The organism is Candidatus Gracilibacteria bacterium, from assembly GCA_028687475.1.
Lineage (GTDB): Bacteria > Patescibacteriota > Gracilibacteria > BD1-5 > UBA2023 > STC-74.
Genome location: JAQUAB010000004.1, coordinates 1 through 57,671, shown reverse-complemented (window position 1 = coordinate 57,671; position 57,671 = coordinate 1). Strand labels below are relative to the sequence as shown.

The 57,671-nt window shown below is 40.1% G+C and carries 53 protein-coding genes and 7 tRNA genes (1 of these 60 running past the window's edge); 28 read left to right on the top strand and 32 right to left on the bottom strand.

Annotated features, from left to right (window positions below; translation table 25 throughout):
- The 3 genes in view from PHY14_04430 to PHY14_04420 are tightly spaced (at most 12 nt apart) and all read right to left on the bottom strand, a layout consistent with a single transcriptional unit that may run on beyond the window.
- A protein-coding gene (locus tag PHY14_04430) for a DUF87 domain-containing protein (GenBank protein MDD2694148.1) crosses the window boundary here: on the bottom strand, positions 1–24 show its 5' end (the start). 1,911 nt of this gene lie to the left of the window's left edge; 24 of the gene's 1,935 nt are visible here — the first part of the coding sequence; its start codon is at positions 22–24; its stop codon lies beyond the left edge, outside the window.
- Positions 25–36: 12 nt separating this feature from the next.
- The gene (locus tag PHY14_04425; protein ID MDD2694147.1) at positions 37–1,275 is read right to left on the bottom strand and encodes a PP2C family protein-serine/threonine phosphatase; all 1,239 of its coding nucleotides are present in this window, start codon (positions 1,273–1,275) and stop codon (positions 37–39) included.
- An 8-nt stretch (positions 1,276–1,283) separates the two neighbouring features.
- Complete coding sequence (locus tag PHY14_04420) at positions 1,284–4,271, bottom strand: type IV secretory system conjugative DNA transfer family protein (GenBank protein MDD2694146.1); 2,988 nt, start codon at positions 4,269–4,271, stop codon at positions 1,284–1,286.
- 168 nt (positions 4,272–4,439) lie between these two features.
- Between PHY14_04420 and PHY14_04415 the strand changes: the two genes are divergently transcribed.
- The 6 genes from PHY14_04415 (at position 4,440) to PHY14_04390 (ending at position 8,907) form a co-directional block, all read left to right on the top strand.
- A complete protein-coding gene (locus PHY14_04415; GenBank protein MDD2694145.1) occupies positions 4,440–5,951 on the top strand; it encodes a YifB family Mg chelatase-like AAA ATPase in 1,512 nt (503 codons plus the stop codon).
- A gap of 11 nt (positions 5,952–5,962) precedes the next feature.
- Positions 5,963–6,526 carry a hypothetical protein gene (locus PHY14_04410; GenBank protein ID MDD2694144.1) on the top strand — a complete coding sequence of 188 codons (564 nt, stop codon included), beginning with the start codon at positions 5,963–5,965 and terminating at the stop codon, positions 6,524–6,526.
- Positions 6,496–7,026 carry a PH domain-containing protein gene (locus tag PHY14_04405; GenBank protein MDD2694143.1) on the top strand — a complete coding sequence of 177 codons (531 nt, stop codon included), beginning with the start codon at positions 6,496–6,498 and terminating at the stop codon, positions 7,024–7,026. The genes PHY14_04410 and PHY14_04405 overlap by 31 nt, the downstream gene beginning before the upstream one ends.
- A 92-nt stretch (positions 7,027–7,118) precedes the next feature.
- Entirely contained in the window at positions 7,119–8,033 is a 915-nt protein-coding gene (locus PHY14_04400) for an FAD-dependent oxidoreductase (GenBank protein ID MDD2694142.1), read from the top strand.
- Positions 8,034–8,075: 42 nt separating this feature from the next.
- Positions 8,076–8,378: a hypothetical protein gene (locus PHY14_04395; GenBank protein ID MDD2694141.1), complete on the top strand. Its 303-nt coding sequence runs from the start codon at positions 8,076–8,078 to the stop codon at positions 8,376–8,378.
- Positions 8,379–8,529: 151 nt separating this feature from the next.
- Entirely contained in the window at positions 8,530–8,907 is a 378-nt protein-coding gene (locus PHY14_04390) for a hypothetical protein (GenBank protein ID MDD2694140.1), read from the top strand.
- Positions 8,908–8,911: 4 nt separating this feature from the next.
- Here PHY14_04390 and uvrA read toward each other — a convergent pair whose 3' ends face one another.
- The 5 genes from uvrA to PHY14_04365 all read right to left on the bottom strand — a co-directional run bounded on the left by uvrA (position 8,912) and on the right by PHY14_04365 (position 17,819).
- Positions 8,912–11,758 carry an excinuclease ABC subunit UvrA gene (gene uvrA, locus PHY14_04385; protein MDD2694139.1) on the bottom strand — a complete coding sequence of 949 codons (2,847 nt, stop codon included), beginning with the start codon at positions 11,756–11,758 and terminating at the stop codon, positions 8,912–8,914.
- A 2-nt stretch (positions 11,759–11,760) separates the two neighbouring features.
- Positions 11,761–12,384 carry a hypothetical protein gene (locus PHY14_04380; protein MDD2694138.1) on the bottom strand — a complete coding sequence of 208 codons (624 nt, stop codon included), beginning with the start codon at positions 12,382–12,384 and terminating at the stop codon, positions 11,761–11,763.
- A 17-nt stretch (positions 12,385–12,401) separates the two neighbouring features.
- Positions 12,402–15,035: an aminopeptidase N gene (gene pepN / locus PHY14_04375; protein MDD2694137.1), complete on the bottom strand. Its 2,634-nt coding sequence runs from the start codon at positions 15,033–15,035 to the stop codon at positions 12,402–12,404.
- A gap of 1,209 nt (positions 15,036–16,244) precedes the next feature.
- Positions 16,245–17,591, bottom strand: a complete 1,347-nt coding sequence (locus PHY14_04370) for a hypothetical protein (protein ID MDD2694136.1) — start codon at positions 17,589–17,591, stop codon at positions 16,245–16,247.
- Positions 17,592–17,594: 3 nt separating this feature from the next.
- On the bottom strand, positions 17,595–17,819 hold the full coding sequence (locus tag PHY14_04365) for a hypothetical protein (GenBank protein ID MDD2694135.1): 225 nt from the start codon (positions 17,817–17,819) through the stop codon (positions 17,595–17,597).
- A 575-nt stretch (positions 17,820–18,394) separates the two neighbouring features.
- Here PHY14_04365 and PHY14_04360 point away from each other — a divergent pair.
- The 3 genes from PHY14_04360 to PHY14_04350 all read left to right on the top strand — a co-directional run bounded on the left by PHY14_04360 (position 18,395) and on the right by PHY14_04350 (position 21,495).
- The gene (locus PHY14_04360; protein MDD2694134.1) at positions 18,395–19,423 is read left to right on the top strand and encodes a S41 family peptidase; all 1,029 of its coding nucleotides are present in this window, start codon (positions 18,395–18,397) and stop codon (positions 19,421–19,423) included.
- A gap of 92 nt (positions 19,424–19,515) precedes the next feature.
- The gene (locus PHY14_04355; protein ID MDD2694133.1) at positions 19,516–20,757 is read left to right on the top strand and encodes a serine hydroxymethyltransferase; all 1,242 of its coding nucleotides are present in this window, start codon (positions 19,516–19,518) and stop codon (positions 20,755–20,757) included.
- A 9-nt stretch (positions 20,758–20,766) separates the two neighbouring features.
- Positions 20,767–21,495, top strand: coding sequence for a hypothetical protein (locus PHY14_04350; GenBank protein ID MDD2694132.1), 729 nt, complete (start codon positions 20,767–20,769; stop codon positions 21,493–21,495).
- On the opposite strand, the gene PHY14_04345 is transcribed toward PHY14_04350, so the two are convergent.
- The 3 genes from PHY14_04345 to rny all read right to left on the bottom strand — a co-directional run bounded on the left by PHY14_04345 (position 21,481) and on the right by rny (position 25,372).
- Entirely contained in the window at positions 21,481–23,013 is a 1,533-nt protein-coding gene (locus PHY14_04345) for a ComEC/Rec2 family competence protein (protein MDD2694131.1), read from the bottom strand. The genes PHY14_04350 and PHY14_04345 overlap by 15 nt on opposite strands.
- Positions 22,980–23,783, bottom strand: coding sequence for a prolipoprotein diacylglyceryl transferase (locus tag PHY14_04340; protein MDD2694130.1), 804 nt, complete (start codon positions 23,781–23,783; stop codon positions 22,980–22,982). Before PHY14_04340 ends, PHY14_04345 begins: the two co-directional genes overlap by 34 nt.
- A 68-nt stretch (positions 23,784–23,851) precedes the next feature.
- Positions 23,852–25,372: a ribonuclease Y gene (gene rny, locus PHY14_04335; GenBank protein MDD2694129.1), complete on the bottom strand. Its 1,521-nt coding sequence runs from the start codon at positions 25,370–25,372 to the stop codon at positions 23,852–23,854.
- Between the two features lie 724 nt (positions 25,373–26,096).
- Between rny and PHY14_04330 the strand changes: the two genes are divergently transcribed.
- From PHY14_04330 to PHY14_04310, 5 genes are all read left to right on the top strand, one after another.
- Complete coding sequence (locus PHY14_04330) at positions 26,097–29,063, top strand: S-layer homology domain-containing protein (GenBank protein MDD2694128.1); 2,967 nt, start codon at positions 26,097–26,099, stop codon at positions 29,061–29,063.
- A gap of 116 nt (positions 29,064–29,179) precedes the next feature.
- Entirely contained in the window at positions 29,180–29,908 is a 729-nt protein-coding gene (locus PHY14_04325; GenBank protein MDD2694127.1) for an ATP-binding cassette domain-containing protein, read from the top strand.
- A gap of 2 nt (positions 29,909–29,910) precedes the next feature.
- On the top strand, positions 29,911–31,323 hold the full coding sequence (gene sufB / locus PHY14_04320; protein ID MDD2694126.1) for a Fe-S cluster assembly protein SufB: 1,413 nt from the start codon (positions 29,911–29,913) through the stop codon (positions 31,321–31,323).
- Positions 31,324–31,405: 82 nt separating this feature from the next.
- Complete coding sequence (locus PHY14_04315; GenBank protein MDD2694125.1) at positions 31,406–31,924, top strand: hypothetical protein; 519 nt, start codon at positions 31,406–31,408, stop codon at positions 31,922–31,924.
- Positions 31,925–31,929: 5 nt separating this feature from the next.
- Entirely contained in the window at positions 31,930–32,622 is a 693-nt protein-coding gene (locus tag PHY14_04310) for an RsmE family RNA methyltransferase (GenBank protein ID MDD2694124.1), read from the top strand.
- Positions 32,623–33,456: 834 nt separating this feature from the next.
- On the opposite strand, the gene PHY14_04305 is transcribed toward PHY14_04310, so the two are convergent.
- Complete coding sequence (locus tag PHY14_04305; protein ID MDD2694123.1) at positions 33,457–33,912, bottom strand: 23S rRNA (pseudouridine(1915)-N(3))-methyltransferase RlmH; 456 nt, start codon at positions 33,910–33,912, stop codon at positions 33,457–33,459.
- 117 nt (positions 33,913–34,029) lie between these two features.
- On the opposite strand from PHY14_04305, the gene PHY14_04300 reads away from it, so the two are divergent.
- The 4 genes from PHY14_04300 (at position 34,030) to rpmE (ending at position 34,848) form a co-directional block, all read left to right on the top strand.
- Positions 34,030–34,105: transfer RNA gene (locus tag PHY14_04300), tRNA-Thr, on the top strand.
- Between the two features lie 85 nt (positions 34,106–34,190).
- Positions 34,191–34,275: transfer RNA gene (locus PHY14_04295), tRNA-Tyr, on the top strand.
- Between the two features lie 103 nt (positions 34,276–34,378).
- Positions 34,379–34,463, top strand: a tRNA-Leu gene (locus PHY14_04290).
- A 166-nt stretch (positions 34,464–34,629) separates the two neighbouring features.
- The gene (gene rpmE / locus PHY14_04285; protein ID MDD2694122.1) at positions 34,630–34,848 is read left to right on the top strand and encodes a 50S ribosomal protein L31; all 219 of its coding nucleotides are present in this window, start codon (positions 34,630–34,632) and stop codon (positions 34,846–34,848) included.
- Between the two features lie 99 nt (positions 34,849–34,947).
- Here rpmE and rplT read toward each other — a convergent pair whose 3' ends face one another.
- The 6 genes from rplT to PHY14_04255 form a co-directional block, all read right to left on the bottom strand.
- Positions 34,948–35,292 (bottom strand): 50S ribosomal protein L20, encoded by a 345-nt coding sequence (rplT, locus tag PHY14_04280; protein MDD2694121.1) that lies wholly within the window; start codon positions 35,290–35,292, stop codon positions 34,948–34,950.
- Positions 35,293–35,336: 44 nt separating this feature from the next.
- On the bottom strand, positions 35,337–35,534 hold the full coding sequence (locus PHY14_04275) for a 50S ribosomal protein L35 (protein MDD2694120.1): 198 nt from the start codon (positions 35,532–35,534) through the stop codon (positions 35,337–35,339).
- Between the two features lie 24 nt (positions 35,535–35,558).
- Entirely contained in the window at positions 35,559–36,095 is a 537-nt protein-coding gene (infC, locus tag PHY14_04270) for a translation initiation factor IF-3 (protein ID MDD2694119.1), read from the bottom strand.
- A 3-nt stretch (positions 36,096–36,098) separates the two neighbouring features.
- Positions 36,099–36,374, bottom strand: coding sequence for a 30S ribosomal protein S20 (gene rpsT, locus PHY14_04265; protein MDD2694118.1), 276 nt, complete (start codon positions 36,372–36,374; stop codon positions 36,099–36,101).
- Positions 36,375–36,559: 185 nt separating this feature from the next.
- A complete protein-coding gene (locus PHY14_04260) occupies positions 36,560–37,765 on the bottom strand; it encodes a YidC/Oxa1 family membrane protein insertase (protein MDD2694117.1) in 1,206 nt (401 codons plus the stop codon).
- A gap of 54 nt (positions 37,766–37,819) precedes the next feature.
- The gene (locus PHY14_04255) at positions 37,820–38,101 is read right to left on the bottom strand and encodes a hypothetical protein (protein ID MDD2694116.1); all 282 of its coding nucleotides are present in this window, start codon (positions 38,099–38,101) and stop codon (positions 37,820–37,822) included.
- Positions 38,102–38,135: 34 nt separating this feature from the next.
- Here PHY14_04255 and PHY14_04250 point away from each other — a divergent pair, with 34 nt between their 5' ends.
- From PHY14_04250 to PHY14_04240, 3 genes are all read left to right on the top strand, one after another.
- Complete coding sequence (locus PHY14_04250; protein MDD2694115.1) at positions 38,136–38,510, top strand: hypothetical protein; 375 nt, start codon at positions 38,136–38,138, stop codon at positions 38,508–38,510.
- 5 nt (positions 38,511–38,515) lie between these two features.
- A complete protein-coding gene (locus PHY14_04245) occupies positions 38,516–39,058 on the top strand; it encodes a hypothetical protein (GenBank protein ID MDD2694114.1) in 543 nt (180 codons plus the stop codon).
- A 40-nt stretch (positions 39,059–39,098) separates the two neighbouring features.
- Positions 39,099–39,176, top strand: a tRNA-Cys gene (locus tag PHY14_04240).
- A 33-nt stretch (positions 39,177–39,209) separates the two neighbouring features.
- Here the strand turns inward: PHY14_04240 and PHY14_04235 are convergent.
- From PHY14_04235 to PHY14_04220, 4 genes are all read right to left on the bottom strand, one after another.
- On the bottom strand, positions 39,210–40,166 hold the full coding sequence (locus PHY14_04235) for a hypothetical protein (GenBank protein ID MDD2694113.1): 957 nt from the start codon (positions 40,164–40,166) through the stop codon (positions 39,210–39,212).
- 2 nt (positions 40,167–40,168) lie between these two features.
- Positions 40,169–42,601 carry a type IV secretory system conjugative DNA transfer family protein gene (locus tag PHY14_04230; GenBank protein ID MDD2694112.1) on the bottom strand — a complete coding sequence of 811 codons (2,433 nt, stop codon included), beginning with the start codon at positions 42,599–42,601 and terminating at the stop codon, positions 40,169–40,171.
- 84 nt (positions 42,602–42,685) lie between these two features.
- Positions 42,686–43,648, bottom strand: coding sequence for a hypothetical protein (locus PHY14_04225; GenBank protein ID MDD2694111.1), 963 nt, complete (start codon positions 43,646–43,648; stop codon positions 42,686–42,688).
- A 53-nt stretch (positions 43,649–43,701) separates the two neighbouring features.
- Complete coding sequence (locus PHY14_04220; protein ID MDD2694110.1) at positions 43,702–46,155, bottom strand: type IV secretion system DNA-binding domain-containing protein; 2,454 nt, start codon at positions 46,153–46,155, stop codon at positions 43,702–43,704.
- 79 nt (positions 46,156–46,234) lie between these two features.
- Here PHY14_04220 and PHY14_04215 point away from each other — a divergent pair, with 79 nt between their 5' ends.
- The gene (locus PHY14_04215) at positions 46,235–46,867 is read left to right on the top strand and encodes a SufD family Fe-S cluster assembly protein (protein ID MDD2694109.1); all 633 of its coding nucleotides are present in this window, start codon (positions 46,235–46,237) and stop codon (positions 46,865–46,867) included.
- A gap of 7 nt (positions 46,868–46,874) precedes the next feature.
- Here PHY14_04215 and PHY14_04210 read toward each other — a convergent pair whose 3' ends face one another.
- The 5 genes from PHY14_04210 to PHY14_04190 form a co-directional block, all read right to left on the bottom strand.
- Positions 46,875–47,159, bottom strand: coding sequence for a (2Fe-2S) ferredoxin domain-containing protein (locus tag PHY14_04210; GenBank protein ID MDD2694108.1), 285 nt, complete (start codon positions 47,157–47,159; stop codon positions 46,875–46,877).
- 30 nt (positions 47,160–47,189) lie between these two features.
- The gene (locus PHY14_04205; protein ID MDD2694107.1) at positions 47,190–47,954 is read right to left on the bottom strand and encodes an ABC transporter permease; all 765 of its coding nucleotides are present in this window, start codon (positions 47,952–47,954) and stop codon (positions 47,190–47,192) included.
- 5 nt (positions 47,955–47,959) lie between these two features.
- The gene (locus PHY14_04200) at positions 47,960–48,364 is read right to left on the bottom strand and encodes an HIT family protein (protein ID MDD2694106.1); all 405 of its coding nucleotides are present in this window, start codon (positions 48,362–48,364) and stop codon (positions 47,960–47,962) included.
- A 427-nt stretch (positions 48,365–48,791) separates the two neighbouring features.
- Complete coding sequence (gene fmt, locus PHY14_04195; GenBank protein MDD2694105.1) at positions 48,792–49,796, bottom strand: methionyl-tRNA formyltransferase; 1,005 nt, start codon at positions 49,794–49,796, stop codon at positions 48,792–48,794.
- Between the two features lie 6 nt (positions 49,797–49,802).
- Positions 49,803–50,264: a DUF5665 domain-containing protein gene (locus PHY14_04190; protein MDD2694104.1), complete on the bottom strand. Its 462-nt coding sequence runs from the start codon at positions 50,262–50,264 to the stop codon at positions 49,803–49,805.
- 107 nt (positions 50,265–50,371) lie between these two features.
- Here PHY14_04190 and PHY14_04185 point away from each other — a divergent pair.
- Positions 50,372–50,445 (top strand) — tRNA-Arg (locus PHY14_04185).
- 48 nt (positions 50,446–50,493) lie between these two features.
- Positions 50,494–51,792: a hemolysin family protein gene (locus PHY14_04180; protein MDD2694103.1), complete on the top strand. Its 1,299-nt coding sequence runs from the start codon at positions 50,494–50,496 to the stop codon at positions 51,790–51,792.
- Positions 51,793–51,859: 67 nt separating this feature from the next.
- Here PHY14_04180 and PHY14_04175 read toward each other — a convergent pair whose 3' ends face one another.
- Positions 51,860–52,057 carry a hypothetical protein gene (locus PHY14_04175; protein MDD2694102.1) on the bottom strand — a complete coding sequence of 66 codons (198 nt, stop codon included), beginning with the start codon at positions 52,055–52,057 and terminating at the stop codon, positions 51,860–51,862.
- 243 nt (positions 52,058–52,300) lie between these two features.
- Here PHY14_04175 and PHY14_04170 point away from each other — a divergent pair, with 243 nt between their 5' ends.
- Positions 52,301–52,762, top strand: coding sequence for a hypothetical protein (locus PHY14_04170; protein ID MDD2694101.1), 462 nt, complete (start codon positions 52,301–52,303; stop codon positions 52,760–52,762).
- Between the two features lie 66 nt (positions 52,763–52,828).
- Here PHY14_04170 and typA read toward each other — a convergent pair whose 3' ends face one another.
- A complete protein-coding gene (gene typA, locus PHY14_04165; protein MDD2694100.1) occupies positions 52,829–54,640 on the bottom strand; it encodes a translational GTPase TypA in 1,812 nt (603 codons plus the stop codon).
- Between the two features lie 156 nt (positions 54,641–54,796).
- On the opposite strand from typA, the gene PHY14_04160 reads away from it, so the two are divergent.
- The 3 genes from PHY14_04160 to PHY14_04150 are packed head-to-tail and all read left to right on the top strand — an operon-like array spanning position 54,797 to position 56,538.
- The gene (locus PHY14_04160) at positions 54,797–55,246 is read left to right on the top strand and encodes a hypothetical protein (protein MDD2694099.1); all 450 of its coding nucleotides are present in this window, start codon (positions 54,797–54,799) and stop codon (positions 55,244–55,246) included.
- A gap of 54 nt (positions 55,247–55,300) precedes the next feature.
- Positions 55,301–55,858: a hypothetical protein gene (locus PHY14_04155; protein ID MDD2694098.1), complete on the top strand. Its 558-nt coding sequence runs from the start codon at positions 55,301–55,303 to the stop codon at positions 55,856–55,858.
- Between the two features lie 14 nt (positions 55,859–55,872).
- Complete coding sequence (locus PHY14_04150) at positions 55,873–56,538, top strand: hypothetical protein (GenBank protein ID MDD2694097.1); 666 nt, start codon at positions 55,873–55,875, stop codon at positions 56,536–56,538.
- Between the two features lie 62 nt (positions 56,539–56,600).
- On the opposite strand, the gene PHY14_04145 is transcribed toward PHY14_04150, so the two are convergent.
- From PHY14_04145 to PHY14_04135, 3 genes are all read right to left on the bottom strand, one after another.
- Positions 56,601–56,686, bottom strand: a tRNA-Leu gene (locus PHY14_04145).
- Between the two features lie 243 nt (positions 56,687–56,929).
- Positions 56,930–57,014, bottom strand: a tRNA-Leu gene (locus PHY14_04140).
- Between the two features lie 85 nt (positions 57,015–57,099).
- A partial coding sequence (locus tag PHY14_04135; GenBank protein ID MDD2694096.1) for a gamma-glutamyl-gamma-aminobutyrate hydrolase family protein occupies positions 57,100–57,671 on the bottom strand: 572 nt, incomplete at its 5' end.

Here is a 57,671-nt window from a genome sequence, read left to right as displayed (position 1 = left end):
TTCTGTAAGTGTAGGAACGGGCATAAAAAGAAAGTATTAACTATTTTGTGGGGTGGAAACTCCATTTTGCTCATTGGTTTTTTGATTGATTGGTTGTCACCAATTCCATTCAGTGATGAGACTCCGATCAATGTCTCGAGGAATATCACTGAGGGTCACTCATTTCGCATCGGTTCCGAGAAATCGTGCTACAAAAAGCGTGATATCATCATATTGTTTATGTCGATACCCCATAAATGCGGAAAGATCAATCGTAATCTGGCGAAAAATATTTTCCGCTGTTTTTACCTGAACATCCATAATTGATTTGACAATACGATCAATACCGAAAAGCATTCCATTTTGTTCAGAATGAAGACGCGCCTCCGTAATACCATCAGTATAGAGAATAATAATATCATTCTTGTCGAAGAGAATTTGTTGTTCTTTGAGAATCTTGGAAGAATCGCGCACCATACCGAGTGCCACTCATCCAGACTTGATTTTATATACTTTTTGTTCGGTAGCTTTGTAGACGAGAAGATGTTCATGTCCAGCACCAGTATAGTAGAGTTTTTTTTCTGTCTCATTCCAGCGAAGCATGATACAGGTCATCATCATATTCTGCTTGATACGAGGCTTCAAGATACGATTTGTTTCGGCGAGAATACGAGCACCGTTTGTTTCTTCCGTAGCAAATGCGGAAATCAGAGCATTCACCATCATCATGACAAAACCACTCGGAACACCATGTCCAGTGACATCACCAACATAGATATAATAATTATTATCTATTCCTGTAATAATATCGAGACTATCTCATCCCACTTCCGAAGCTGGAGTAGTAGCAAGTGCGACTTCTAGCGACGGAATTGTTGTTTCCTCATTGGCGATCACATGGCGCTGAATCTCACTCGCAATTTCCACTTCGGAACGAAGTTTTCTTCCATCACGAAGTTCTTGTTTGAATATCTTCAGAATCTGGAGGCTCTTCACGAAAAATTCAATCACATGATTCATTCCCTTACTCCATGCATTGGCTGTAACACTTGGTTCTTCTTCTGTTCCTGTCATGAATCGTGCAATACTCTGATTCAACCGTTGCACAGGTCCGATATATCCGAAGTACACAATTCCATACAAAATGGGAAGTTGAAGTATGATAAATATAATGGACCATGAAGGAAAGTATTGGATAATATCTTTCGAAAAGCTGCTTCCAGATAATCCCATCAAAAAGATGGTATCAAGACCAACAAGAAGAAGAACGATAATGGGAAGAATTTTGTGAAGCATAAGAAGAATTAGGAGCTGCTACTATCAGGAGAAGATGACGAATTATCTGGTTCATCCCGAATTATACCCATTCGGGCTTCGATTTCCATATCGACATATTCTTTTTTTCGACCATACATCTTGCGAGAATATTCTTTGATGATTTTTGAGACTTCAGGATTTTTGTATGTATTATCCCAAATAGTCTTAAGATCGAACGGTCGAGTCGATGCATTGTCGATATTGAGTTTGCAATACGTCGTGAAGTTCGCAATACCGATAATATCCTGTTGCGAGAGGAGTGGTGCATACTCTTTTTCGAGATATTCAGCATCTTCTGCCCCCACCTTGAATGACATAATTGTACCTGCATTTCCGAATACTGCATCTTTGATAGATGGCTTCCCTCCTCCTTTTCCATATTTATCTCCCGAGCCACCAATCTGTGCGATGAATTGGTGTGCCATGATGAGCGCGAGTCGATATTTTCGAGCTTCAGAAAGGATTTCTCCGAATGTGTCTGTGGCGAAATTCTGGAATTCATCCACATAGAGATAAAAATCCTTACGTTGATCTTCTGGCATATCGGCACGACTCATCGCTGCCATATTGATTTTCGATACCATGATCAGACCTAGAAGTTGTGCATTGAGATCTCCGATTCGTCACTTCGAGAGATTCACCATGAGTACTTTTTGTTCATCCATCACTTGGCGAAGATTGAAGGCAGATTTTGTCTGACCGATGATATTACGCATCGTCGTATTCGTGATGAATGGTCCGAATTTTGCTGAGAAAAATGGAATCATCTCTTGTTTTTCTCGATCTCCGGTCTGAGCATATTCATGTTCCCAAAAGGATTTCACCATCACATTCTTGATTTTCGAAGTCTTGTACTTCATGAATGCTTCATCCGTGAAAAGTCGTGGAACATCAATCAGCGTTCCTCATTCGTCTTCATCATCCATGAGTGTGAGACATCCATTACGGAAATAATGCTGAATGCGTGGCCCGAAAATCTCATCACCATACATCTTGATGAAAATAGAAGTTGCATCCAGCGCAGCACGGTCTTTTTCGATACCACGAAGAGCTGGATCGGTTGCAATAATATCGAGCATATTGAGTCCCATTGGACGTTCGTAATCTGCTGGATCAAAAACAATCATGTCTTTTGCACGTTCTTTTGGTGTAAAAGCGACAACATCTTCAACGAGATCACCATGTGGATCAATCACACAGAGCCCATCACCATTCCAGAGATCCTGACGCGCGAGATAACCGATAAATACCGACTTACCTCAACCGGATTTACCGATAATATATTGGTGTCGTCCTCGATCTTTTTTCATGAAATAGATCGGTGTCTTATTGTTGCGATATTCATTCCATCCCATCAGAACTCCATCCTTGTAGAGTGGAAATCCTTGCATCTTTCGATGTTCATCAATCTGAATTGGCGTTTTCCCCGCATCAATCGGCTTTCCGATATTTTCACCATCTTTGTAGACACTTACTTTCATGCCTCCGACAAGCTCCAGATCTTTATTTTCATCACGATAGAGATTTTTATTTTTATCCACACGGAGAAGCGAACCATCATCCGTATAGATATTCCCATCTTTATCCCGTTTATAATCCTTCAGAATCAATGGTTCTTTCGGAAATTTCAGATTCGCTGGAGGAGCCAGCATCTTGTATTCGAGCCACGAAATAATCGGTGACTTGTTGTAGTTGATATCTGGAAAATGAAACATAGTCGACATCTCATCACAAGAAAATCGACTCACGCTCTGAAGTACACCGAGCAATCTATACTGATACGCGAAATAACGAATTGGTGTAAAGAAAAAACGAAGTGGATCTTCCATCATCTGTGGATTGTCGAGCTGATTATTATACTCGTCAGTGAAGACATTGGTTGCAGCCACAAGACTCGAAAGCGCATTCTTTGCTGATGCGCTCGTATCAGACGCGACTAGAATCCGAATAGAACATTCAAAACCAGGCTGGCCCGCACTTTCCCCCACCATTTTCTGTGATTCTGTTTCTGCTTGATTGAATATCTTATAAGCATCACCGCTCGATGCTCATGGCGCCATAGATGATGGATCTGCTTCATTTTTGATAAACCGGTACAGAAGCCAAGAAATTGGAGCAAGAATTCCTTTGATAATCGTCATAAAAAGTCCTGATTTTATTCATTTTTTATACTCTCATTTTGCAAGCAATCAGGCTGCTTTTTTTGCTTTTCGATTCCAACGATGTCCCAGAGGTTTCACGACAAACTGTATACTAGCGATATCCGTTTTCTTGAGTGAACCAAAATTGTTCGTAAATGTCGAAAGTGGATCATCTTCGAAATATTTATATGTCTTAATCGGGAAAACGTCATCTGTATTTTTGCCTACTGTCGCGGCCTGAAGTGTGAAACCAAGTGGTTTAATTTCTGGAAAATCCTTCTTATTGATGAGTTTGACTTCCGCATCCGGATAATTCGAAGTGATTTGCTGAATCACAAGCGCAACGTGTTCTCTGTAGCCAATAACATAGAAATGTACCATACCATCGTGATACATAATCTCTAGGGAAATTTTGGCATGGCGAAAAATCACATTCATCACCGTATCCCAAGCGCTCGATTGCGTGAGATTATGTACACTCTTGTAGAAGACGGACATGATTCCCACTTTTTCTTTGAAATCTTTTTTTGTTTCTTTTTCTTTGTCGAGTTTGGAATCAGCACGAGGAAGAGTAACTTTGAGATAGACAAGTCGATTCGCCATGAGCACTTCATATGTCATGCGCATCACCTTGATCAGAAACCATACAATCAAAACAAAAAGAAGAAAGTTCCAAACGATGGATAAAAAACTTCCAAAAGAAGTGGAAAAATCGGAAAAAAATCCTGAAGATTCTTTTTCTGATGCTGTTGCTGGACGAGTTACAATAGCAAAAGAAGACTCTATTTTCAAGAGAAAAAGAATACAACCAAGAATTATGGAATACAAACGCATATGTTTCTGTTTTATATTGGGAAGTTTCACCTTTGTATAGTACCAAAAAAGGAGAACATCACCAAATATTCGGACATATTTTCACTTTACAACAAGAGAAAATATGGAAAACCTTTGTTTTTTCAAAATTCATGACTAGGATAAATATATATTTTCAATATTTTTGTTATGCAAAAACTCTTTTCTGCATCCATTTATGGAATTCATGGAAATCTGATCGAAGTAGAGGTCGATGTAGTGATGGGCATTGGACAATTCACCATCGTATGACTCGGTGATACCGCTATTCAGGAGAGTCGGGAACGCGTGAGAAGCGCTATCAAAAATGCTGGATATAGTTTCCCGGGTGGAAGTCGCATCACCGTCAATCTTGCACCAGCAGATATCAAGAAAAAATGACCCATCTACGATCTTCCGATTGCTCTCGGAATTCTCGGGAAAGAATGTGAGTTTGATGATACAATTATAAAAACTTCCCTTTTTCTCGGGGAACTCGCGCTCGATGGAAATGTGAGAAGTATTCAGTGAGCTCTCCCAGCGACAATACTCGCACGCGAGATGGGAATGAAGCGAATATTTCTCCCGATAGCAAATATCGAAGAGGCTTCTGTTATTCCGGATATTGATGTCATCGGGATTTCTACACTCGATGAAGCGGTCAAGATGCTCTCCTGAGAGCAAGAGATTGTACCTCGTCCGAAGCTCGATATCAATGAGGCTCCACGAACCCATATGGTTGTCGATTTTGTGTCGATCCATGGACAAGAACAAGCGAAACGAGCGCTTCTCATTGCTGCTGCTGGTGGACACAATATCCTGATGCAATGACCTCCTGGATCAGGGAAAACCATGCTCGCCAAAGCGCTTGCAGGAATCCTTCCTTCTATGGATACGGAGGAGCAGATTGAGTTGTCAAAGATATATTCTGTTGCTGGACTTCTCTCGAAAGATATGCCACTTGTGACTGAGCGTCCATTCCGAATCATTCACCATACTGCGAGTGAAGCATCTATCATTGGTGGTGGAAGAGATTCAAGACCAGGAGAAATTTCTCTTGCACATAAGTGAGTTCTTTTTCTCGATGAATTCCTCGAGTTCGACAAACATATTCTCGAGACACTTCGCCAACCACTCGAAGATGGCGAAATAACGATCAACCGTGTCAATATGAGTTGTCGTTATCCTTCCCGTTTTTCGCTTGTGGGAGCGATGAATCCTTGTCCATGTGGTTATATGGGTGATCCTGAGAAAGAATGTATCTGTTCGTCTCACACTATAGAACGCTATCGTTCTCGTCTATCATGACCGATTCTGGATCGTGTCGATATATTCATCCAGGTTCCTCGCATAAAGGTCGGCGAACTCGAGAGAAAATCTGAGAATCAGACCACCGAAGAACTCAGAAAAATAGTCGAACACGCTCGCAGTATTCAGAAAGAACGATTCTCAGGAACAAAGCTCCATAGAAATGCGGAAATGTCGAACGTCGACATAGAGAAGTACTGATCTATAAAAGAAGAGGCGAAGAAGATCGCCATATCATCGACAGAAAAATTGCATCTTTCGACACGTGTTTTCTATCGAATTCTTCGCGTTGCCCGTACTATAGCTGATATAGAGTGATCATCTTATGTCGAAGTTCCACATATTCTTGAAGCGCTCTCATATCGAGGCAATTAATTCTATTTCTTATGCGTGTCCTCTATATCAATCCCCTTCGATCTAATATTGAATGTTTTTTTCTGGAATGAGACAGACTTCTAGATTCTTTTTCTATTCCGAAATGAGATGACTTCTCGACTTTTCCTGATACAATTATGACTTTTATGGAAGCTCATAATATTGATGAATTTTGGGTAATACTGTGACCTTGAGCATTTACCCGAATGCGGATTATCACCCTCACGCTCTCATCACTCATTCTCAGTCGATGAATTATTGTGAAATGATGTCATTTTTTCCAACTCATTGAGAAAAATATTCCTATTATTCAAGCAAATAATGAAGAATATATAATTCGAAACGACCAGTGAAATTCTCAGCACGTACCACGAAAGAATCTTCCACCAGGAATATATGAAGGCTATGGAAGCCAAAATGATTTTACAGACAAGAAAGTTTTGATAGAATATGCGGAAGATTGGGAAAAGCTTGGGAAAATCTTTTCACACCTTTCTCCTACAAAGACGCTTATACCTTTTTATCTCAAGGAACCTCATATCACATGCTCAACAAAGAACACGTCTCGCTCCTAAGAGAAAACGAACATATTCTCCTCACGCTTCATCGACACTGGATTATTCTGATTTTTCACTTTTTATATTTTGTGGCACTTTTTGCATCATCAGCCATTTTATTGAACTATCAAACCCCTATCATTGATCTTTTCGGAAGTGGATTGTATTGGTGAGGAATTTCTCTCTATTGGATTGTTTTTCTGACTTTTATTCTACTGGATTGGATAAACGATGAACTGGATATTTTTATTATCACAGATTCTCGGGTTATTGGCATTGATCAGATTTCCGCACTTGCGCGTTCTGTGAGCGAATGTTCTCTCGATCGAGTCCAAGAAGTCAACGCACATACAGCTGGCATATTTCAGACAATATTTGGTTTCGGAGAAGTCCATATTCATACAGCCAGCGAGACTTCCAATATGGTCATCAAATATGCTCCAGATCCAATTGAGAGCGCTCGACGAATCAATAATGTAATCCAAGAATATCGAAAATCGCACGAAACCCGTGTTTAGATAAGTTCTGTTTTAAAGCTATTTATTTGCATTTTTCGAGAAATTTATATAATGAGACAAATTCTCATTACTAACCTATTTTCATTTCTTTTATGTACGACGTTATCATCATCGGTGCTGGTTCTGCTGGGCTCCCTGCAGGTATGTACGCCAGCCGATACAAGCTCTCCAATCTCATAATTGGTGAGATGCCAGGCGGCGCGCTCGCCACGTCTCATTGTGTCGAAAATTATCCTGGAACGCTATCTGCTCCAGGTGGCGAAATCATGAAGAATTTCCGTCAACATGCCGAAAGTGCAGGGTCAGAACTGCTCCAAGATCGTGTCGAAGAAGTGTCGAAGATTGGCGAAGATATGTTCGCGGTTACGACTATGACAGGAAAAACATTCGAGGCTCGTCGTATCATCCTCGCCACAGGAAATGAGTACAAAATGCTCGGAGTTCCTGGAGAAAAAGAATTCTACGGACAAGGGGTATCCTATTGTGCTACGTGCGATGGGAATTTCTATAAATGACTCACAGTCGCTGTCGTCGGAGCTGGAAATACTGCTATCACTGAAGCTCTCTATCTTGCTGAGATCGCGAAGGAAGTTCATATTCTCGTTCGATCCGACAAAATTCGTGCAGAAAATATTTGGGTCGAGAAAGCAAAAGCAAAAAGCAACATCACCATACATATGAATACCCAAGCCAAGGAAGTCATCGGAGGTATGATGGGTGTCACAGGACTCAAGTTACAGGATGACTCTATCCTCCCACTCGATGGAGTATTTGTCGCCATTGGATCGACACCATTCACGAGGATTGTCGACAATCTCTCTCCTGAAAAAGATACGGATGGCACTCTCATCGTCGACAAGCGCCAAGAGACAACAGTGAAGTGACTCTATGCAGCAGGAGATGTGACAACCAACTCCAATAAATTTCGACAAACAATTATGAGTGCTGCGGAAGGATGTCTGGCAGCCAATAGCGTGCATGAGGATATACTCATGTTGGGGCATTAGTATCTGATTGATAACGCTTTCTTTTAGTTTTTATTTAAATTTATGAATAAAACTCGTACTGACCTTGAAAAGACGTTGAAAGAAATAAGCCTTATGCTCAATGATAAAAGTACTACATTTGAAGAAAAGGAAAGACTTGAAAAAATGGCAGCAGAAATATCATGAACGCTTATGAAAAATTGGTTGCCAAACTGAAGAATTCAATTAGGGATGATGGGAATTATTGTTCTTATTATTCTTTACGGAATGATAAATATTTCAGGCAATTTTTTATTCCTTTGAATTATACTCATTCTATTCTCTCCAAGGATGGTTTGAGAAATCATATCAATCATCAGACGATAGTAATCAATAATTCTAGCATTTTAAACTCTATAAATCCTCAACTCTGAGGATTTTTCTTGCACCCTCGCCCTATTCGCCTATAATTACACCACCTATTTCTTAACCCATACACATCCGAAAACAAAAAGTTTACTCTATAATTTTTACTCTTATGGAAACTTCTGTTGTTTTGGCTCAATTTTGGGGATGGTTCCTTATCGTCACGACCGCCCTATTCCTCATCCGAGGAAAAGCATTTCTCATGGAAATGTTCACTCTTGCGGAAAATAGAGTGTTTGTTATGTTAGCAGGATTCTTGGCTCTCATGTTCGGACTCATCTCCGTAATCCTCCACAATGTGTGGACGATGAACTGAGAAGGAGCGGTGACACTCTTTGGTTGGATGGCGATATTCAAGTGACTGACACTCATTGGCTGTCCATCTGGAACGAACAAGATGGTGCGAAGTATGAAGCGTAGCATCTTTGCTATTCAGTTTGTCCTACTCTTGTGACTTGTTATCGGAATCTGGCTCGTCTGGGCAGTCTAGACGACTACTTCTTTTGTTTCATATACTTCTTGAGCGCTCTCGCTGTATACGACTCCTCGACATCGAGGAGTTTTTCACGTGGTCAAGCAAATACGAGATTTCCTCATCGATCTCATCATTCTGGACCGATGTCGATAATCGCATCAGCATTAGCGATAATATCGAGATTATGTTCGATAACAATGACACTATTCCCTTTTCCTACGAGTTTGTCGAGAATGTCGAGCAATTTCTGAACATCAGAAAAATGGAGTCCGGTCGTTGGCTCATCGAGAATATAGAGTGTCTTTCCTGTCGATCTTTTGGCAAGATCGAATGCGAGCTTGATACGCTGCGCTTCTCATCCTGAAAGTGTTGGTGCTGACTGTCAGAGTTTGATATATCCGAGTCCAACATCTTGAAGTACATCAAGTACTCGAGCAATACGAGGAAATGCTACGAAAAATCAAACTGCTTCGTCAATAGTCATATCCAGGACTTCAGCAATATTTTTCCCCTTGAACTTCACATCCAGAGTCTCTGCATTGTATCGTGTTCCACTACAAGTCTCACATTCTACATACACATCAGGGAGAAAATGCATCTCAATTTTTTTCACTCCGGAACCTTCACACACATCACAACGCCCTCATTTTGTATTGAACGAAAACCGTCCTGGACCATATCCACGCTTCTGAGCATCATGAGAAGCAGCGAATACTTCACGGATATAGGTAAATACACCCGTATAAGTGGCGATATTGGAATGCGGAGTTTTTCCGATAGGGGATTGGTCGATAATAATTGCCTTGTCGATATTTTCGAGTCCTTCTATAGATCGATGTTTCCCGATCGTAACAGCACTTCCATGAAAATGTTCCATGATTTTGTTCGACAATATATCGACAATAAGCGATGATTTCCCAGAACCAGAAACTCCTGTCACCACTGTGAGACACTGAAGAGGAATACGAACATTGATATTCTTGAGGTTATTTTCTTCTGCACCAAGAATAGAAATAAACTCAGAAGGTTTTTTGTTTACAAAATGCTGTCGAAGAATATGCTTTTTTCATGCGAGGTATTGCCCTGTTTCAGAATTTTTATCAGACAAAATCTCAGAATATGTGCCAGAAAAAATGACTTCCCCACCATGGACTCAAGCATGCGGACCAATATCGATGATATAATCGCTTTCTTGCATGATATCTTCATCATGTTCGACAACAATAACACTATTTCCAATACGTGCCAATCGCTTGAGATTCTTGATAAGCATCTCATTGTCTCGCGGATGTAGTCCGATGGAAGGCTCATCGAGAACATAAATAATGCCTTCCAAGCGAGTTCCTATCTGTGTTGCGAGACGAATACGCTGAGACTCTCCACCAGAAAGTGTGTTGGCACGACGTGCGAGTGTCACATAATCCAGTCAAACACCAGAGAGAAATTCCAATCGTTCTGTGATATTTTTCAGTATTCCTTCGACAATCTGCTTTTCCTCTTTGGTAAAAGAAAGAGTATCAAAAAATGTTCGTGATTGTTCGACAGAAAGTGAGGTAAGTTCGCCAATATTTTTTCCTCATACCAATACCGAAAGATATTCTTTCTTGAGTCGAAAACCACCACAAGTTCGACAAATTTGCTCTGTAGCAAACTGAGAGATTCGTTTGAAAAATGCATCATTGGCAAGATCTGATTCTCGATAGCGACGTTCTAGATTCGGAATAAGTCACTCGTATTTTGATTTATGAGTCCGCTCTTCATCTATTTTCGACACATAGGAAAGCTCAAATGTTCATGGAACACCATAGAGAATTTTTTCACGATCTTTTTTGGAGAGATCTCCATACATCGCATGAATATCAATATTATGTTTTTCGCAGACTGCTTCAAGTACAGCGATATAGTATGGATGCGCTGACCACGGAAGAAGTGCTCCTTCTGCGAGTGAAAGCCGAGGATTCACAATATCTTCTTCTCGAAAAGTCGTATAGCTTCCAAGTCCATGACAATCTGGACAGGCTCCATGATGTGAATTGAAAGAAAAATTCGAAATCGACAAATTTTCGACAGAAAAATTACAAATAGGACATGATGCCTGTTCAAAAAAATCAATCCGTTCTTTTTTATCCAGACTATAAAGACTCATTCTTCCTTCTCCCTTCTGGAAAGCAAGACTCACAGAATCCTTGAATCGAGTGTCGAAGAATGGCTTTTCTTCCTCTTCTGTTTTTACGACAAGCCTATCAATCACTATATAACCACTATCAATATACTTCTCGTCTGCAAATGTATCAGCCACAGAATAGATAATATCTCCGATCTGAAACCTCACAAATCCTATATCAGCTACATACTTCGACACTTCTGAAAGGGTAGAAAATTCCCTATGTGAATCAATAGGAATACAGATATGAATCTTTTCACCTTCGACATACTTCGACAGAGTATCGACAACGTCTCGAAGGGTATGTTTTTTGAGAAGAATATGTGGATGATTCGGACAATATGATTTCCCTATCGTCGTATAGAGAAGACGGTAATAATCATATATTTCGGTAATTGTCCCGACGGTGGAACGTGGATTGTTCGACACGGTTTTTTGATTGATGGCGATCGTTGGCGAGAGTCCACGAATCTCATCTACACGCGTCTCATTGGATCATTCTGAAACAATCATACGAGCATAAGTCGACAGGCTTTCTAGGTATCTTTTTTGTCACTCCGCGTACAGAGTATCGAAGGCAAGTGAAGATTTTCCAGATCCAGAAACTCCCGTCATGACGACAAGAGAATTCTTCGGAATCGTCACACTGACATTCTTCAGATTATGTGTACGTGCACCAATAATTTCGATATTTTCAGACATAATTAGTTGTTAGAAGCAATAAACCATCCGATTATTCTATGGGCTCATTCTTTTTTGAGAACTTCAGCACAGTGATTCGCTGTGGAACCTGATGAGATAACATCATCTATAAAAATAATATTTTCTGGGATTTCGGAAAAACCATTTCGTATTCTAAAAGCATTTGTTTTATTTGCAAGACGAGATGTGCGTTTTAGTTTTGATTGTCTTGGACGATATGATGTTTGTAGAATGTTTTTATACGGAACATGCATCTCTTCCGATAATCTCTGAGCGAGAAAATTCATATGATCGAATCATCGGATCAAATATCGACTCCAGTGCATCGGCGCTGGAACAATACACCAATGCTCCTCTTCTGAGAAATACTGTCTATTCTGCTCAAAAATCTGAAGATAATACTGCACTAAAACATCCGAAATATCTCGATCTGACTGATATTTATATTGCTCAATAACATTTTTCGTTTTTTTGTATTCACTTGCAATCCAGATTTCGTCGAGAAAACATTTTCCCAAATCCTTTTTATAATGTTCCGTGATGACTTTCACTTGTATAACAGGCTCTACTCTGTCATTTTCATCGACAAATATACTCTTGAGAATGTGAAAAATTCATCGAAACATCGAAAATACTTTAAATTTTAAGATATTACTTTTTCGAGAATTTCCTTCACTCCTGCAGAGATTTTTGGATCATGAAGTAGTCACTCAATAGAGGGTTTCATGCGAGATTTTGACACTTCATCGACAAGCTCATAGGAAGTGAATGACTTCACAAGACGAGCAGCAATTTGGGTATTCACCATATCGATTTTTCGAATCTGCTCTGCGAAGAATCTATAACCTTCAGCATCATCCTTATGAAAAAAGTGAAAACTTTTCGTCACTCATCCGATAAGTGATCGTACAAGATTCGGAACCTTGTAGTCAAAATATTCGCTCTCTATTTCTGAATTGAGAATATCCACGAACACGGGCGATGAAACCTGAGAAATGAGAGAAAAATACTTCATCCGCATCAGAAGATCATCGAAAAATCCATTCACCCGCATCCAATTTTTGAGTTCAGCAATTCATATTTCAGCATCTCTCGCAATTCGAGACTTCCATCCAGCGAGATTAAGGGTCATTTTTGTTGATTTGATGAGTTTTTCTTCTATCTCGCGTGTCGATATTCAGAATTCACTCATCAGAAGCGCTATACTCGAAATATAGGCTCGTTTTTTTATACTCTCATCATCAATGGTTTCTTCTGTTTGCATATATTCATTGTATTCTTTCTCGAACTTTGAGAAAAGAAGCGATTGGATCTGCGTATTTGTTCCAATATTTTTGAGAAATTCAGAACGTTTTTCTGAGAGCAATATAGGATTTATTGGTGCAAAAACATTCAAAAGAGAGGTAATATTCCGAAAATTCAAGAGAAGTGAATGATAGAGTGTATCTTCTGGTAATTCTTCGAGAATTGTCTGAAACGTCGTAATATATTCTGCATCGATATAATTCTTCTGGATAAATGTACGGAGTGCTTCTATAGAATACTGCTTCCAGGCATCATATCGAGAAATCCCATTGGTCTCATAGAGACTCAGAAACCGATAATCTACATCAGAACTCTCGATTATAACAGGAGCCCGAAACCCACGATTCAGAGAAACAACTGGTTCAGAAGTGATATTGGAAAAAGTGAATGATTGACTCTCTTGCGTGAGAAGAATTGCTCATTTTTCGAGCAGATTCTGTCATTCCGGATTCTGGAGTTGAAGTGGGAATTCTTGTTTTGAATCAGGATCAAAGAGTGCAATAAAAAGGGGGATATACCAAGGTTTCAGTGTTTCACCTTCTGGAGAAGTGAGCGATTTTTGAGCAATATGAAGGGTGAAAGTCTGCTGATTTATATCATATTCCGTCTTCACACTAATTTCTGGAGTTCTTGGTTGATGGTACCAAGATTTCTCGAATTCGGAGAAATCCATACCCGAACCATCAGAAATTGCCCGTACAAAATCAACGGTTGTCACCGCCTGTCCATCATGGCGAGCAAAATAGAGATCCATTCCTTCTCGGAATTTTTCACGGCCGACCATCGATTCCATCATACGAATTACTTCTGCACCTTTGTCATACACGGTTGCAGTATAGAAGTTATTCATTTCGACATACGAATCTGGCTGAATCGGATGAGCGGTTTTTCCTTTATCTTCGGCGAACTGGAATTCTCGAAGCAACTCGATATCAACGATTCTCTGGGTGAGTTCAGAGTGCATATCAGCAGAGAAATTCTGATCACGAAATACAGTCAGTCCTTCCTTCAGCGTCAACTGGAACCAATCACGACACGTGATGCGATTCCCTGTCCAGTTATGGAAATATTCATGTCCGATCACCGCTTCTACATCAATAAAATCCTTATCGGTCGATGTTCGATCGTTCGCACGAATATAGATGGTATTGAAAATATTGAGACTCTTATTTTCCATCGCTCCCATATTGAAGCTATCCGTCGCAACGATATGGAATACATTGAGATCATATTCTCGTCCATATCGGACTTCATCCCATTTCATCGCGCGTTTCAGGGATTCCATTGCCCAGAGGGCATCTTTTCCCTTTCCATGATCGACATAGACATAGAGATCAACCATTTTGCCAGAACCAGTGGTATATGTGTCATGGATTTCTTCGAGATCCGCGCACACCAGAGCAAAAAGATAGGTCGGCTTACGGAATGGATCTGACCATTCGACAAAATGTCGATTATTTTCGAGTTCCCCTGAAGCGATTTTATTCCCATTCGAGAGAAGAAGTGGATATTTTTTCTCACCTTCGATACGCACCTGGAAAATACTCATCACATCAGGCCGATCGAGAAAATAGGTGATATGCCGAAATCCCATGGGTTCATTCTGAGTACAATAAAATCCGCTCGCATAATAGAGTCATTCCAGAAATGTATTTTTTTCTGGATAGATTTTATTCTGAATCTGAATCATACATTCATCGCCATATATCCATGGAATTGAGAGAGAATGTTCTGTGATTTTGAGAGTTGTTGTATCAACTTCTTGATTATTAATGGTACAAGAAATAAATTCCAGATTTTCACCATCAAGAATAAGTTCTCGAGCTTCGGAATTGGTTCGAAGAACCTGAAGTTCTGCTCGAACTATCGTATATCATTCGAAAATCTGAAAACAGAGTTTTGTCTGTGGAATCTGAAAGTCAGAGACTCGATAATCGGATCGGAATTTTTTGAGGGAAATAAGTTCAGACATAAGAAAAAAGTATTATTTTCGGAAACGGAAAAAGCTCATGAAAAAGAGGATCGCAAGACAAAATATTCCCGAGGAAATCATAAATAAGAAATTATTTCACCAACCAATAAAAAAGATAGAATACAGAAAGTATATTCCACTAAAACCTATAGCAGAATAATGTAGAATCGGAAAGTCATATTCGAAACGCTCTTCCCAAAAATACGTAATACCAATCAGAAGAAATGGAAGAAAAAATATAAACAATAATACGGAAATAATCGATCCGGATGAAAGAAGAGAAAAGAAAAATAGAGAATACAAAAAATAAATAATTGCTAATCCAATTCCATATGCGATATAATTCGAATATCGGATATGAATCGAGAAAAAGAAACCCATCACACAAAGCAGAAGAAAAAAAGGAATTGTCAGTGTAGAAAATGCAAGAAAAAAAAGAACAGGAAGAGAAAGGATAATAATAATCAAGGAAAAATATCGAATAATTTCTTTTTGATGTGCGAAAATCTCTATTTTCGGAAGATATTCAAACATACTAATCCCCATCAAAACTACTAGAAAAATAAGAAGAAAAAGTGGGTTGAAATGAAAGAAATACTGAATGAAAATAAAAATACTCGAAATAAAAGTCGTGAGAAGAAGTGAAGTATAGAGAGAATGGATTTTTCGTGAGAAAGAGAGAAAAAATATACCAGCGATACTACTAAAAAAGGTAAGAAGAAAAAATAAAAAAGAGGTATATGAATATTCTATAAAAAAGAGAATTCCGAAAAGAATACTCGAAATAAAAGCAATATATGTATGAAATTGAAATACTTCAAAAAAAATATCATTTTTCCAATCAAAACTCAGAATATAACCAAAAAGAATAAGAAAAATCCCAATCGATAAAATACTATGAATCGAGAGAAATGAATCAATGGTTCAAAAAGCAGAAATTACAAAGCCATACACAGCAATATATAAAAGCAATAAAGGAAGAAAAAGAGAGTCTTTCGGTGAGATTTTTTCGAAAAATTGTTTCAACCCAAATTCTTTTTTTTCAGTATTTTTTCATGAAATGGTCTCATCGAGAAAAAAAAGTGGAGAAAAATAAAAAAGAAAGAAAATACCTAAAAGAAGAAAAATTCACTCGAAAATCCTATATCCAAGAAAATGTGATATAAGAACAAATAAAGCATGAATGCCGATAATAATACTATACATTATCTAGAAATTCACTGAAAGAAAAATAAACATCACTAATAAAAATGCATGCATCAAAACAATCGAAAAAAGCGATCGTATAAATGAAAAAGAAAAAGTAACAACTGAAATAAGTGTAATATAAAAAAAGAATCGCGATTCAATAGTGATATGTATAATATTGAATGAATTAAGAGATGTGAGAGTAATATAAGTAAGTGTGTAGAGAAAAAGGGTATAAAGAAGAATATCTGCTGTTTTTTCGAAAAATAAAAAAGTAAGATTAAAATAATATTGAGCTCATTTTACTACTTTTGTATAGGAAATATTCCTATTATGGATGCGATTGTCGATAATAGTAATATTTTGTGAGAGAAGTTTTCTTTTGAGGAGGAGACGTTTTAAATCTCTAAATTGAAATGAAAATAAAGCCTTCACAATTTTTATTTGTGTTGCTCTCATATTTTCTTTATAGATATTGAGTTCTCGAAGATTTCGATAAAAAATAAATGAATTGGTGTCTATTTTTTTCTTTTGTTCTTCTTGAGGTTTTTCCTCTTGTTTTTTTTGGATTTTTTCGAAAAATTGTGTAATTTTTTTTCCGATATCATCATCTCCTGTTACATCGATTCGATTCGAAGAACCAACTTGTTTAAGAAGATCATTTGTTTCTTCGAGCAGTCTTTTCTTTTCTCATTCCATTCATCATTGGATCAATCATTTTTCGAGTCAACCAATGAGAGTCAATCATTGTTCGATAATATTTCTGAGACGTCCGAGATTCGACATTCATTTTGCTTGAACAAGATTCATTTCCAATTCTTCTAATTGTTTCTTTTTCTCAGGGGTAATTGTATTGTGATATTTTATAGAAAGATTATGGATTTTTTCAACAGTAGAATCAATAATTTCGTTATATTGAGCAATTTCTTTGAGTACTTGTGGTGATATTCCTATGAGATCTTCTTCTTTTTCAGTTTTTATTTTTGTATTATCTTTTTCGATACCAATACTTTGTTGATAGAGATGATATCCGTCTTTTACTTTGGAGGTAATGAGTTTTTTTTGTTCCTCATTCATTCCTTCAGATGTATAAATATAAATTATATTATAATTAAGATCTTCGACGAGTTTTTTATATGCTTTAAATATATCATTCGATTGAATTTTTCCTGTTTTTATGAGACCATTTACATTCGCATCAAAATAAAAAAAATTGAGATTTCAAGATTCTACTTGGGTAAATTCTTGAATATCCATAATAGAATAACCCTGTCCATGAAGTATAGATCGAGCTTCGTCAATATTATTCGCTTGAAGTGAAAGTATTAATTTTTGATTTCATTTTGTACATGTAGCTTTATACTGCATAATTTACAAAGAAATAAGGTTAAGAAGTTCATGTTTATTTTTTCCGAAAGCATCTTCTGGAATTTTATTTGAGATTTTTTCGAAAAAATCTTCAAAAGCATCTTCTTCAAGAATTTCAATACAAATAAAATAAATATCTTTTTCTGGTTGTGTTATAGAAAGTTTTTGAATTATTTCTTTGAGAAAAATTTCTTTTTCTTTTCGAGAATGAAAAATAAGAGTTCACATAGTTCTTTGAATGAGAGAATTGTATATGCTTTTTTTCTTTTTACAAATGCTTTTAGAATTCTATTTTCTATATATTTATTATTTATTAATACCTATTATCTCTTTATATAAAATTCTTATTTATTTTAATAAGAAGAAATAAGAATAAAAGTTTTTCACATCAGTATAATAAAATTTATATTTTTTGACGATAAATAAACGATAATAGAAAAGTTTTTCACAAAAATATTATTGTGAAAATGGAAAATATATTGATTTGTATTTTTCAGAGATTTTCCTACACTAAGCCACATAAATTCTTTTGCACATTTCTTTTCATGATTTTTTCACAAAAACACATCGCATTAGTATTTTTATTTTTCTCTGGTATTTTTTTTGGGTTTTATATTGCAAAAATACCAACAGAACCAAATAATATAATTACTTCTTCATTTTCTCAAATAATATCATGATCTCTTTCCCAAGGTTCATGAAATTCTATTTTTGATTCCAAAAAAATTCAAGAAGCAAAAAAACTTATTCAGACTGAATATTATCATTTTTCTGAGAAAACAAAAGACGAAATTGAGAATGGAATGATAACCTCTCTCGTATCATCACTTTGAGATAAACACAGTTCGTATTTTCCACCAAAAGAAGCAACAGATTTTTCGGATACTCTTCGAGGAGATTTCGAATGAATTGGTGCCGTGATAGATGAGAATCCAAAATGAATAAAGATTCAGAAAGTTCTCGAAGGTTCACCAGCAGAAAAATGAGGATTAAAAAACGGGGATATTATTACTATGGTCGATACAACAAGCTTGGTCTGATTTACAGCGGATGAAGCGGTACAGAAAATTCGTGGACCAAAATGATCAAAAATAACTATTTCATATCTTCGATGAGATGATGAAAACGTTCAAAAAGTAGAAATTATACGGGATATTGTTTTAATTCCATCAACACAGGAAAAAATATTTACCGGATCAAAAATAGGATATCTGGAAGTGGGTTTTTTCGGAGAGCATACGACACAAGAATTCGAAAAATCACTAAAAAATCTTACCAATTCTGGTGCAGAATGAATTATTCTTGATTTTCGGAATAATCCTGGAGGATTTCTCGATAGCGCAGTGGAGATTCTTTCCATAGTTCTTCCAGTCGATACTGCAGCTGTTATTACTCGAGAAAATGATGCTAGAAAAAATCAGACATTGTACACAATCGGATGAAAATTTTCTAATACTCAAGTTCCTATAGTAATGCTCATAAATGAATACTCAGCATCCGCATCGGAGATTGTCGCATGAGCATTACAAGATTATGAACGAGCGATTCTTATCGGAGAGAAAACCTATGGAAAATGATCTGTACAATCACCATTTGTACTCTCGGATGGAAGTATCCTGAAGCTCACAATCGGTCGATGGTATACCCCGAAAGATCGATGAATCGACCAAGAAGGTATTCATCCGGATATTAGTATTGTGTTAAAAGATGAAGATTATAAAAACGCTTATGATCGTCAGCTTGAAGGAGCAAAAAAAGTGATGCAAGAACTCCTGAAATCAAAAGGTGATGTTCCAAAAACAATCGAATCGATGAAAAATACTACATTCTAATTTTCTCATTATGTACTTCACAGGAAATCCAAATTGCTGAATAGAATAGTAAAGTATTATTTTTACTATTCTTAATTCTTAATTTTTCTTCTATGTTATATCCATATATTGCTGGGCAAGATCCAGAAGCATTGAGTTTTCTTCTTGGCGAAGAAGAACGACAAAAATTCGAACTCGAACTGATTGCGAGTGAGAATTATGTCTCGAAAGCAGTTCTCGAAGCAAACGGCTCCATATTTACCAATAAATATTCTGAAGGATATCCAGGAAAACGATACTATGCAGGTCAGGAATTCGTCGATAAAGTAGAGAATCTTGCGATTGAACGTGCCAAGAAACTTTTTGGAGCGGAATATGTGAATATCCAACCACTTTCTGGTTCTCCTGCGAATCTTGCAGTATTTCTCGCAGTTTTGAATCCTGGTGATAAAATTCTTGGACTTTCTCTCGATCAAGGTGGACACTTGAGTCATGGACATCCACTCAACTTCTCTGGGAAAATGTATGAAATTATTCCATATTTTCTCGATAAGGAAACAGAAAGAATTGATATGGATGAAGTAGAAAGACTCGCACGAGAAAATAGGCCAAAACTGATTCTCGCAGGATTTTCCGCATATTCTCGTTCGCTTGATTGGAAAAGGTTTCGTGCTATTGCAGATGAAGTTGGAGCTATTCTCATGGCAGATATTGCACATATCGCCGGACTCATCGCTGGAGGTGTGCTCGAGAATCCTGTTCCATATTGTGATATCGTCACAACAACAACACACAAGACACTTCGTGGGCCACGTGGCGCCATCATTATGTCGAAGGAAAAATATGGTCCAGATATTGCTCGCGCCGTATTTCCTGGAGTTCAGGGCTGACCACATGATCATACGAATCTCGCCAAGGCTATTGCCTTCGGTGAAGCTCTAAAACCAGAGTTCAAAGTATACGCACGTCAGGTTATTGACAATTCTATCGCCATGTCTGACGAATTCATGGAAAATGGCTTAAGAGTCGTATCATGAGGGACAGAGAATCATATTATTTTGCTCGATGTATTTGGTTCTATAGGACTCTCAGGAAAGGAAGCAGAAATAGCTCTGGAAAAAGTAGGAATATCTTGTAATAAAAATATGATTCCATACGATCCGCGCAAACCAATGGATCCATCAGGAATCAGACTCGGGACTCCTGCCATAACGACTCGTGGAATGTGAGAAGATGGAGCTCGTCAAGTAGCGGATATTATTATCCGAGCGCTCAGGAATGCTACGGATGATGCGTATCTCGCGACACTCAAAAAAGAAGTTCATACGCTTTGCGAAGCATATCCTATTCCTTAATTTTTCTCTATGGGAATTGATTCCTCTGAAGACATAGATTCTCCTGGACTTTCTGGATCTTCCGAAGCACCGAGTGAGAAAAGCGAAAAACAACGTGAAGCATCAAAAAAAGCACAATCGCAACTTCAAAAAACACAAAAAGATGAACAAAAAGCAAAAGGAGATAATGATGCCCTTTTTCAGATCCTTGTTCGATTTATCAAAAGTCCTTATTATGAAGAGCTTATTCCAGTGGTAAGTCGCCTTCTCGAAGAATGATTCCCTTCTCGCTATATTCTTTCCCTTGTGGCTCTAGTCTATCCAGATGCAGCGCTTTTCTTTTTTCAGTCGTTATGAGAATGAGACAAGGCGATGAGAATCACGACACTTCATCGCTATGATGTGCCGACAGAATTCCATGAAAAAATGATTCATTCGACCCTTCGAGAATGGATAAGTGTCTGGATTAATAGCATGGAAAAATATTTGATTTTGACTGATAATTCTGTCATAACAGCGCAAAAACTTTCCACACTTCTTACATGAAGTACAATTGAGACAGCGATTTTTGCTTCGGAACGCTTTTTCCGTTTTTTCTTCGTGTCGAGAAATGTGATTATTCCAGAATCACAATCACTTCAATATGCTCGATTTATTACCAATATTTCTTCGAAAGCAGTGGATAAATTCCTCGAATGAGCTGATGCAGATCTAAAAAAAGTGGATAAATTCACACAGAATGATTTATTCTGAATCTAGTTTTCGAGATGCTTCTCGAAAGAGAACATCTTTCTCCAGAAAGAAAACAGTATAACCACCAATAAGAAGAAGCGTTATAATCACTCTCCAATTCTCCCCAATAGTGATTGTGTGAGAATATTGGAAAATATCACTGAGAAAAATAATGTATTTTGCTGGAATATAGATAATATATCAGAAATAGTAGGCAAGTAGAGGTGATATATACACAATCGGTACAAAAAGAATCGATGTAAAAAGAATCCATCCGAGAACTGCAGCGATCAAAATATTGATAACGATAGATCCAACAGGAATCGTTCAGAAGTGATAGATGAGGATCGGGAGACTTCCGAGAGAAGCTCATATAGAGACGGAAACAAATGGAAATATAGATTGCGGAAATCGTGTCTTTTCCCAGAGAGATTTCAGAGGATTATGGAATATGAGAATCCCGATGGTTGCACCGAAAGAAAGTCCGAAACCAGCATCATAGACAGGGGAAAGAGGTGAGTATATGGTCAGTAGGAGTCCTGCGAATGCGAGAGTAGCTATACTTGAAGCTTTCCCACCGTATTCAGCAATAAAATAGGAGAGAACACCCATGATACTCGCTCGGACGACGGAGACATCCCATCCGACAATACTTCCATAGAATAATACGATTCCTCCAATCAGTATAATTCTTCACCATTTTTGGATGTGTATGTATTTCAGGAAGAAGAGTACGAACATGATGAGAAAGGCAATATTCGATCCGCTGACGATGAGAATATGGGAAATTCCACTTTTCGTAAAAGAATCCTTGACTCATTTTTCGAGATATTCATCTGCACCAATCGTCATCCCAATCAGAATTCCTGATATATCTTGGGGAAAATTTTTTCGGAATTGTGTTGTCCAATATTCTCGCATTTTTGTGAATATTGTTCATGATTTCTTCTCATCAATGTGACTAAAAACAGGTAAAAATATGTGACCATATCATCACTGATAGAAAGCATAACGTGCATATCCAACAAGTGGAAACTCGACATTTTCCTTGATTTTTCCCGTGAAGGAAATCCGTTCTCATTCTTGAATATCGAGATTAGAAGGAATTTCGATAAATATGGATAAATCCCGCATTCATTTTGGGTTTTCTTGTGTCGATCTATTGTCGATATTGTCGATGATAAGACGATATGTATTGCTTCGTTCTGCGGAAAACATCTTGGAATCGACGGTTCCTATTATGGACTTTTTATCATCGAAAAGATGAATTTCTTTTTCGAGGAATATGATTTTTTCTAACGTTTGTTCATAGGTAGAATATCCATATCACCATCAGAGCATGTAGGCAACTATCCCTGTTACAGCCAGAATCCTCCACTTCTTCATACTAATCAAGAGGAGAAATATACTGAGGAAAATCCAGAAATCCCAGTCCTTTCCGCTCGATACACCAACAATATCGCCGAGAACATAACTCGAACAAAAGCTCAAAAAAAGCCCACGGTAGTGGACTAGATTTTTTTCTCTATATTTCGAAATATTCATAGAAGACTCATAAAAATACCTATAAGTGCCCCAATCTGATTCAGATTCAGAAAGAAATAGGATTCGAACATATCTTCAGAACCATTCAGAAATTCCCCGAGAAAAATCATACCAGAGAAGAGTCCGAGTCCGAGAAAACCAAGAAATCCATCAGGAATTTGGTGGATTTTTCTCTGTATTTTTGTGAGACTGAGAAGAATTCCTCCTGTAAAAATAATATAAAAAATGGGAAGTGGAAATACGGGAGAACGAAGATCTACGATACTTTCCTTGTGATTATAGAGAATAGAGAAAAAGGAGTTGAAAGGAATTCCATATATTTGTCCTCCGAGAAGTGCTGCAAGATAACCAAGAAGCGCCGAGAAAAGGAAAGCCCAAGTGACGGCATCAAAATAACGAAGACGTTCACGTGGGGCATCTTTTGTTTTCCAGAAGAAAACAAGAAAGAATCCAAATATACCTCAAAAAAGGGAAAAGTGATAGTTTTCTGGTACAAAGAAGAGTTTCGCGAAGGTGAGAAAATTTCCTCTTCCGAGCTCCATCAATATGAATTGTTCGTCTCTCCATTCAGCGAAAAGATACCAAACTCTCGAAAAGAAAAACATCGAGAGAGTGAGATAAATGATTGTTTTGTCAGAGAAAATCGATCGGGTGAATCCTTCTTTCCAGGAAAAATGATGAAGAAGAGTCACAAACAAAAGCCATGTTATAGACAAGAGAACACCGAAGACGTAGATTTTGAAGCCGAGAAGTTCGATCGTGGGATACATGTCAGAAAATTAAAGATTAAAAATTAAAAGTTAAGAATTTCTGGATTTTTAACTTTTAATTATCGCTTCTATTTCGCATACTGAACAACACGTTTTTCGCGGTAGAGGTTGATTTTGATTTCACCTGGATAATTACAGTTCGCTTCAATTTGTGCTGCGATTTCCTGAGCTTTTTTCTCGGCATCGAGATCAGATACTGTGTCGGCATCGACGAATACGCGGACTTCGCGTCCAGCAGAGAGAGCATACGCCTTCGATACTCCAGAGAAGCTCATGGCAATATTCTCCATCTCTTGGATACGTTTGATATAGTCTTCGACATTCATACGGCGAGCTCCAGGACGAACCGCGGAGATAGCATCGGCAATTTGCACAATCTTTGATTCGATACAGATCTGAGGAACGTCATCATGGTGGCTCTCGATGATATTCACGATTTTCTCATCGAGACCGTATTTGCGGGCGATGCGACCACCGATTTCTGGATGTGTTCCTTCGATATCGTGATCCATTGCCTTTCCGATATCATGAAGAAGTCCTCCCTTGAGCGCGAGTGCTGCATCTGCACCGATGAGCTTCGCAATCGCCTCAGCGATATAAGCAACCTCCTTCGAGTGCATGAGAATATTCTGCCCATAACTCGTACGGAAGCGAAATTTTCCAATAAGAGGAAGAATCTCATCAGGAATACCGATAACTCCCATTTCATCGACTGTTTTTCGGCCGAGGTCGTAGATGAGTTTATCAGCTTCAGCTTGATTTTTTTCGACGATTTCTTCGATGCGAGCTGGTTGGATACGCTTGTCAGCGATGAGGTCTTCGAGGGATTTTTTCGCGATATAGCGACGGAATAGGTCGAAACTCGAGAGAAATACCGTATCTGGTGCATCATCGATAATGAGTGATACTCCAGTGGCTTTTTCGAAGGCGATGATATTACGACCTTCTTTTCCGATGAGTTTCCCCTTCAGATCATCACTCTCGAGTGTCACGAGTGTCTGAGTCGTCTCACCAGTGACCTCGCCAGCGTATTGCTGAATCGCCTTGATGATAATCTCACGTGCTGCTTCTTCTTCGCGAGATTTGAGATCTTTTTTCTTCTTGTCGATGAGCGCGATAATATCTCGTTCATAACGATCTTCTGTATATTTCATGAGCAATTCTTTCGCTTCTTCCTGAGAAAGTTTCGCAACTTCCTGAAGTCGAGACTCGATCTCACGAGATTTCTTGTCGGCATTCTGGATATGATCATCGAGCTCTTGTTCTTTTTTGGCGATTTCACCACGTTTTATATCGATTTCTTCGAATTTTTTATCGAGACGAGACTCTTTTTCGACGAGGCGATTCTCACTTTCGACGATATTTTGTTTGCGATCGCGGAGATCATTGCGTGCTTCTTCGATCTCTTGACGAGCAATATCACGAGTTTCCTCAGCACGAGCGATTATTTTTTTCCCATTTGCTTCCGCTTCTTTTATGATATTTGCTGCGATTTTTTTATTTTTTTGTATTGCGAAAAAATACGTAACACCTCCTCCAAGTATCGATCCAACGATAAGTGAAAGAAATAAAGATATGATAGGGGACATATGAATAGTGGGTCAGAGTATAAGCGCGTCAATCGGGCAAATCTCTGAAAACTTCCGGAATTTATGTTATTGTATTGTCTTTTGATATGTTGGTCTTTCTTGTTTTCTATTTCGGGCTTGAGAGCCGATGCACGTTTTCTGCGGTATTTATCGATTTTTTCTTCACTTTTCCCGAGTGACAAGAGCATTTTAAGTATTTATTCCAAAAAAGGAACTTATTTTTCCGTTTTCCCATCCTTTCTTCTATTGCAAAGGGAAACAATAAATATTGCATATTTTCATAATTCTGTGATGATAAATTTTCGATGTGAAAATATCGTGAAGACAGAGCACTTTTATTTGACTTTATAGCCCTATTTTCATATTATGCTGGCGTAATTCTCGCGGGATTCCCTGCTTGATGTTCTTTAACATCATTTTTGTTCCTTCTCAGCTGGTCTTCTCAAGGTATCACTGTATGAGGGGAGGGAGAAGTAGTTACTAGATTTTAAGTAGCTAGTTGCTAGAAAGACTCCTGATCTAGCAACTACGATCTAGCAACTTGCAACTATTTCTCCCTCTCGTTATGCAAATAACTTGAGGTTAAAGCTTTAACCTCTCTGCTCTCGGGCAGAAAGGCGATTCTCCTGACCAGAGAATCACCCCGATAATCACTGACCATGATTATCACCCCTTTTAATATGCGGAGATATCCGCAACTTTATTTTTTTACCCATATACTGTTATGAGTAACTTCTTTTCGAAGCTCGCTTCTGCAGTAAGTGTTGTGACTCTCGTCGCTGCAACTACAAGTTCATCGCTTGTTGCCGCTGCTTCAGAGTTCGCTCCTTACGCTCAAGCTCTTGCTGACTACGGTGTTATCACCGCTCAATCTACTGAGGCTGGTTACCGCCTCGGTGATAATGTCACTCGTGCAGAACTCGCTAAGGTTGTAGCAAACCTTGGTGGTTACACAGCTACTTCATGTGCTGGTGACGTCTATTCTGACGTTGGTTCTTCACTTGGTGATCTTTGTGGATATGTTGAGGCTCTTGCTGAAGCAGGTGTTGTCTCTACATCTTCTGCTACTTTCCGTCCTACTGCTAACGTCACACGTGCAGAGATGGTAAAGATGATCCTCGGTGCTCTCGGTGAAACTGGTAGCGATGTTGACGCTGGTTATATGGATCTCGCTGGTCTTGGTGACCTCGCTGGATACATCAACCGTGCCAATGAGATCGGATGTGCTGCTGATGCATCATACTTCCGTCCTAATGCTACTGCTTCTCGTGGAGAAGCGTTCAAGATCGCATCTTGCGCTGCTCAACTTGATGTAGGTACTGAGCCTACTGACGGTACTCCTGGAACTCCTGGAACTAATACAGGTGTTACTAATACAGGTGTTACTGTAGCTGGAAACCTTTCAGTTGCTCTCGAAGGTACAGCTGTAGCTCAATACGTTCCAAAGAACGCATCTAATGTTAAGGTTGGTACTGTTAAGCTCACTGCTGGTACTACTCCTGTAACTGTTAGCTCACTCGTGGTATCTCGTTCTGGTCTTGGTGCTGCTGATGGAATTGTATCATCAAACGGAATCCGCGCATCTCAGAATGGAGTTATCATCTCTAGTTCTGCTGACTACTACAACGCTACTTCTCAGAAGGGTAATGTTTACTTCTCTCCAGCGCTCACTGTTGCTGCTGGTACTTCAGTAAATGTTGACATCGTTGTGAACCTTTCTGGTTCTGAGAATAGCCAACACCAATTCACTCTTGACTCAGTTAACGCTGGTTCATCAACTGTATCTGGTGCTCCTATTACTCTTGGACTTGTAAATACAACTTCATACGTAACTGCCAATACTACTGCTAATCTTTCTACTTCAGCTGGTACTCTTACTCCTGGTAAGACAAATCAGTCTATCGTTAAGGTTGAGCTTACTTCTGGTGGTCGTGATACAGTTGCACAAGGATTTACACTCACTCGCGTTGGTGTAGATTTCACTAAGCGTCTCGCTAATGCTAAGGTTTACCGTGGAGGTGTCGAGGTTGGTACAGTATCTCTCTCTGCAGAGAAGCTTTCTGTAACAGGTCTCAATGATACTCTCACATCTGGAAACACTCAGACTTACGAAATTAAGGCTGATGTTCTCGTTGATGGAAGCTCTGCTTCTGGTACTACTCTTGGATTCAAGTTTGACTCTACAAGTGATGTATCTGCTACAGAAGTTGCCACAGGATATTCTACATCTGTAAGTACATATCCTGTTCCTGGTACTGCTGTAACAATCGGATTTACTAATGTTGAAGTAACTTTCTCTAAGCTTACTTCTGCAAATGTAACTCTCGCTCCAGGTACAAACAATGTTAAGCTCTTCAATGGTAAGCTCACATCATCTGTTCCTCTTACTATCCGTGGTCTTCGTATCACTCCAGTTGGTAATACTCTTACAGGTGTAACTGATGCTGGTACTGCTACAGGAGCTGGTATTTATGCCTTCGTCAACAACCAACTTTCCGTGAAGGTAAATGGTTCTGAAGTTGGAACACTTACTACTATTAACCCTGCTGCTGGTTACGTTGATCTTTCTCCTTCATTTGTAGTTGATTCTACAAATCCTGCTACACTTACTATTGAAGGTTCTCTTAAGAGCTCTCAGCTTGTTAATGGTGCTATTTCATTCACTATTGAGCTTACTGATGCTCGTGACTCTTCTAACAACACTGCTACAATCGGTGCTGGTAAGTCACTCACTAGTGATAAGACTACTGTCAATACTGCTACTGTAGAAATCAAGACTGCAACTATCGCAGCTCCTACTACTAGTCGTATCTTTGCTTCTGCTGACCAAGAAATCGGTCGCTTCGCGGTATACGCACAAAATGAAGCAGTTCGTCTTCAGACAATTGAATTTACAAATACAGGTAGTGCTGCTCTTTCAGGTGTAGTTTCAAGCTCATCTAGCGTTAAGCTTTATGATGTTGCTACTGGTCTCGAGGTTTCATCTTCTGCGACTGTTGATGGTAACAAAATTACATTCAACAGCATGAATGATACTATCGCGAAAGATACAACTCGAAACTATAAGGTAGTTGCTTCCATTGGTTCTATCGATGATTACATCGGTGACACAGTACAACTTGTTTATTCAACTGGTACAGTGGTTCGTGATACTAACAGTAATGGTCTTGTTGTAAACCTTCCAGGACTTACATTCAAGCAGTATACTCTTGGTGCTGTTCCTCCAACAGTTTCTGTATCTAAGACTTCTGAACTCAACAAGTATCTCGTAACTGTGACAAATGTTGATTCTAATACAGGTCTTACTCTTACAGGAATCACTGTGAAGTTCCAATCTCGTTTTGCTGGTTCTACTAGTACGACATTCAACGGAACTCTCTGTCTCCGTGACCAAGGTTCTTCTGAGGACTGTGTAGCTGGTACTCAAGGTAACGGTACAACTGCCGGAACTGGTATCACTCAGGCTGGTCTTACTGCTACATTCTCTCTTCTTACTGGTAGTGGTCTCACTTCTGCTGGACAACAACTTTCGAAGAATGGTGGTAATACTACATTCGAAGTATACCTCACAAACGCTCCTCTCTTCATCGCTGGTGACTATACACAGGTTTCTGTGGATAAGGTCTACTACGTTGGAGCTTCTGAGAGCTACGTAGGTGTTTCTTCTGCTACTGCTCAGAACGTTAAGTAATTCTCTCCCTTCGGGGATTGGATTCTGACAACTCACTTGACCCCTCCTTTATCGGAGGGGTTTTGTGTTGTTGGATTTTCTTTTGATTTTTTGAGAATGATTCTTATTATGTCGGCATGTTATCACTCATCGATTTCTCCGTATCTGTAGGGGAAAAGTCTATCATCCGCGAACTGAATTATACCTTCGAATCAGGGAATATTTATGCGATTCTCGGGGAGAATGGGAGTGGGAAATCATCACTTGCTTTTGGGCTTTTTGGTCATCCGAAATACGTAACAAGAGGGAATGCTATGTATAGTGATTGTGCTGTACAATGACTCTCTCCAGATATGATCGCGAAGGCAGGTATGTATCTCTCATTCCAGAATGTTCCAGAGATTCCAGGGATTCGGCTCATCGAATACCTCCGAACCATCTACACGAAGCACTTCACTGAGAAAAATCCAGGATCAAAAGCTCCATCAGGATTCGTATTTCGTCGTATGGTGGAGAAACTTCTTCCAGAATATGGTATTGAACCAGTATTTCTCGATAGAGATCTCTATGTAGGATTCTCTGGTGGAGAAAAACGCCGTATCGAGATGCTTCAGATAGCACTTCTCGAACCAACATGCATTGTGCTCGATGAGATCGACGCTGGGCTCGATATCGGAGCGCTCGATATTCTCTCGAAAAAAATCGACACATGGCGCAATGAAGGGAAGATCTGTATTGTTATTTCTCATAACTTCCATCTCCTCGATACGGTCAGTGTCGACAAGGTAATTATCATGAAGTCAGGAACAATAGATCGACATGGCGGACAGGAGTTGATACAGGAAGTACGAGAAAGAGGATTCTAATTATGACTACACAACAAGACGACATCAAGGCATTTGGCGATATATCACGTTCGACACTCGATACGAGCGATGTTGTTGCGTATTCCGAGATGGCGAAAATGGGACTCAGCGATGAACTCATTCGTCAGATATCCGCATCAGGAAAAGAACCAGAATGGATGCTCGAACATCGACTGAAGTCGCTGGAGATATTTCGTTCTATGAAGAAGCCGACATGGTGACCATCGCTTGAAGCGCTGGATCTCGAGAGTATTTATTATTTCGGGAAACCAGAAGGTGCTGGAGATCAGAAGTCATGGGATGATGTTCCAGATGCTATCAAGAAGACATTCGATCGGCTCGGTATCCCTGAGGCAGAACGGAAAGTGCTTGCTGGAGTGGGAGCACAATACGATAGTGAAGTGGTATATCATAACCTCCGTGAAGAACTCAAGGCACAGTGAGTGATTTTCGAGGATATGTCAGTCGCGATTCATGAACATGAAGAAGTTGTCCGAAAACACTTTATGCGCGCGGTTCCATCGACTGACCATATGTTCGTGGCACTTCATGGTGCGGTGTGGAGCGGAGGAACATTTCTCTACATTCCGAAAGGGGTGAAAGTATCTGATCCACTGCAAGCATATTTCCGTATGAATATGAAGGCGGGAGGACAATTCGAGCATACACTCATCATCCTCGAAGACGAAGCAGAGGCTCACTATATCGAAGGATGTAGTGCTCCGAAGTATGGAACTGCCAGTCTCCATGCTGGATGTGTCGAGATATACGTCGGAAAACACGCAAAAATGCGCTATAGTAGCGTGGAAAACTGGTCTATCGATACTTATAATCTCAATACAAAACGTGCAATTGTGGATTCATATGGATCCATAGAATGGGTCGGTGGTAATCTTGGATCAGGTGTGACGATGCTCTATCCGTGTTCTATCTTGAAGTGAGAAGAGAGCAAGGCACTCCACTTCGGTATCGCATTCGCGAATGCTGGACAACAGACAGATACCGGAGCCAAGGTGATCCATATCGGACGCAATACGTCGAGTGAAGTCATCTCGAAGTCTTTGTCGAAGAATGGTGGTGTGTCGATATATCGTGGACTTGTAGATATCAAGAAATCAGCTGTCGGCGCTGTGTCGAAGGTTGACTGTGATGGACTCATTCTCGATAGTATCTCTCGTTCAGATACGATTCCTGATATTCGTGTAGCGACGGATGATGCACTCGTAGCACATGAGGCAAGTGTCGGAAAAATTGGAGAAGAAGAACTTTTCTATCTCATGTCTCGAGGGATTCCTGAAGATGAAGCCAAGACACTCATTGTCCGAGGGTTCGTCTCACCACTCATGAAGGAACTTCCGCTTGAATACGCTGCTGAGATGAATGTATTGATTGCGATGGAGATGGAGGGGATGTAAGAGAAATGAAGAATTAAAAATTAATAATTAAAAATTCGGAGCAAGTAGTTGAACTATTAGCGTTTCTCACTATACTTTGTCCATGCAAGAAAATCCAGGAGCGTACAATGAAGCGCGCAATCGCATCCGTGAGAAACAAGAACAAGAGAAGATGGTTGTAGAAAAGAAAAAAGAGGAATTCGAGATGAGTAAAGAAAAGGTCTATACAAAGAAGAAACTTGATGTATTCGAACTCAAGCGTCGCATCGAGACGGGTCGTTCCCTTTCTCTTCTAAAAGAAGATATGCGGCAGGCGCTCGAACAAGGAGATATTAGCATTGACACCTATCATAAGGCGCTTGATGCTATACAAGAAGAACAAATACTCGAAGAAAAAGATCTTGATCAGTATTTTATTCCTCCCGATTCACTTCCGCTTTCTCAGAATGCCCTGGCTCGTTATCTCGAGAAACAGAAACTCGGTGAAAATATTTTTGTCGATATAGCAGGTTTTGCTTATGGATTCACTCAGGGGTCTGTATTTCTCCTTTTTCTCTTGGGGCGTATGGTGCTCGATTTTCTCCTCCTTCCCCGTGATATCTATGAATTTCTAAAACAGTAAATAGTATGCAGCGTTTTTTTGTTCCATTTCCACTCTCGATCGATGTTGTCCTCACAGATGCTGATATTATCCATCAGTTCTCTCGTGTTCTTCGATTCCAAACAGGTGATCACGTGATTCTCTTCGATGGTGATGGTTCTGAGACAGAGTACGAGATTGTCGCTATCGAGAAGAAATCAATTTCTCTCAAGGGAATTGCTCGTACATTTCCCAAGACAGAAGCCACCAAGTCAGTAGTACTCTATCAGGCGCTTCCGAATAAGATCGAGAAAATCGAGTATATTCTCCAGAAATGAGTTGAGATAGGAATTAAGAAGTTTATATTTTTTCGTTCGGATCGGTCCCAGAAACTGGTACTATCAGATTCGAAAATTGCACGTTTCCATGCGATTGCTCGGGAAGCAGTGGAACAGTGCGGGGGATTAGTATTGCCAGAGATTCACTTTCTCGAAAAGAAAGGAGCTCTTCCAGAGTCATGAATCCATATGGTTCTCGATACTCTCTGAGAACAAAAGAGATTATGAGAATTCTCTGATATACAAGATATAGGACTCTGGGTAGGACCCGAAGGTGGCTGGTCAGAGGAAGAAAGACAAGAAATGATATGAAGTGGTTTCATATTTGCTCATTTTTCTGAACGAGTCATGAGAACGGAGACGGCAGGGGTAGTAGCCGCTTTTGCTCTTCTGAATCAGTAAATAATGGATTGTATACGTGTATAATACAGTTCCAATAAGAAAAAATCATCCATACCACAATATATAGTGGTACAATCTCTCCTCGTGCATGGGGAGATTTTTTTCGAAGAATTTTCATAGTAATCTCCTGAAATATCCGCTTTCCAATGCGATAAAAGTGTATACACATACTATACAGAGACACATATTTTATACAATAATGGTTCAATAACTGTACATATTTTTATATGAATGAGTATTGATGCTGGGAAAGGATTACTCAAGTATTCTGTATTAACTATAAATATTTATCATAGAATGGCAATATCTATGAACTCGTCGACTTTTCGAAATACTGATATACTGCCTATGTCTTCTCGAAAGAGAATGATACTTAACAAGACCTGACTGACCGATAATAGGAAATCTTCCTCAAAGAATCTTCCTGCTATAAATACCAAAACAAAGATTCATCAAATTTTCATATCAAAATACAAAAAGAGCAAATTCTTGTATACCGATACAAAAATAGAATCAAAAAACACTGGTGATGGCTCATATCTTTCTCATTCAATGAGTTGGAAGGATATGGGCCCTCACCGGGCAAAAAGTGGCTCGACAGCCCACTCAAAATTCCGTCGAAAGGTCAGTTGGGCTAGACATTTTGTCTACGAGGTTGAGTACCTCACCAACTGACCTTTCGTGTCCTCCCGAGTTCATTTTTTTAAGAACTCACAGCGAGTGACCAAAGGCATCCAATCTTGAATCCGCGCTGTACCCACAGTCGCGGGTTTTTTAGTATTTCTTTTTCAGAAGAAAGAATTCGCTTCTATTTTACAATAAGAAGCGAATATATTAAACGTGATGATACCCACTTCCCTTCATAATCTCATGTGCGCGGTAGATTTGCTCTATGAGAACGAGAAGGGCGAGAGAATGCGGCATGACAAAGTCGGAAATCCGAAGCGTCTTGTGAGGAATCTCTGTAAAAAGCTCCAGATCCACGCCGTAGCTTCCACCGATAATGAATATGAAGTTTTCGCTCTGATTTCGTCCATTTTCGAGCATTTCTGCGAAGTCCCGAGTATTCATCCCTTTTCCGCGCTCATCGAGCAATATGACCGTTCCAGAGAGTTTCTGGAGGGATTCCTTGATGATAGCAGTTTCTTTTATCTTGATATATTCTGGATTCGTATGCGAAATGGGCTTGAGAGGCTTGAGATTGATATGTTTCCCGAGGCGTTTTCCATATTCTGATATAGGTTCACCAAAATGCTTGAATCCGTCTGTAACCGCAAGAATCGTTATCATGGCATCATTATAAAAGAGTATCTCAAACGAGTGTATAGATGTCGTTTGTGAATTCAAGAAAAAAAGTTGTAAAATTTTTTGACAAGAACATCATTTTTTATACAATCTCGCTCACGTGCCACCATAGCTCAGTTGGTAGAGCATCGGTTTTGTAAACCGACGGTCATCAGTTCAAGTCTGATTGGTGGCTCCACTTGATAATGAATAACCAAAAACTAATAGATAATAATTAGGAGCGGTAAACTTTTAGTTATTCACTGTTAGTTTTTCGTTTATATGGGTCGGTTCCAGAGCGGTCAAATGGGGAGGACTGTAAATCCTTTGTCTACGACTTCGTAGGTTCGAATCCTACCCGGCCCACCATATAAAAATAAAGAATCCAAGATTCAGAATTCAAGATTCAAGGTATATTGGATTTTCTATTTTGGATCTTGGATTTGTATTTGCCCATCGAAAGATATGATTCGCCCAGGTGATGGAATTGGTAGACATGACGGTCTTAGAAGCCGTTGCCGCGAGGTGTAAGGGTTCAAGTCCCTTCCTGGGCACCAAAAATAAAGAATTAATAATTAAAAATTATAAATTCCAGAAGTTTATAGTTTTGAGTTATTAACTCATGGTTTTCTCCTTCGCCACTAAAAAGCGAGAAAGAGGCATTCGTACCTTTCTGAATTATCAGATTGAGCGATTCGCAATTACTCTTAACCCATTTCTCTTATGAAAACTGGTATTCATCCAGAGTGGAAACAGGTAAAAATTATCTGTTCATGCGGACATACATTCGAAAGCGGAAGCACCATCAAGGGTGACGAAATCCGTGTAGAAACATGTTCTAAATGTCATCCATTCTATACAGGAAAGAAGACACTTCTCAAGACAAGCTCAATGGACAAGTTCTATGCTCGTCAGAAGAAGACTGAGACTCTCCAGAAATAGTTCATTTGTTCCTAAAAAAAGACCGTTGAGGTCTTTTTTTAGTTTGCATCACACAAAAAAACAGAGTAAAAGTTACTCTGTTGAGAAAAATGTATCCAATTATTTCACGAATTCAACGACTTTTGCGAATACTTCAGGATTGCTGATAGCAAGATTGGAGAGAACCTTTCGGTTAAGTCCAACACGCTTTACATACATCGCGTGGATGAATGTAGAGTAGTTCATACCGAGTGGACGAACAGCATTGTTGAGACGAACATTCCAGAGACGGCGGAAATTTCGCTTCTTCGCTTTGCGTCCGATATATGAATTCTGTCCAGCCTTCATAACAGCATTGCGTACGCGAGAGTACACGTTTCCGTTCATACGGCGGTATCCTTTTGCGAGTCTGATCCAGTTCTTGTGTCTTTTGTGTGTCATCACACCACGTTTTACGCGAGTCATACTATATGAGTTATAAGATTATAAAATTGTGAGAGCTTATTGGATTATTTCCCGTATGGAAGAGAAATGCGAGCAGCGAGTTCATTCGTCTCATGAAGTACATGTCCATAAGCGTCACGTCCTTTTGCTTTAGGAGATTTATCCTTGAGAAGATGACGCTTTGCAGTCTTTCCAACGATATATTTTCCAGTTCCAGTGATCTTTACGCGCTTTTTTGCACTTGAGAGAGTTTTGAGTTTCATGATTATGAAAATTAAATTTTAGAGTTATTTCTTTGGATAGAGCATGACGTTGAAGTTGTTTCCTTGTTTGAGGATTTTTGCTGCAACATCTTTTTTGTAGACGTCTTCGAGAGAAGCAATGAATTCGTTGATTCTCGCCATAGCGAGGTCTTCGTATTGATTCTCGCGTCCGCGGAGTTGAAGAATGATTTTCATTGGATGTCCTTCTTTTGCCCAACTTTCTGCTTGCTTTCTTCGGATATCGAGATCATGATCACCTATTTTGTAGGTGAGTTTCATAGTCTTTACTTCCGTCTTCTTTGCTTGGCTCTTGTTCTGTGATTGTTGTTTTTGTTGTTTGAAGAGAAACTTTCCATAATCAATCACTTTCGCCATAACAGTTCCATCCTGGACTCATACTTCTACGAGGTCAAGTTCGAGTTCTTCCGCTTTTTGCAAAGCTTCATCGCGTGACATTTTCCCGAGATTTTCACCCGTTTCTGTTATCACGATAATTTCACGTGCCATTATCGCATCATTAATGCGTTTTTCGTTTTTTTTCTGCGGAAAAGGACGATTCATGGATTATTTAGTCGTTACTGATTTTACGAGCTTGGCAAATGTAGACTTACGGCGAGCTGCAGTGTTTCCATGAATGATATTCTTTTTCTCCAGAGTATCAATGCGTGAATAGACAGCAGAAAGCGCTTCTGTAATCTTCTTTACATCTTTTTTCTCACTTGCGAGAAGTGCTTCGAGCGCTTTAACGGTCTCTTTTGTGAGTTCGTTGTAGCGACGGTTACGAGAACGCTTTTTTTCACTCACCTTGAGTGCTTTCTTTGCGGTTTTTGTGTTCGGCATCGTATATAGATAAAAGCAATATAAAAACCTGGCTTACGCCATGAGTTGCGCGGATTATATAAAAATGAGTCTTGTTGTCAAACAAAAATAGATTTTCTGTTTGAGATTTTTCTTTTCAGTAATTCTTTCTCGAAACAAAGTAAAAGAATCCTTGTCCCAAAAAGGAAAACTCATTCTCTCGAAGATTATTGCGATTTCTTCTTTTTCGAAATCACGTTCACATACCATTGCTGGATGATAACAAATACTGTTCAGATGAACCAGTAGAGTCCAACTCCAAGAGGGAAGAAGTATGAAGTCACTCCAATCATAATAGGGAACATATAGAGCATCATTTTTTGCATAAGTGCTGGATCAAGTGCCATTTCTGGAACTTCTCCTTCTTTCTTTTCGACGATTTCTTGTGATTCTTTCTTCACTGGAGGATTGTAGGCGAAAGAAAGCTTTGCCTGGATCCACTGGATAAGACCGAGAGTTATGGCAAATATGAGACCAATAGTTCCACCGACATGTTGGAGGTTGAGTCCGAGAAATGCAGAGTTGATACTTGTAGGATCGAAATCACTAAAGAAACTGTAGAGGTGATAAAAATTCGACGGATCATTCGCTCCAGAAATAACCCAATAGAGTCCGATGAGGATCGGCATCTGGATAAGGAGAGGGAGACATGAGCCCATAGGATTGACTCCTTCCTTCTTGTAGAGCTCGAGCATTTCGACACCCAGTTTTGCTTGGTCATCTTTGTATTTTTTTTGGAGTTCTTTGATTTTTGGTTGAATTACTTGCAGCTTTTTCTGACTCATGAGCATGTGGTGCTGTGGAACGAGGAGAATCAGGCGGATGATGAGCGTGATGATGATGATTGCTCATCCGAGAGAATGACCAGGAAGAAATGTGATAAGCGCTACAAAAAGATTGTAAATCGGTTCGTAGAAAGTGCTCGAAAGGGCAGAACGAAACATCCCAGGAGTACTCACATTCACATAGACCATTCGGTCGCCGAACGGAGTCTTCGCAGTGATGATATATTTTCCAGAAACTTTCGCGAATACCTTATAGAGTTCATTGAACGGGAGTGTTTTTTTCTGTTCAGGAGCAACATTGACTGCCTGACAAAAATCAGGTGCTGCCGTTGCAATATCACTGAGAGGATTAGAATCAATCGTGATAGAAATATCAGAACACGTGTTCATCGTGATGGATCCAGTGGAATGATTCACGAGTTCGACTTTTGGAATATTTGGAATTGTTACAGATTCTTTATCTACCTGGAGTATCACTCATTGGTTTGCTACAGTATTTTTTGTTGCATCTTTCGGAAAGAAAAAATATTGTACAACCAGTGAAAGAGTGAAAGCGTAGGCAAATATAAGGAGAATGCGAGAATTCATAAGAAAGAGCGAGAAGATCTCGTTGCTAGAAAGTAGAAAGAATCAAAAAGTTTTTTATTCACCAATCATAATGCTCGAAAGGGCAATCTGGTTGCCTGCAATGCGTTGTGGACTACACTTGAGAAGTGATTCTCGTGAGATAGTCGATGCATGAACTATATCTTCCCGAGGAAGAAGACTTCATTTTCCACTTCGAGTGGTATGTTCCGGAAGGTTGAGGTTTCCATTCTTGAGTGTATCGAAAGAGTCGAGAACACTAGAAATATCGAGTTCTCCTTCTCGTGCAATAGCGGTGAGCTTCTGAAGTCTGTTGATTTGAGCTTGTGTGAGTGACATTTTTGAATATAATATGCCAGCATTATAAAGAAAAATGGTTAAAATCAAGGATATCCGAGAAAGACTCACAAAAAATCCGCAAGAATATTTGGAGATCAAGCTTGTTATTGCAAAGCGTACATTGGCTTTCTTTGTACTGGCTTATTATATGACACTTCTCTTTACAATTGCCGGATTCTCCTTTTCCGTATTTGGTTTTTTTGTTTCGCTTGAGTTTCTTTCGAATGTTTCTTTTCATCTCTATTCTGTACTTGTGATTGTCGTTTCCTGGTTTATGTTTTCGCTGATCGAGTACTTCCAGAATATTTATTTTCCGACAAAATCTTGGATAAAATTGATAGGTTTAATTATTGCTTTACTTTTTGGTATTTTCGGAGTTGTAGCCCATATTGGGATTCATATCTTATAGTTCTTATGCGTTTTCTTCTTTTTCTTCTCACATCATTTCTCTTGGCGAGTTGTACACTTCCAGGAACACAATCCGAGGCAACTCAGAATACGACTCTCTATGAAGGGAAAACATTTAGCATTTCTGTACCGAAGACTTGGTCTGGTGCGGCGGAGACAACACTTCCAACTCCGAAAAAATGAACCATCGAACTTGCCTATGTTTCTCCAGATACGAAATATGGCTTCTCGAACAATCTTGTCATTATGAGTAATACATTGGAATCTATCGTTACTTCGAAGAAATACAGCGAGCTCAATCAGATCCAAACAAGTAAAAATTATCTCGAATACACGAAAACAACAGACCGGGATATTACTTTTTCTGACGAAGAAACTTCACGCGTCTATATATTCGAAGCGCGGTACAATGAGAGTTCTCCACGTATGAAGTTCGTCCAAACAGCGCGAGTGTGTGGGACGACTGTATATCTGCTTCACTTTTCTCTTTCTCTCGACAAAGATCCAACACTCTATGTCCCATTGCTCCAGACTTTTGTCTGTAAGTAAACTTGCTTTTTTCTCTATTTCTCTATAATGCCCAGGTCTTGGCGCTATGGCAGAGTGGTCAATTGCAAGGGCCTGCAAAGCTCTACAGTCATCAGTTCGAATCTGATTAGCGCCTCCAATGATATTCTATCCTCTCGCATGAGAGGATTTTTTAGTTGTTATTTGCACTCTGAGCATTATTGGCTTTCTCGAAAAGCTGAGAAACTGCATTGAGGTAGGTGGTGGTATTCTGTCGGAGATCAAGATAATCATCATAAATGATGAGGAACATGATATGAAGCGGATAGGTCCTCTCCATTTCTCTATATGCCACGAGTGCTTTCGGAAGCGTTGAATTGGCACGGGCAATATCGTCGGTGATTTGACGAGCTCGCAGATTCATGTCAGAAGCAGCGCTTTCGATCGTGCTTGGGTTTGACTGGGATTCTCCATTATTTCCGATTTTTTGTTCCAAATTAAGTACATCCGTATAATTACTATTGATGTTTTCTTGGAGATAATCGAGATAATTTCGATAGCTACAGTATTCTGTTGTCGCACTGGATGCGAGCGCGAGACCATAGTCATTGAGTGTCTCAGTTCCCATATTTGCAGCACATCATGTCGGTTTCATTGCTCCAAGTTTCTTGATGTCTGCTTCGAGTTTTCGAGAAATCTCAGATTCTCATACTTTTTTGACCGCTTCGAGCACCTTCTGGGTTTTCTCTATTCTGGAAGCTATAACGGCACAAGAGAAAATCTTGTTCATATTGCTTCGGTACTGATTCCGAGCGATTTCCACCGCTTTGAATCCGGCGAAAGCCCCGATTCTATCCAGCGAAAGCTGAGCTTCGAGTTTTGCCCGTTCCGTTGGATACTTCTCTTTGTTGATAATTTCTGTGATTTTTTTGTTCTGAGCATTTGCTGAGAGTTCGGCATAGTTTTTCACTTCCACACTTCAGACTCATTTATTCGCTTTCCAAGGTTTACTCGAGTTATTGCACGTATTGACCCATTCCTGATAACAAGAATATTCTCGTTTATCGCAACTCGGTCATCATCCTGCTGCTCATATTGAGAGTGGAAGTATTCCAGCGATTCCACAGATGAGAAAAATAGATTTTTTCATAGTTATACAGCACCAATACGATAAATAATTTCTTTCTCGACGAATTCACGTTCACGCCCATACTTGAGGCGAGAGAGTTCACGAAGTGCGTTTCCGGTCACCATATCCGGCATTTCTGCGAATGGATTCGGCGGTGCAATCGAAAAACCAGGAGTCGGCTGACTATCGACTGAGAGTTTCATTGCCGCCTTGAACTTGTCCATATTCACGAAATCCTGATCCGAATACGCTGGAGCAAATTGCTTTGCCATGAACTCTGCATCTTCTGCACCGAGCTTGTAGCTCATCACTGTTCCGACGTTACCGAAAATCGCTCACTTGAGGTTGAGACTGGATTTTGTCAGCGCATCAGATTTCTCGAGCTGTCCGAGATATTGATGGGCGATCACGAGGCCAAGGCGATATTTACGAGCTTCTGAGAGGATGGACTCGATAGAGTCGGTCACATAGTTCTGGAATTCATCGATATAGAGAAAGAAATCTTTGCGTGCTTCTTTTGCCATATTCTGCCGACGCATCGCAGCAATCTGAATCTTCGATACGAGGATAAGACCGAGCAGATTGGAATTGAGATCTCCGATGACTCACTTCGACAATGACACGAGAAGGAGTTTCTCATTGTTCATGATTTCACTGATATCGAAGGCACTTTTTGTTTGTCCGACAATATTGCGCATCATCGTATTGGTGATGAATTGTCCGAATTTCGCCGCGAAATATGGAATGATTTCTCACTTCTCGCGATCCCCCATTTTCGCATAGGTATAATCCCACCATGCCTTCACAACCGCATTTTTCAGAGTCGTACGGCGTTCGCGCTGGAAGTTCTCATCCGTGAAGAGACGGATAAGATCCGTGATAGCACCACCCTGGGGATAGTCCATGAGTGTGAGACATCCATTACGGAAATAATCCTGAATACGTGGTCCGAAAATCTCGTTTCCGAAAAGCTTGATCATGATATTCGTCGAATCGGCGACGACCATTTGTTTCTCATCGTCGTTCGATGCTTCGAGCATATTGAGTCCCATCGGACGTGCGAGGTCTCCCGGATCAAAATAGACAATATCATCAGCACGTTCACGAGGAATATATCCGATAAGTTCCTTGGCAAGGTCTCCATGGGGATCGAGAATCGCGAGTCACTTGCCACTACGAACATCCTGTCGCGCCATCGTCGAGAGAATCGATGATTTACCAGTACCAGTCTGACCGATGACGTAGAAGTGTCGGAATCGGTCTTCATTCTTGATAAAAATCGGTTTTTTCTCGCCACGGAAATCATTGTCTCCGATATAGAGTCCTTCTTTCGGGATATTGGTTGGTGCTTTGATGAGCTTGAATCGCTGCCAGCGAATCTCTGGTTGCTTGTTGTATTTGCTCGAAGGAAAATGAAAAAGTGTCGCGAGTTCTTCACTATTCATCACAGGAGTTGGAGACCACCAAGCAAACTGTCGGAAAATATAATGCCTCACGAGCAGTGAGAGTGATTTTCGTTTTACTGCTTTGAACTTATTGTAGGCTGGAGAAGTGAACTGTGAAAATGCAGAAATAATATTCTGGAGTTCCGCATAAACACTTCCTTCGTCATTTCCAGTTGTTACGATGCGAATAGCGACCGCATATCCTGTTTTCTTCACTTTTTCTTTCATGAGTCCTTCCTCGTCCATCGGTTCCTCATCGGTATTCGAATTCTCTGGGTTTTCGTGTTTCTCGTTCGGATCGTGGGTGAAGAGTTCTATGAGGTTTCCGAGCCATTCGAGCGGATTCCAAGAAAAATGATGTTTTTTGTCTTTCTTTTCCGATTTTCGGATAATTTTCTTAATTTTTTCTTGCCAATCATCATCGACTGGGCGCATCAGAATCTGAACTGCTCATGATTCATTTTCTCCGAGTTTCCCGAGCGCTGAGAGAATCGCATTCATAGAATCACTCTCGAGTTTCTGATACGTTCGTATAGGGAATTGTTGGGGCTTCTTGAGCTTCATGATTTCTCCGCGAACCACTTTTCGTCCCTCGAAAATATTGATTTCTTCGGTTTCTTCGATGAAAGCATCAGGATAAAAACCGAGAATTTGCTTTTCGACAAGGAGTTTTGCTTTTCGTGGAACGACGATATAGAAATAGATTTCTTGTTTGTGCGCGATATATTCGAGAGAAATATATTCTTGTCCGAAAAGCCATCCTGTAATTGTGCTTGAGTAGAGGGACTTGAGACTCGCAAGCAATTGTTCCATGATAGAAATCTGTTCGCGAAAGTCCTTCACGGTTTCCTTTTTTTCGTCTTGGTCACTGTCCTTTCGTGCGATAACAACACGCAAAAAAGTCATCTCCAAAGAGCGTTTGAATGCGATTTTTCTTCTCGTGGAGAGAAATAGGATAATCACGACAAAAACTGTTATGATTGTGATGAAAATACCTTCAGACCAAGTCATAGTGAGAGTATATCTGAAAGGTATATAAAACGCAAAAAAATCATGATTTTGCTCATGATTTTCGAGAAGATTGATAGAGAAATACTATCCTCGCAGAATAAAGAAGCGGAATATGGCATGACTAGCAACCAAGATGAGGAGTCCGATGATAATATAGAGAATAATACGTTTTGCTTTCTTCAATTTCTCTTCGTCGCCACCAGAGATGAAGACGAGCCAACCTGCATAGATGATCAGAATAACACAGACAACCGCAAGAAATGTGTTCAAATAATTAAAAATACTTCCAATAATTCCAATACTCTCACTCAAGTCCTGATCCTTGATAACACAATTGCTCGTCCAGAGAAATTCCGATTCTTTACAGCTGGGACTTCCATAAATCGCAGAAATAAATGCACGGGGAAGCTTGATCAAGAGAAATCCAATAATTGCATAAATAATAATATTTTTTCCTTTCTTCAGTTTCTCTTCATCTCCACCTCCACCAACAATAGTGAAAAATGCATACACCATCATCATGAGAAATCCGAAACCAGCAAGAAGCTGAAGAAAGCTCACAATCGGAGAAAAGATATTCACCCACATTTGCCATCCTAGCATAGAGCCAATAACTGCTCCAGAATCCCGAATCAGGAGCGTATTCCATATAGAGAATGCTATTTGCATGATGAGAAGCCCTACGGAAACCCAGATAATATTTGATCGCCATTTCTTGATACGTTCCTCATCTCATGAGAGAAAAAGGAGTTTAATCACTCCGATAATCAAGAAAATAACAGCCACCAAAACAAAGAAATTCTTGATATTGAAAGCAACTTGGATGAATGAATTCGTAATTGCTTCTCCGCCCGTTCCTCCTGGTGAGAAGAAAAAGTCACTAATAGAATTGGAGCCAATAAAGTCTTCCAGTACCATATTGGTATTTCCAGTTGTACTGATATCGGCAGTATTTCTGAGATTGAGTTCACTTTCTGTCAGGGCCCAAGTACCTGTCGGAAGAATGAGAAATGAAAGAAGAGAAACGAGAAGAATGAGAAATTTCATACGCTTTTTTTATATTACAATGGATTATATAGATTATTCCAGAAAAGCAAAAGTTACACATTCTTGCTCTCATCTGTTCTTTTTTTGGCTTTTTCTTCTCGCATTTTTTCTTTGTAGGCTTCTTGTTCTTTTTTGTACACTTTTTCTTCCTCACTAATCTTTCGAGCGTAGTCGAAGATCTTTTTCTCCACGAAATCTTTTTTCTTGGTGTATTTCTCACGGCTGACCTTCAGGAGCACATCTCGCGACTGTTGTGGAGGGACATCGAATCGTTCTCTGAGAGGTGCATGCGTCGTCGCAGAAAAAACAGGAGATGGCATGCCATCGATGAGAAGCTTGGTATAGATATCGTATTTGGCGAGGTTGGTCAGATCTTGGGGAAGAATCACATCTTCTCCACCGAATACTTCTGCGAAGGTTGTCGCATCGTGGTAGCCGACTTGGAATGAGATGAGCGTTCCCACATTTCCGAAAACCGCACCCTGAACCGTCTCTGCCATTTGGTCGACATATTGGTTCGCCATCGTGAGGGAGAGTTTATACTTTCGTGCTTCAGAGAGAATCGTCGCGAAACTATCCGTCGCAAAGTTCTGGAATTCATCGACATAGAGTCCGAAATCTCGACGTTCTGCTTCGGGAGTATCCGCACGAGTCATGGCTTCAATCTGGAACTTCGTCACCATCATAGCACCGAGAAGGGCACTCGCATCTTCACCAATACGTCACTTCGACAGGTTCACGATAAAAATCTTTCCGTTGTCCATAATCCATCGAAGCGAGAATGGATTTTTCGGTTGACCCAGAATATTGCGGAGAATCGGAGATGAGAGAAATTGTCCCACCTTGTTGAGAATTGGATTAATCGCTTCACTTTGCATCGCAGGACTCATTTTCTCGAATTCTTGGGTCCAGAACTGAACAAGAATCGGATCATCGATTTTGGATACTATTTTTTTCCGATAGGCTTCGTGTGTGAGCATCATCGGAATAGATATCATCGTCGTATCAGGCACGAGGAGAAGCGTGAGTATCGTATTGCGGAGAATATATTCGAGACGTGGTCACCAGCTTTCGGCGAACATCTTCTTGAAAATCGAGACGAGTCCTCCTGCAACAATCGGTCGAAGTTCAGGACGACTATTCTCGAGCATGTTGAACGCAATCGGATATTCCTGATCCGCTGGATCAAAAAGGACAATATCGTTGGTTCGAGATTTTGGAATATTCGCGAGAATCGTCTCAGCGAGATCTCCGTGTGGATCAATCACTGCTACACCACGACCGTTCAGGATATCAGTATAGATCATGTTTTCGAGAAGGGTCGATTTTCCCATTCCGGTCTTTCCGATGATATAGACATGACGTGCACGATCAACAGGCTTAATCCCAAATTCCTGATTATCACCACGAAAATTCGCAACTCCGATTGGAGTATTCGGATATTCTTCCTTCGGAAGATTGTGCGGTGGTTCGAACTTTCTCGTTGTTACCCAATTCACTCCAGGAGTTTTCACATAGAGTGTCGGAAGATGAACAATGCCAGCAAGTTCTGTCGTATTGAGAATCTGGGTTGTATGTCCGAGTGATATTCGGATTTTTCCATATTCGGTGTTGCCCTGTTTTTTGGTGACGAAATGGTTTCATTTCGGATCCGCGAAGATATTCATGCTGCTTCCGAGTTCTTTGAGGATGAGATCATCATTAATAGGATCCGCAATGTTTTTGAAGATATGCACAGCGGTACGAAAACCGAAAGCATCCGTTTTTGACGAAGCTTCTTTGTCGTGGTGATTTTTTTCCGTTCATTCGTGTTCCTTATGCTCTTCTGCGCGTGGAAGAAGAAATCCGAAAAAGAGTGAGAGCATCTTGAATGGCAAGAAAATCCAACCAATATATCCCCACATCGAGAGGAGTGGAAGCTTCATGAAGTTAGGAATGTATTTCGAAGTGAGGAGTGCTTTCTTGGATTCTGTGCGCCAGAGATGATCATGGACGGGTGCAAAATCAATAATAAAACCACCGATTTCGTTCTTTGGAATTTTCACAAGCGCGCTCGTGAGACTCGAAAGCGGATCGATAGAATCTTTCTCTGTTCGGTCTTTCAGGTTCACATAGAGCTTGATAGTATCGAGATCGTGATGATGCAGCACGAGCGATCGACGTTGAACAGAAAGTGTCGATTCGACAGGAATACTACATTCAGTAACTTCTATATCAGGATAGTGTGCATAGAGTTGGGATATGAGAAAGGCGGAATATTCTTTTTGTGTCGAAAAATAAAACCGTATTTGTCCATTGTGAGCAAGAATCTGGAATCGGAAAGAGGCATGATTTCCTCTTTTCCAGAATTGCCACCATGGAGCACGATGAGAGATACTGTGATGGAGTGTCGAGAGCATTTCTCTGGCAACAAAAGCTCCCTTCTCATTCGCACGGTCAACAGTGACTTCGTAGGTGATGTATGGACTTTTCGCATTCATGAGGTCAATATTAACAGAAAACACCATAAAATACAAGAAAATCGTACTTGCCATTTTCTCGAAAAATGTCTTGTTCTTTCCAGAGCTTTCCCTATACTTCTTCTCTATGTATAGCGAATCTATAACCACATCTCCGATGATTATCTCAGAGGATACTATTCTCCGCGATAATGGAAAGCTCGAAAACCTCGAAATTACCGTTCGCTCGGGTGTGAAGTTGCAGTACCTTCTCCTTCCGTCAGAAGCTACTCAGAATACTCGAACTTTCCATATTCAGTCTGATGCGACGTTTATGGGGGCGGGAGTATATTATCACTCAGATATGGTTCAAAAATTGTCCGTTATTCTCGATGGGAAAAATATATCTGCTGACCTGAAGCTTCTCACACTTCTTCGAGACAATGCTCGTATTTCTGTCGATGGAATCGGACGAGTGGAAAATGGTTCTGAGGATATCCATCTGAGAGTCGATCAGACGAATATTTTGCTCTGAAAAAATATATCAGTTCGCGGGCGTCCAGTTCTCGAAATAGAGACGGATAGTATCGAATGATGACATAGTAACCGAACCCATCGTATTTCGGGAGAAGCGCTTTTTTATCTCCAGTCGCATGGAATCGATGCCTCGACCGCAGAAGGGCTTCTCCTCTCGGCTGAGATACGTCGGCATGTCGGAGTGCTGGGTGAGCGATGAGAAGAAATCGCAGAGCAGTTACAGACATTGATCGTACAAAAATAGACAAGGATTATACCTTGTCTTTATTGTTTGCTCGCAACTTTCTCCGAGCTTCTTCGACTTTTTTTCTGAGAATTTCTGAAGCTTTGATCGGATTCTGTCCGACCTGAATATCATTCCCGAATACTACTGTTGGTCATTCTTTGCATCGACCTTGGCACATACAGGTTTCGATTTCGACATCATCTTCGTATTTGTAGAAATCTTTGTCTCCTTCGAGGCGTTTCTGTATGAATTCTGAATATCGTTCGCTGCATGCGCGACCCGTGCAGACTTTTACCGTGATAAGAGACATAATTATTGTTTACTAAAAGATAGATTCCTACTAGGCATTATCGAATGATCGTCGAGAAAATATAAGAGCACTCAAGCAGAGAATCGTGATCACATACAGAACACTGACACCGTATCCGAGAAACCAATTCGAAAGAATGATTGGTGCATCGGTGGCTACATAGTTTTTCAGATTGAGGGCTTCAAGATTGGGGAATATTGTGAGAATCGCTTTCCCAAAATAGGCCATCATCGTATTTCCCTGATGAATCGCATAGTCGAGCATCGTGTAGCCACTATGTCCGATAATATAGGTCGCAATCGTGAGAAACATCGCAATCATTGGTGATACGAAAGTCGAGAAAAAAAGAATGAGCGCGAGAAGAGAAAACAACTTCAGGATAATTCCAAGGATTGCCGCGAACATGAGCGGATCGATCGCAATATTACGCATCATGAGCATACCGATGAGGACTAATGTCTGGAATGCGACCATGAGGAGCATGACGACAGAGAAGCCGAGGAATTTCCCGAGAATAATCTGTGATCTTCCGATAGGCTTCGAGAGCATGAGATAGATAGTGCGTCATTCGATCTCACGAGCAATCATGCCTCCTCCGAGAAAAAGAATAACCGCAAGTCCAGTCAACTCGATAAAAGAAAGCCCAAAATCATAGAGAATCCGACGAATCTCTCCGAGAGCGAGCGTCTCGAGCGTGAATGAGATGAGGATAAAAATCACACCAAGAAAAAGAATGAGCGAGAAAAATTTATTTCTCACGAGTTCGCGAATGGTATTGAGAGCGATAGTGAACATATGGATTATTGATGATTGATATTGAGTTCAGAAAGAATTTTCTCTTGCATTGTCTTGAGCTCTTCCATGTCTGCTTGAGGCTTTCCTGTGAAGTTCACATCGGAAAGCGTGTTCGTCGGAACAAGATGATAATGACAATGAGGAATCTCATAACCCACAAAAAGTGTACATATTCTCACACATCCTGTTGCTTTCTGAATTGCTGGAGAGAGTTTCTTGGCGGCGAGAAATATTGCGGAATAGTATGGTTCTGGCACATCTGCAAAGTGATCAATTTCTATCTTCGGAACAATCAGTGTATGCCCAGGTGTTTGTGGGAAAATATCGAGAAACGCATAGACAAACTCATCTTCATAAATCTTAAAAGATGGAATTTCTCAGGCGATGATTTTGGAGAAGAGGGTGGACATAATTTTGATTAACACATTCTTGATACGCTTTGAATAACTCCTTGAACAATAGGATTTGTGGAAAGGAAGTTTATGATAGTTTCTTTGAAATGAGATGGTGCATCTATCATCTCGAGAGAGGACTTGGAATAAAGTCTACTTTCATAATTGTTACAAAGTTATTCATATAAATTTCTGGTTCCCATTCATAAAATCTCTCTTCTAATCCCATCCTGCTACAGTTCTAATCTTGTCCCATCAGTTTCCAATTAGTTCTCATACCTTTAGAGATATTACTCCAACAAGAGCTCAAGTAGCAGGAACAAGTTCCGCTCATCATGGTCAAAGATTTAGGGCATATACGGTTCCCGCTCACAGAGCAAATCCTACTCATCAAGCCAAAACATATTTAGTAGCCGATGACTCATCCTGAGTCTTCATATTAAGATTACTCATGAGATAAAAAGTTATAAGATAAGAGGTTTTTGTTCCCATTCACAAAATCTCGAATATTCTGAGATTTTTTTCATTCTAATTTTACTTGTTCGAGTGTCAAGAGTCATTCTCCACAAACAATTCCGATTTCCCCTGTTTCGAGTTTTATGACTTTTCCATGAGTTTCGTCATTCTGAGGCTTTGCCGAAGAATCCAGTTGTTCCTGTGTATTCCTGGATCCTTCGTTTCACTCAGGATGACGGAGTAGTGATACTTTTTCCAATAACAATCTCTTTCCTTCATACATGGTATAAATTCCTGGCCATGGTGTATAGGCTTGCCATTTGTGGTATATTTCTGTCGCTGATTGATTCCAGTCTATGAGTCCATCTTCTTTCTCGATTTTGGTACAATAGGTCGCGAGACTGGTATCTTGGGGAACCAGATTCAAGATTCAAGATTCAAGATTCAAGATTGCTTCAATGAGTGTTTTTCCACTGATTTCTGCGAATTTCTGAAAGAGTGTCTCAGAAGTCTCATCTTCCGCTATCTGTATTTTCTCGACAAAAATCATATCGCCTTCATCCATCCCTTCGCTCATCTGCATGATGGTCACGCCCGTTTCTTTTTCTCCATGGAGAAGAGCAGACTGGATCGGTGAAGCACCACGGTATTTCGGGAGGATAGAGCCGTGCACGTTGATACACATTTTCTTCGGGATTGCGAGAAGCTCTACGGGAAGGATTTTCCCATAGGCAACCACGACGAAATAATCACAATCGTATCCGCGAATCACATCGAGAAATTCTGTATTGTTGCGGACTTTTTCTGGTGTAAAAACAGGAATATTTTCCTTCAGTGCCAGTTCCTTCACGGGTGTTGGTCTCATGATTTGTTCTCGTCCGAATGGCTTATCTGGATTGCTGACCACAAAAGCGACCTCAATATTTTCGTGGGAAATGAGGTCTTCGAGTACACGAGCCGCGAGATACGGAGTTCAGAAAAATCAGATACGCATAGGGAATTATTTGGTGTTATTGCTTCTCAATTCTCTCGCATTCTGTTCCGCCAAAGTGGCGTCGATAGATTCCAATGTCGATTCCATACGTTCGAAATTCGCACGATAATTGTTCGCTTCGGTATATTTATTGAATTCTGTTTGTACTTTTTCGACATAGGGTTCCAGTTGTTTCCCGATGAGTGGGAGATCGATAATCGTCGCGAGAATCCAACCGATAAGAGCAATCACGATAGTTGCACCGACGAGCGCGCCGAATCCGCGAGCCACACCAGCGATGAAGTTGGGCCAGAGCATCTTCCATGGAGATCGAATATATTCTATGAATTCCTGAATTCCTGCCGATTCGATCGCATCAATGAGTCCTTCCACTTGCTCGATCTGGGAGGGAGAAAGAGCTTCGATAGATTTTTCTTTTTTCGCAGACATTTTTTTTATCTGGGTTTTTTCGGTGACAGATTTTTCCATAAGAAAACAAAAGTAATAATGCGATGATTGTATCGGAATATGAGAAAATGGCAAAATGAAAGCGTTTGCAAATCAAGGGAAAATCCATATATTGTTGTCTCAGGTTTGTCCCCGTAGTTAAGTGGAATAACAAGGCACTCCTAAGGCTTAGTCACAAGTTCGATTCTTGTCGGGGGCACCAGAAGTATGATATACATCAATCTTCATTTATTTATAATCTTTATTTTCCGTGGATCCTTTATCGATAATTATTTTTGGTTTTCTGATTCTTCTATCCGCTTTCTTTTCTGGAACAGAGATTGCACTTATGACACTGTCGAAACATGCTATCCAGTCTCTTGTTCGAGAAAAAAGATTCGGTGCCCAATCACTCGAAAAAATAAAATGAGATACAGATAAATTGTTAATCACGATTCTTATCGGAAATAATATTGTGAACACAGGTGCTGCAGCACTCGCTACAGTGATGAGTGTTTCGATCGCGAAAGAAATGAATCTTCCAGATGAATATGGTGTCTTTATCGCTACAGCTGTTGTGACTATTCTTCTTTTGCTTTTCGGAGAAATCACACCAAAAACACTCTGTTCCCGATATAATACTTCTATTAGTCTTGCGGTTGCTCCAATATATGTGGTTCTTTTGAAGATATTTCTCCCGATCTCATTCTTCATCAATATAATAGTAAAGTGAGTCGCCAAGATATTCGGAGGAGATTCCTATACAAAACGCATTAGTTATGCTGAAGTGGAAGCGTTTATCGATATGTCTCATGAAGAAGGTGAAGTGGAAGCGGATGAACGTCGTCAGATAAAAAATCTTCTTTCTCTTTCTGATACTACGGCGAATTCTGTGATGACTCCTCGTGTTCAGGTGGAATTTCTCGATCTGGATATGACGGTGGATCAGGCGTGTGAAATATTCATGAATTCTTCCCATTCTCGTTTGCCTGTTTGTGGTGAGACGACGGATGATGTGGATTATGTGATTACATTTCGAGAAGCATTCAAGCTCCAACGTGAATGACATGGGAAGAGCTATCTTGAGCATCTTGATCTGGAGAAAATCATGAAAGTTCCACTCACTCAACCACTCGATGATCTCTTCGAAAAATTCCAGAAATCTCGTCGTCATATTGCACTCGTGCTCGATGAACACGGAGGAACAGCGGGTGTTGTCACGATGGAAGATGTTCTCGAAGAAATTTTCGGTGATATCAAGGATGAGAAAGATAAAGAAGAAATCTATCTCAGAAAGATGAAGAATGGAAAAATCGAAGCAGTGGGAACAGTCCTTATCGATGATATTCTTGAAGAATATGATATTGCGTCGGAAGATTATGGAATTCCTGATAAATACATCGGCGAACCGATTTCTTATGTGATGATGGCAGAAACGGAAGAACTTCCTCATGTAGATGCAGAGATTCGGTTCTCAGGTAATATCGGCGAACTCGTGCTGAAGGTGCTCTCAGTAGATGATAATGTCATCGGAAAAGTCGAATGTGAAAGAAAAAATCGGGACGAATAAGAATGATAGTCTAAAAAACCTCCAGAATTCTGGAGGTTTTTCGTATACGAATTGTGTACAAAAAGGATTATGCCTTCTTCGAAAGAGTACGGTAATACTCACGGATAATAGCCTTCTCACGGATCTTGCGGTGTGAGAGTGAGCGAGAGTGATTCTGTTCACCTTTGAGCTTGTTCGCAGTGCGAGTCTGGAAGAATGCCTTCTTATAGCGCATAAGGAGCTTTTCGCTTGATTCACTTTCTTTTCGAATAGAGTAGCAGATCATAGGGTTATGAGGAAAGAATAATAAAATTTCTGGGCGGATTCTATGGGAAACGGGAATAAAGTCAAATTTTTGTTATCAGAATAATTAGGATGTTCAGATTGCCACAGAAAAAGAAAAGTGGACAAAATATAAGGAATGATATAATAACCCACAATTGATAGGTTATTTGTTGATTATTATGGAATCTATTCTAAACTTATTCTCCTAAATATGCGGAAGCTTTGAACCATGTTTTTGGAGTTCATGACCATCCTTATTATTATTGGTAGTCTTATATGAGTCTTGTATCCTTTGATGAAGGGATATTTCAGAGTTGCCCATGATACTGATCGTTTTGTGTGAGCAAAGACAATCAATGCAGTAATCAAAGCATACTACACAGATCATGAAAGTTACCCAATTTTTCCACCTGAACTTCTGGATGAATCATGATTCACTCATGGATGTAGTAATTATTCGACGGGATTCACTTGGGATCAGACAATCACACCCATCATGATACAATATACTGGAAAATCTCCCACGGATAGAATAGGAGAATGGCCACTGTGCTATATGTACAAAAATGGTGCTTATCCAAATTGTTTGGGATCTGTATGATATGCACTTATTTTTGGAACAGAATGAGTTCGTTCCGATCTAAAAAAATATAGTGTTCAGTGAGATGATCCATCGGTGCATCGGTACTGTCTGACGGATGAATAAAAAACTACGAATCTTCATCGAATAATCCCCTCCGTATTTCTACAAAGGGGATTATTTTGAGGTATATTATCTAGACCCGTTCTTCTTTCGCTCAGTTTCTGTGAGCCATTTCTTACGAAGACGGAGAGATTTTGGAGTGACTTCTACGAGTTCATCGTCACCGATATAATCGAGACAGTCTTCGAGAGTCATCTGGCGGATTGGAGTGAGACGGATTGCTTCGTCAGTTCCAGATGCACGCATATTCGTGAGCTGCTTGTTCTTCGTCGCATTAACTACGAGATCACCACCCTTCAAGTGTTCACCGATGATCATACCTTCATAGAGTTCTGTTGTTGGTTCGATGAGGATTGGTCCGCGTTCTTCGAGATTCCAGAGTGAGTATGCCATGGCAGTACCTGCATTTCCAGAGATCATAGAACCGACATCACGTTTCTCGATCGCACCCTTGTATTCCTCATAGTGGTCGAATGAAGAGTAGATGATACCTTCACCCTTGGTCTCGATGACGAAGCGAGAGCGGAATCAGAGAAGTCCACGAGTTGGAACTTCGAATTCCATATTCGTGATACCGTTTACGGTGTTCATGTTCTTACAGATACCCTTGCGCTTTCCGAGCATTTCGAAGATAGTTCCAGAACGATCTTCTGGTACCCACATCACGACGTTTTCGATTGGTTCATGTTTCTTGCCATTCACTTCGTGGAAGATAACCTGAGGACATCCTACCTGGAGTTCGAATCCTTCACGACGCATAGTCTCGACGAGCACAGAGAGGTGGAGCTCTCCACGACCTGATACCTTGTATGAGTTTCCATCAGAACCATCGAAATCAATCTTCAGTCCTACGTTCATTTCCATTTCTTTCTCGAGACGCTCGCGAATCTGACGAGAAGTCACGAATTTTCCTTCCTTTCCGGCGAATGGAGAATCATTCACGAGGAATTCCATAGTCAGAGTTGGCTCATCGACAGTGATAGCTGGCATAGCTTCAGTGTTGGCATCAGTCGAAACTGTCTCACCTACGTAGATATCTGGGATACCAGCGATAGTGATGATGTCTCCTGCTTCTCCTTCGTTCACTTCGATTTTCTTGAGACCGAGAGATGTGTAGATTTTGCTGATTTTTCCTGTTCGGCGAGCCCCATCGTTCCCGATGATCGTTACCGTCTGTCCGACCTTTGCCTTTCCTTCATAGACGCGTCCGACACCCATACGTCCGACGTAGTTGTCGTAGGCGAGATTCGCGATCTGCATCTTGAATGGTTTTTCGACATCGTTCGCAGCTTCTGCGACTTGTTCGAGAATTGTATCAAAAAGAGGGTGAATATTCTTGCGTTCGTCAGTCATGTTGCGAATCGCGATACCTTCGCGGGCAATCGCATAGACGATACGTCCGTCAGTGATATCGAGCTGTTCGTCAGTGGCACCGAGCTGGATGAAGAGGTCAAAAAGCATATCCACAACTGCTTCTGGTTGAGCGGTCGGCTTGTCGATCTTGTTGATGACAACGATTGGCTTGAGACCGAGTTCGAGCGCCTTCTTGAGCACGAATTTCGTCTGAGGCATCGGACCTTCGTAGGCATCCACGACGAGACATACAGAGTCCACCATACGGAGGACACGTTCTACTTCAGAACCGAAGTCAGCATGCCCTGGAGTGTCCACGATATTGATCTTCACATCGTTGTACATGACAGCAGTATTCTTGGCATAGATCGTGATACCACGCTCACGTTCTTGGTCGTTGGAATCCATGATCGTTGTTCCGACTTCTTCATTTTCGCGGAATGTTCCAGATTGCTTCAGAAGTGCATCTACAAGGGTCGTCTTACCATGGTCAACGTGGGCGATAATCGCAATATTACGGTATTTCATGAGGAAATAATTATAAAATACTCCCATCTTCTGGGAAATCGTGCGTGAGTATACCGAAAAATCAGGAAAAGCAAGGCGAAAAAGAAAATAAATTGACGAGTTAGAAAAATAATGAAAAATATTTGACTTAATAAGAAATTTGGAATAATGCATTCTATGCAATCAACAGAAAATTTCTATATCTCGGATGAGGTATTTCTTCAAGCTCAAGAAGAGGGTGCGAACTATATTCGTGCTCTTGATGCTCTCATGAATGATATGCGTTCCATAGGTCCGAATTCAAAAATCGATAAACATCTATTGAGATTCTATCATATTTATGCGAAGCTTTATCCAAGAGTTATGCTTGTTCTCGCATGATTTACGGATTTTGATGATGAAGAAAATGCTAAAAACTTTATGGATTATCGTGATAGCTTTTTAGTGGATATAAGAAAGCTCTTGAAGATGGTAGCACTTATTCGATCTACAAAATGGTCTGCACATATTCTGGCTGCATATAAATGAAAGGAATGGTGCCAAGATGTGTACACTATGGCAGATGATATTTTTGCCGATTGGAAAATTGGGGAAGCTAATCGACTGTGTTTTGCTCCAGACGATTAGATTTGCCCTTTCTCCCAAAATCTGCTACCATAGACAAGTAATCAAATACCTTCTATGCCACGCGAAATCGAACGACAATACATCGTGAATACGAGTCATCCTGATTGGGAAAAACTCCGAGCATCACTTCCATCGAAGAAAATCGTCCAAGCGACGATTCATCGAGGTGAGGGAAATAAGCTCCGTGTTCGACTCATCGAAGATTTGAAAGCAGGTTCCAAGTCAGCAGCATTCACTTTCAAGGTGAATGTGAAAACGAAGAAAGATCAACCGAATATGCGCGATGAATATGAATGGGAGGTTCCGTATCGTGTTGCCCTTTTTATCATGATAGGACACGCGGATGTCGTGAAGATTCGCTATGAATATCGTCATACTGATGGGAAAATCTGGGAATTCGACGAATACCAATGAGCCAATGAATGAATCGTTCTCGCAGATATCGAGCTCAAAAGTCTCGATGAGAAAATCGAGCTTCCTGAATTGCTCGGACAAGAAGTGACGAAAAATAAAAAAATCACCAATAATTCTTTCTCTCAGCATCCATATGCAAACTGGTCGAGCGAAGAGAAAAAATGGTATGAGACGCTGAAAAATAGAGAACAAAAGTAAATTCTTGTAGTAATATGTTATCAAAGATACGTATTTCATCTTTAGGAAAACCTATTGCATCGTGATGGGATAGTCGGGTATTTCATATTCCGTGATGAGAGGGCACAAGTCTTATAAAAGCGTATTATGGACTTTCCGTCTCCGAGATTCAAGAATATCACCGTATACATGCTCAGTATGCAGAAAAGTGAGAAATAGTTGTTCCTGTAGATCTAGACCTTCAGGAGCTTTGAAGAAAAAGAAATTTCCAGTTTACGTTTCTCTGATCGGAGATTCGAGGAGTTGCCATGCATGTTCTCTGACTTGATCCCAAAGATGTTGCTGAGAATAAAGAATGATATGTTCTCGCTAGGGTTCCTTATGTGCGATGATCTAATCTGCTCTCATATTGGAATCAAGAATTACTAAAAAAGGGTGAAGAAGCAGGTATATATTTGGTAGAAAAGATGGTACATACAGGACTTCAGAATATGTGACTTGTTTTCCAGAAAAGAGAACGTGGTACGTGAAATCTTATTCAAGAATGACATACTATTGGAAGGGAAAATATTATGATCGAATGAACTACCGCTCCTGGTATAATAAAGGCAACAGTAACAGATATTGGAATGAGTGTGAGGCATGCTGTAAATGTGGAAAGATATAATGAATCATACCAACAGAATTATATGTGGAAATAGAAAGAACTGTACTACTCTGGAAAAATAAAAAACCATTCTGACGAATGATTTTTGATTTTTCATGGTGCCCAGGACGGGGCTCGAACCCGTACTCCCGAACGGGAAGAGGATTTTAAGTCCTCCGTGTCTACCATTCCACCACCCGGGCAAATAATTGAGAATGTTATTGATTTTTATATTTTCCGTGTACCCCTCTCATATGTCGCACCAACTTCGTTGGATGCTCGCATTCGGGGGTATGGCTCCAATGTGTCGTCCATTGCATGGACTCGCATTTCCGCACATCTACCATTCCACCACCCGGGCAAATTTATCAATGTATAGGAAGTATAGAAATATTTCCTCTTTTGCAAGAAAAAACTTCAGAAAATCTGAAGTTTTGTTTTTCTTTTGGTGCCCAGGATGAGACTTGAACTCACAAGCACTGAGTGCATACGCGTCTGAGACGTACGTGTCTACCATTCCACCACCTGGGCACAAACTATACCATTCCACCACCTCTCGCGAGTGGAAGCAGTATAGAAAAAAGGGAAACAAAATCAAACTATTTGGCAGATTCTCTTATTTCACCATTGCTTTCACGAATCCCATAAAAAGTGGGTGTGGATGAGTCGGACGAGAAGCGAGTTCTGGATGTGCTTGCGTCGCGATCATATAGGGATGATCCTTGAGTTCGACGATCTCGGCGAGTGTTCCATCGGGACTCGTTGCAGAAACAATAAATCCTGCTTGTTCCATCTGTTCCCGATATGCTGGATTGAACTCGAAACGATGACGGTGACGCTCAGATATCGTGTTGTTCACAGGATCCCCATAATCGTGATACGTCTGCTCAGCGAGTGTTCCATCGCGGATGACACATGGATACGCACCGAGACGCATATTTCCTCATTTTGTGGTGAGACCTTTCTGGTGTTCCATGATATGGATGATATTGTTCTGTCCTTCTGGTGCGAATTCCTCACTATTGGCATCCGAGATTCCGAGCACATTACGGGCGTATTCGATCGCCATGATCTGCGATCCGAGACAGATTCCGAGGTATGGGATTTTTTTCTCACGAGCATACTGTGCCTCGGCGATCATTCCTTCTGTTCCACGATTCCCAAAACCACCAGGAATACAGATTCCAT